Consider the following 57,671-nt stretch of genomic DNA (forward strand, 5'->3'; position numbering starts at 1 on the left):
GAAGAATGCGGTCAAGTATCTGAAATGCTGAGTGAGAAATTAGATGAAATAGATCCAATTGACATGCCATACTTTTTGGAGGTTTCCTCTCCTGGTGCAGAACGGCCTCTGAAAACGAAAGAAGATTTCATGAGGCACACAGGTAAGCATATTTATGTGAAGTTATATGAACCTATTGAGAATGAAAAAGAATTTGAAGGTACTTTAGTGCAATTTGAAAATGACACAGCAATGATTGAAATACGGGTTAAGTCACGTAAAAAGCAATTAGAGGTACCTTTTGACAAGATTGCCAAAGCGAATTTGGCTGTCACTTTTAACTAAGGGGGAGAAAGCTGTTGAGTAGTGAACTTTTTGATGCCATGAATTATCTGGAAAAGGAAAAGGGCATTGACAAAAATTTATTGCTGGAAGCGCTCGATGCAGCGTTAATTTCAGCTTATAAGAAGAATTTTAACTCGGCTACAAACGTTCGTGTTGATATTAATGAAGAAGAGGGAGCAATGAAAGTTTTTGCGAGAAAAACCATTGTTGAAGAGTCTATGGACCCTCAGCAAGAGATTTCTTTAGAAGAGGCCAAAGATATTGACCCGAATTATGAGCTGGAGGATGTCATTGAAGTAGAAGTGACCCCGGCTGATTTTGGCAGAATCGCGGCTCAGGCAGCTAAACAAGTTGTTACCCAGCGTGTTCGCGAAGCAGAGCGCGGCATCATCTACGGTGAGTATGTGGACCGCGAAGAAGATGTCATGACAGGTATTATTCAACGAAAGGATCCACGGTTCGTTTATGTTAATCTGGGCAAAATTGAAGCCAGACTGCCTGAAGGTGAACAGATGCCGACGGAAACGTATGAGGTACATGATCGTTTGAAGGTTTTTGTCACAAAAGTAGAAAATAGCAATAAAGGACCTCATATTTATGTATCCAGAACGCATCCTGGCTTGCTGAAACGCTTGTTCGAAATGGAAGTTCCTGAAATATATGATGGAACGGTAGAGGTGAAGTCTGTCGCTCGGGAAGCGGGAGACCGTTCAAAGATTTCTGTGCATGCGGGTGATCCAGAAGTAGATCCAGTTGGGTCATGTGTCGGCCAGCGCGGCCAGCGTGTTCAAGCCATCGTGAATGAGTTAAAAGGTGAAAAAATTGATATTGTTCAATGGTCTGAAGATCCAATTGAATATGTATCAAATGCACTTAGCCCATCAAAAGTGGTAGAAGTGCTCGTAGATGAAGAGGAAAAAGCAACAACGGTCATTGTACCGGATTATCAATTATCTCTGGCGATTGGGAAGCGAGGACAAAATGCTCGGCTCGCAGCTAAATTGACAGGTTGGAAAATTGATATTAAGAGTGAGAGCGAAGCGGTTGAACAAGGTGTAATAACCGAACAGCCAGCTTCAGATGAAGAAGAAACAGACGAAATCACTGAAGAATAAGGGGGCGAATCAGATGGCCCAACCTAAACAAAGAAAAATTCCATTGCGTAAATGCGTGGTTACCCAGGAGATGAAGCCAAAGAAGCAACTGATCCGGGTAGTGCGTAATAAGGATGGAGAAGTATTTGTTGATCAGACAGGAAAGAAAAATGGCCGAGGAGCTTATATTTCAAAAAGCCTTGATGTCATTGATCAGGCAGAAAAGCAGCAAGTACTGAACCGTCACTTAAACGCCAAGGTAAATGGTGAGATTTACGAAGAATTAAGAGCCATCGTTGAGGTTGAAGACTAATGGCTGGCTCTTATTTAAATATCATTGGACTGGCTTTAAGGGCGGGGAAGCTTACGCTTGGCGAGGAGCATATTGTAAAAGATATCCAGAAACGCCGGGCGAAGTTAGTCCTTATTGCCAATGATACGGGAAAACAAACGATGAAGAAGCTTACAGATAAATGTAGCTCTTATCAAATACCCTGCTATGTGGTGGATAATCGTGAAACTCTTTCACAAGCCATGGGGAAGACAGGGAGAGTCGCGATCGCAGTTCTTGACCAAGGATTTGCGAAAAAGTTGCAATCGCTGCTCGATGAATCTATTCGGGGGTGAAAGAATGAGTAAAATGCGCGTTTATGAATATGCGAAAGCAAATGAACTATCAAGTAAACAAGTAATTGATAAATTGAAAGAAATGAAAGTAGAAGTGTCTAACCATATGTCTATGGTAGAAGATGATGTAAAAGGGAAACTGGACCAGTCGTTTGGCAAAGGGCAACAAGAAAGCAAGCCTGGCGACAATAAGTCAAACAACAACAAGAAAAATCAAAAACCAAATCAAAATCGTGATCAGAGAAACAATAAAAAACAGAAAAACAATCATCGTCCACAAAATAAAAAGCAGCAAAAACCGCAACACCATCAAAAACAACAGCCTAAGAAGAATCAAACACCCGAAAAGATTACCTATTCAGGTTCTCTGACAGTAGGTGAACTTGCTGAGAAGTTGAAAAAAGACTCATCTGAAATCATTAAGAAATTAATGGGCCTAGGGGTTATGGCTACGAAAAACCAGGACCTGGATAGTGACTCAATCGAGTTGATTTGTGCCGAATTCAATGTTGAGGTTGAAGAAGAAGTCGTCGTAGACGAAACTGATATCGAAAACATCATATTTGATGACGAAGAAGAAGACTTACAGGAACGCCCTGCAGTGGTTACGATTATGGGCCACGTTGATCACGGGAAAACTACTTTGCTTGATTCGATTCGCGACACGAAGGTTACGGAAGGCGAAGCAGGAGGAATCACTCAGCATATTGGTGCTTATCAAGTAGAGGAAAATGATAAAAAGATTACATTTCTTGATACTCCGGGTCACGCCGCTTTTACAAGCATGCGTTCCCGCGGTGCCCAAATCACTGATATTGCCATCTTAGTTGTAGCAGCAGATGACGGTGTTATGCCGCAGACCCGCGAAGCGATTAACCATGCTAAAGCTGCTGAGGTACCAATTATTGTTGCCGTTAATAAAATGGATAAGGAAGGGGCAAACCCTGACCGCGTGATGCAGGAATTAATGGAATATGAATTAATCTCTGAAGACTTTGGCGGAGATACAATCTTCGTTAAAATGTCCGCGGTTAAGGGAGAAGGGATCGATGAACTGCTGGAAATGATTCTTCTTGTAGCTGAAATGGAAGAATTCAAAGCGAACCCTGATCGCCTTGCGTATGGAACAGTTGTCGAGGCGGAACTTGATAAGGGCCGTGGACCTGTCGCCACTCTTCTAGTCCAAAATGGAACATTGAAAGTTAGTGATGCTGTCGTTGTAGGCAACACACATGGTCGAGTTCGTGCTATGGTAAACGAAGTTGGAAGAAGAGTTAAAGTAGCCGGACCTTCTACACCGGTAGAAATTACGGGATTAAATCATGTACCACAAGCAGGTGATCGTTTTCTAGCTTTTGAAGACGAGAAAAAAGCCCGTTCAATCGGAGAAGCTCGCCAGCAAAAACAAATTGAAGCTGAACGAAGCTCCACAGCTAAAGTAAGTCTTGATGATTTGTTTGAACAGATTAAACATGGGAACATTAAGGACATCAACCTTATTCTAAAAGCAGATGTTCAGGGGTCTCTTGAGGCACTGGCTGGATCACTTCAAAAGATCGAAGTTGAAGGTGTGAAGGTGAAGATCATTCATACGGGTGTGGGAGCTATTACAGAATCTGATATCTCACTTGCTTCAGCTTCGAATGCTATTGTCATCGGGTTCAATGTACGCCCGGATGGGAATGCCAGGAAAGCCGCTGAATCAGAAGATGTTGAAATCCGTCTGCACAACATTATCTATAAGGTAATGGAAGAAATTGAAGCAGCTATGAAAGGTATGCTTGATCCTGAATATGAAGAAAAAATCATTGGGCAAGTGGAAGTTCGCGAAATCTTCAAAGTATCTAAAGTGGGTACAATTGCTGGCTCTTATGTAACCGACGGAAAGATCACTAAAGATTCAGGCATTCGAGTGATTCGTGACGGTGTCGTCATTTATGAAGGGGAAATTGATGCCCTTAAACGATATAAAGATGACGCTAAAGAGGTTGCAAAGGGTTATGAGTGCGGCATTACGGTGAAGAATTTTAATGACGTAAAAGTCGGCGACGTGATTGAACCTTACGTCATGCAGGAGATTGAACGTACATGATTTTAAGCGCTGAGCTGGAAGCGATTGTTTATGATGCTCAGTCCTTGAAAGAAAAGCGTTCCGTTATCAAAAGAGTACAAACGAGGCTGAAGAATGAATTTAATGTAGCTGTCAGTGAACTGGATCATCAGGATCTCTGGCAGCGGACATGTATAGGAATCGTGACCATAGCTAGCAGCAAAGTCATCGCAGAGCAGACGATCCAGCAAGCTTTAGCCTTTGTGGATTCTTTTCCTGAATTAGAACGAACAGAAACAGTCCAAGAATGGTTGTAGACGTTTAGTTTTTGAAGAGGTGAAGAAAGAATGAATGATCTAAGAGCTAACCGTGTCGGTGAGCAAATGAAGAAAGAAATGAGCGATATTATCAGCAAGAAGATTAAAGACCCTCGTGTGGGCTTTGTTACGGTTACAGAGGTAAAAGTAACCGGAGATCTTCAACAAGCTAAGGTCTATATTTCTGTACTTGGTGATGATAAACAAAAACATGATACACTCGTTGGTTTAGCTAAAGCAAAAGGCTTTATACGTTCTGAAATTGGGCAGAGAATCCGTTTGCGCAAAACGCCGGAAATCATGTTTGAATTTGATGAGGCAATTGAGCGAGGTAATCGTATCGAAACAATTTTAAAGGATTTAAATGATACTGATAGTTAAAGAAAAAGGACTGAATGGCTTAAGTATCACTTAAGTATTCAGGTAGATGTGCACAAAAGAATCCGTGCTGTGATAAGCACGGATTCTCTCTGTATAAATATGGACTGTGGGGTGGAATTCATGCATGGTATTCTCCCATTATGGAAAGAGAAAGGCTATACTTCTCATGATTGTGTAAGTAAAGCGCGTGGTATGTTACATACTCGAAAAATCGGGCATACAGGGACACTGGATCCAGATGTGGAAGGTGTTCTCCCGCTATGCGTAGGGAAAGCAACTAAAATCGTGCCTTTTTTAACAGATACGGAAAAAGTCTATGAAGCGACTGTGACCCTGGGGACTTCCACGGAAACAGAGGATGCAAGTGGTGAGGTGATCGAACGTAAGCCTGTATCCGAAGCGATTCCACTTGAACGAATAGAAGGAATTCTAGAGCAGTTTACTGGTGAAATCAACCAAATCCCTCCGATGTATTCAGCCGTAAAAGTAGAGGGGAAGCGCCTGTATCAATATGCACGCGAAGGAATTAAAGTAGAAAGACCACAGCGTAAAGTTGTTATTTCGGACATTGAATTGCTTGATCATGAGGTATCTCATGCAAATGGTCAACTATCCTTTTCCATTCGTGTTGTTTGCTCAAAAGGGACGTACATTCGCACACTTTGTGTAGATATTGGCAAAGCACTAGGTTTTCCGGCGCACATGTCTGCACTTGTGAGGTTAAAAACGGGTGCGATCTCCAAAGAGAATTGTCTAACTTTTGATCAGGTTCAAGAAGCCATTGACCATGGTAATGGGGAAAAATTGCTTCTGCCCCTTTCGAAAGGGCTGGAACACATTGATACCTATCACATACCACAAGATCAAAGACAAGCGATAAAGCACGGTCAAGTGCTGTCGAAGCCAAACGAGCTTACGGCCTCTATTTTCAGGGTGATGTGTGAGCAAGAAGTGTTAGCTATTTATCAAATACACCCAACAAAACCGGATCGCATTAAACCCGTTCGAGTATTTTAAACTTTACTCAAATAAAGCAGGTGAGTAATATGAAAACAATTGAATTATCCGAGTCATTACCGAAACACGATCTCCACTTAGAACCAAGTTCTGTTGCTGTCGGTTTTTTTGATGGGGTGCATAAAGGTCACCAAGAAGTTATCAGAACCGCCCAGGATAGGGCGAGAAAGCTTGGCATACAAACGGCTGTGATGACGTTTGATCCTCATCCTTCTGTCGTTTTGAATAAAAAAGTACAACATGCCCGCTATATTACTCCACTATCTGAAAAGGAGGATATTTTGGATGGGATGGGGATTGATTACTTATTCGTCGTTCGATTTGATCAGTCGTTAGCTGCTCTTCCCCCGGATCAATTTGTCGATGAATACTTTGTTGGATTAAACATTAAACACGTCGTGGCAGGCTTTGACTTCAGTTATGGGCATAAAGGCAAAGGCTCAATGGAGACGCTTCCTCAGCACGCAAAAGGCAGATTGACGTACACTGTGGTTGATCGGATCGATCAAGATCATACTAAGGTAAGTTCTACGAGAATACGTGAGCTTCTGAAGGAAGGAAATGTATCGGCTGTAAATGAATTGCTGGGACGTGAATTTAATGTAGAAGGAACAGTGGTTCCTGGTGACAGAAGAGGACGAACAATCGGCTATCCGACAGCGAATATTACCGATATGGAGGAACAGTACGTACCCAAGACCGGTGTTTATGCTGTTACAGTTGGATATCAAGGAGAAAGATATTATGGAATGGCTAACCTCGGGGTAAAACCAACCTTTCAACCGGAAGGCAGCAACCCAGCCCTGGAAGTGCATGTCTTTGATTTTGACGATGATTTATATGGCACTCGTATAAAAGTCTTTTTCCATCAATTTATACGAGATGAACAGAAATTTGATGGCGTTGAGGAGGTTACCGCTCAGCTTCATACAGACGAAAAGGAGATTCGCCGTTATTTTGAGCTGTAACATAGTTTCCTCTTGCATTTTAGCGATAAAGATTGTACGCTTTAATATGGAACCTTCGCTTGGCGGCGCGTTACTCCGACGTCCGCTCGGGGATAGGGAATTTTAAATATTTCAGGAGGTGTAGCTATAATGGCTATCACACAGGAACGTAAACAAGAACTGATCAATGAGTATAAAACTCATGATAATGACACAGGTTCTGCGGAAGTACAAATTGCTGTACTTACTGAACAAATCACGAATTTGAACGGTCACCTGCGTACACACAAGCAGGATCATCATTCTCGTCGTGGCTTGCTTAAAATGGTAGGTAAACGCCGTAACTTGCTTAACTACCTACGTAATAAAGATATTACACGTTACCGTGAGTTAATTAAGAGTCTTGGCTTGCGTCGTTAATGTAGTAGGATTGAAAAAGCGGGAGTTATTCCCGCTTTTTCTGTATGTTTACATACAGTAGGGTGTAAACTCAAAGAGTAGGCTCTATTTTAATTTATTGTTTTGAGAGGAGTAAAGTGCTTTATGGCAGAAGAAAAGCAAGTTTTTTCAATTGAAGTAGCAGGCCGTACATTCTCTGTTGAAGTAGGAGAATTGGCTAAACAAGCCAATGGAGCTGCTATGATTAGCTATGGCGATACATCCGTTCTTTCAACCGCAACCGGTTCTAAAGAACCAAAGGATTTGCCATTTTTCCCATTAACGGTGAACTATGAAGAGCGCTTATATGCTGTTGGAAAGATTCCGGGAGGATTTATCAAACGAGAGGGACGCCCGAGTGAAAAAGCGATCCTGGCTTCTCGCCTCATTGACCGCCCAATTCGCCCGATGTTCCCTGATGGTTTCCGAAATGATGTACAAGTTATCAGTACGGTCATGAGCGTAGATCAGAACTGTTCTTCAGAAATGGCCGCAATGCTTGGGTCTTCTATTGCTTTAGGGATTTCAGATATCCCATTTGGCGGTCCAATTGCCGGGGCGATCATTGGAAGAGTCGATGGCGAGTTAATCATTAATCCAACAGTGGAGCAGCAGGAGAAAAGCGATATTGACTTAACTGTTGCCGGAACAAAAGATGCAATTAACATGGTTGAGGCAGGGGCGCAGGAAGTAACTGAGGAAGACATGTTAGAAGCGATCATGTTCGGTCATGAAGAAATCAAGCGCTTAGTTGCCTTTCAGGAAGAGATTATTGATGCAGTTGGAAAAGAAAAAATGGACGTGCAATTGTTTGATCTTGATCAGGAGCTTAAAGATAAGGTTGAAGCAGAGGCAACGGATTCATTAGTGGCTGCGATTAAAACAGAAGAAAAGAAAGCTCGTGAGGAAGCTATCGACGAGGCGAAAAAAGCTATTGTTAAAGCTTACGAAGAAATGGAAGCCGATGAAGAAACGATGAAGCAGGTTAACACTATTTTAGAAAACATCGTCAAATCAGAGGTGCGCCGTCTAATTACGAAAGATAAAATTCGTCCAGATGGCCGCGGAGTCGATGAGATTCGCCCATTATCCTCTAAAGTAGGCGTGTTACCGCGTACCCACGGTTCCGGACTGTTTACGAGAGGACAAACCCAGGCTCTTAGTATTTGTACATTAGGTGCTTTGGGAGATGTGCAAATTTTAGATGGGCTGGATCTTGAGGAATCGAAGCGTTTCATGCACCATTATAATTTCCCTAAATTCTCTGTTGGAGAAACAGGACCAATCCGCGGGCCAGGCCGTCGTGAAATTGGTCACGGTGCATTAGGAGAACGCGCCCTGGAAGTTGTGATTCCGTCTGAGAAGGAATTCCCGTATACGATGCGTCTTGTGTCAGAGGTTCTCGAGTCAAACGGATCCACATCACAAGCAAGTATTTGTGCGAGTACATTAGCGATGATGGATGCTGGAGTGCCAATAAAAGCCCCGGTAGCCGGTATTGCTATGGGTCTCGTTAAATCCGGGGACGATTATACGATTCTTACGGATATTCAAGGTATGGAAGATTTCCTTGGAGACATGGACTTTAAGGTGGCAGGAACTGAAAAAGGTGTCACAGCGTTACAGATGGATATTAAAATAGACGGATTGTCCCGTGAGATCTTAGAAGAAGCCCTTACCCAAGCGAAAAAAGGCCGTAAAGAAATCTTGAGTTCCATGCTTGCGACAATTCCGGAAACGAGAAATGAACTTTCTCAATATGCTCCTAAAATCATGACAATGAAGATTAATCCTGATAAAATCCGTGATGTTATTGGACCGAGCGGGAAACAAATTAATCAAATCATTGATGATACAGGTGTGAAAATTGATATTGAACAGGACGGTACTATGTTTATCTCTTCAACAGAAGCTGAAATGAACAAAGTCGCTAAGAAAATCATTGAAGATATCGTAAGAGAAGTAGAAGCTGGCGAAGTATACGACGGTACGGTAAAACGTATTGAGAAATTTGGAGCCTTCGTTGAACTGTTTAAAGGAAAAGAAGGACTCGTTCACATTTCTGAATTGGCTGAAGAGCGCATTGGAAAAGTGGAAGATGTTGTTTCACTTGGCGATACTATTAAAGTAAAAGTCAAAGAAATCGATAAACAAGGAAGAATTAACCTTTCCCGAAAGGCAATTTTAATCGATGAGAAAAAAGAACAAGAAACGAAGGAATAAAAAAGGAACTGGCTTGCCAGTCTCTTTTTTTTTGCCTGAATTCTAGACAACCCTTTTAAAGCATATCCTGCTTAAGAAGGGGGACTTTCCGTGAACAAGTACATAAAACCCGCTGTCATCCTTTTTCTTCTGATTAGCTGTTTGGCTGTCTATCTGTCATCAAACCAAAGCAATCCTGTTTCTTCTTCTAATCCCTTATATGAACAGATAAAAAGTAAGCAGCAGGATTATTTTAAAAAGCCTCAAAATGCATATATTGATCAGGTTTGGAAAAAAACGCCCGGGTTAAACGGAAGAAAAGTGAATATAGAGAAATCTTATAACAAGATGAAAAAAGAGGGAACTTTTAACGAGGAGAAATTAGTATTTGAACAAATCCCTCCAGAAGTGTCATTGGAGGATTTACCAGTATCCCCAATTTACCGGGGGCATCCTGACAAAGAAATGGTTTCTCTGTTAATTAACGTGTCGTGGGGAGCTGAATTTATTCCAGATATGGTGGAGACGTTATCGAAGCATCGCGTCAAAGCGAATTTCTTCATTGATGGAGCGTTTGCATCTGAACATAAGGATTTAGTTCAGATGATTGAAGAGGAAGGTCATCTGATCGGTAGTCACGGTTATGGTCATAAGGATTTTGCCAAATTGTCTAAATCTCAAGCATTGACTAACTTGGATAAAGCAAATAACATCATATCAAGTTTGGTCGAAAGTGAAATTAAATGGTTTGCTCCTCCGGCAGGGAGTTTTACGATGGGGGCAGTCGAAGCAGCTGAGAACTTTGATATGTACACCATTCTCTGGACTGTAGATTCTATTGATTGGAAAAAACCTACCAAAGATGTGTTTTTACACCGTATTACCAGTAAGCTCCATAATGGCGCAACTATTCTGATGCATCCGACAGCAGTTACAGCGTCCAGTTTGGGTGAATTAATCCCCATTATTCAAGAACAGTATAAAATTGGAACCTTAGAGGATTTAATGAGTGAAAAACGAGGAGGATGATAGCAGTGAGGATGAAGGAACTTTCTCAGAAGGAAGTTATTGACGTCGATGAAGGGAAGAAGCTAGGAATTCTTGGAAAAGCAGATCTAATTGTGGATCCTGACAATGGGTTGATTCAATCGTTAATCATTTTAAATGAAGGACTGTTCAAAAGTCGGGACCACATCGAGATTGAGTGGAAGCAAATTTCAATTATTGGGGAAGACACAATATTATTGAAGAAAGGTTGAGCTACAACAAATCGTTGTAGCTTTTTTTGTGGCTGTGCATAGGCTTTTAGGAAATCACTAACGATCTGTTTCTGCATACGATAAAAGGAGATTACACCACTTATAAAGGAGACTTCCGGCATGCTTACAGAATATCATGTAGCAGTCATAGGGGGCGATGCCCGACAAATTGAAATCATAAGAAGATTAAATGAGTGGGGTGCACATGTTTATTTAGCCGGATTCGATCAATTGAACGGGAGCTATACCGAAGCGGTGGAACTTGAGTTTGACAGTGATCAAGTCGAGAAGCTTGATGCTGTCATTCTTCCTGTTTCAGGTACAGATGAAAAGGGCTGTATAGATGGTATCTTTACGAATCGTTCGATCCCTTTGAAAGAAGGGTGGCTAAAGCGCACCCCGAAACATTGTCAAGTGTTTACAGGAATTACGAATGAAACTCTCAGCAAAATGGTTCATAACGCGAATCGAACACTGGTTCCGCTCATGGATCGAGATGATGTTGCCATTTATAACTCAATTCCAACAGTAGAGGGCACGATCATGATGGCCATCCAGCATACAGATGTTACGATTCATAATTCACGGGTTTTGCTTATCGGTTTAGGAAGAGTAGGAGTGAGCTTAGCACGTACTTTTCATCAACTAGGGGCGAAGGTTAGCGTTGCTGTACGTTCTTCGAAGGATGCAGCACGCGTCTATGAAATGGGGTTGACTCCGCTCTATATTGAGTCACTGCCAGAACAGGACCTAGCGTTTGATTTAGTCCTCAATACCGTTCCTGCTCCTGTTCTCGATGCCAAGGTCATTAAAAAGCTGCCAACTCATGCTTTAATTCTGGATATTGCATCCAAACCTGGCGGAACAGATTTTCGTTATGCAGAAAAACGAGGCGTAAAAGCGATATTAGTCCCAGGCCTGCCTGGAATAGTCGCCCCCAAAACTGCCGGCAGAATTATTGCCAATGTTATATCACAGCAGTTGAGAAAAAATAAATAGAAAGGTGGATAACGAATGGTTCAATTAAAAGGTAAAAGAATAGGATTTGGATTAACAGGGTCACATTGCACGTATCATGAAGTGTTCCCTGTTCTCCAGCAGCTCATGGATCTCGGCGCAGATGTTATTCCCATCTTATCTCATACGGTTCAAAAAACGGATACAAAGTTTGGAGAAGCGGCTGAACATCTGAAGACAATCGAGTCGATCACAGGCAAAGAAGCGATTATGACGATTCCTGATGCGGAACCTTTAGGCCCCAAAATGCCGCTTGATTGTATGGTCATCGCTCCTATGACAGGAAATTCCACGAGTAAGTTTGCCAATGCCCTTACGGATTCACCGGTCTTAATGGCTGCAAAAGCAACATTGCGAAACGAGAGCCCGGTCGTTCTCGCTATTTCCACAAACGATGCGTTAGGATTAAATGGGGTTAACATCATGAGGTTGATGGCGACTAAAAATATTTATTTTGTACCTTTAGGGCAAGACCATCCTTATAAAAAACCAAACTCTCTCGTAGCAGATATGACATTGATTCCAGAGACCATTGAAGCAGCTATTTCTGGTAAACAGCGCCAGCCGGTATTGATTGAAAGATACTCGGAGTAATTCTCTTTTTGATAACAGATGCGACAAGAAGTATGATAAAATAACACAATAGTGGCTCACGCAGCAAAAATATATGAAGATTTAATTGAGAAAGGGGATCTGGTTATGAGTCAAACAAACACGTATAATATCGCAGTAGTAGGTGCAACTGGTGCTGTCGGACAAAAAATGTTGGAAACACTCGAAGATCGAAACTTTCCTATCAAAGAATTGAAATTATTGTCATCCAGCCGCTCAGCTGGCAAGAAAATGATGTATAAAGGAACAGAATATACGTTGGAGGAGGCAACACCCGAGAGCTTCGACGACGTCGATATTGCTCTGTTTTCAGCAGGGGGGTCGGTCTCTAAAAAGCTGGCTCCTGAGGCTGTAAAACGCGGAGCGCTAGTCATTGATAATACAAGTGCTTACCGTATGGATGAAAGTGTGCCGCTCGTTGTACCAGAAGTCAATGAAGAGGATATTAAAAATCACAATGGCATTATTGCCAACCCAAATTGTTCAACTATTCAAATGGTTGCAGCCCTCGAGCCAATTAAGCAGAACCTAGGTATGAAGCGTGTCATTGTTTCTACGTACCAGGCTGTTTCCGGTGCTGGTAATGAGGCAGCGGAGGAACTTCGTGAGCAATCACAGGCTTTCTTAAATGGAGAAGAATTAGAAGCTAGCATTCTACCAGTTAGTGGTGATGAGAAGCACTTCCCAATTGCTTTTAATGCGCTGCCGCAGATTGATAAATTTCAAGAAAACGGGTATACCTTTGAAGAAATGAAAATGATTAATGAAACGAAGAAAATCATGCATCATTCTGCCCTTCATATCTCAGCTACTTGTGTTCGTTTGCCGTTTTTCACTTCACATGCAGAGAGTGTTTATGTTGAAGTAGAAAAGGATGACGTTTCCGTTCAACAATTGAAAGAGCTTGTAGGCAGCGCACCTGGAATCGTTCTTGAGGATGACCCAGCTGTTCAATCCTACCCAACACCATTGAGTGCTGCTGGGAAACGCGATGTATTTGTAGGCCGTATACGTAAAGATCTCGACCATAAGAATGGATTTCATCTTTGGGTAGTTTCTGATAATCTATTAAAGGGAGCTGCCTGGAATTCAGTTCAAATTGCAGAACGAGTCGTCGCCAATCAATGGCTGTAAATCTAATAGGTTGAGGTGTGTACATTGAAATTACTCGTGCAAAAATTTGGGGGAACCTCTGTCCGTGACCAGGAAAGCAGATCACGGGCGATCTCTCATATTAAAAATGCTCTAAATGAAGGATACAAAGTCGTCGTTACCGTTTCCGCAATGGGACGTAAAGGCGAGCCGTATGCCACAGATACATTACTGGATCTAATCCAATTTCCCGAATCAAATGTATCAGATCGAGAACAAGATCTGATTATGTCTTGCGGAGAAACCATATCATCAGTGGTTTTTTCAAACGAATTAGCGCTGGAAGGGGTATCTGCTGCTGCTATAACAGGTGCTCAGGCTGGTTTTTTAACAACGGATGATTTTACACGGGCAAAAATATTACGCATGGACCCAACTCGCATTTTAGCGGAACTAGAAAAGAATGATGTTGTAGTTGTTGCTGGATTTCAGGGCAAGACGGAGTCTGGTGATACGACAACGATAGGCCGTGGAGGCAGTGATACGAGTGCTGCTGCTTTAGGTGCGGCTTTAAATGCGGATTACATTGATATTTTTACAGATGTTGAAGGGATTATGACAGCAGACCCGAGACTGGTAGAGTCAGCACGGGCTCTTCATGTAGTTACGTATAATGAAATTTGTAATCTTGCTTATCAGGGGGCAAAAGTGATTCACCCGCGTGCGGTTGAAATCGCCATGCATGCGAAGGTACCTATCCGAGTTCGGTCGACTTATTCAGACTCAACCGGCACATTAGTGGCTGCTTCAAAAGAAGGGGAAGCAGGTAATGATTTGCCTGATCGACTTGTAACAGGGATCGCTCATATGTCCGGATTAACGCAAATTAAAGTTCAATCAAAAGAGGATCCGTCGAAGCTTCAATCCGAGGTATTTAAATCCATGGCTGAAGCGAATATTTCTGTTGATTTTATTAACATTTCACCAAGTGGGGTAACCTATACAATTGATGGAATGTTTACGGAAAGAGCAGTCGGTATCCTGAATGATCTCGGTTATGAGCCAGAAATTAAAGAAGGCTGTGCAAAAGTATCGACAGTTGGAGCTGGTATTACGGGTGTTCCCGGGGTTACAGCTCAGATTGTACAAACGCTGATTGAGCGTGGTGTACAGATTTTGCAGTCAGCCGATTCCCATACCACAATTTGGGTTCTGATCAAGGAAGAGGATTTGATTGATGCGGTCAATGCCCTCCACGATATCTTTCAATTGAATATAGAATAATGAAAGGGGATATAAGACGTGGATTTTGGTAAAGTATTAACAGCCATGGTGACACCTTTTGATAACCATGGGAACCTTGATCTTGTTAAAACGTCGACATTGGTAGAGTATTTAATAGATCATGGAACAGAAGGGTTAGTTGTGGCTGGAACAACCGGAGAATCACCAACACTTACTTCAGAAGAAAAAGTGGCTCTTTGGGAGCATGTAGTAACAGTAGTCAACGGCAGAATTCCGGTTATTGCAGGCAGCGGCAGCAATAATACGCAAGCTTCCATTGAACTCTCAAAGAAAGCTGAACAAACTGGAGTAGATGCCATAATGCTCGTTGCCCCTTATTACAATAAGCCGAATCAACGTGGTCTTTATGAACATTTTAAAACCATTGCTGAATCGATCACGAAGCCTGTCATGTTGTATAACGTGCCAGGACGGACAGCTGTCCGAATGAGTGCTGATACGGTCATTAGACTATCGGAAGTTGACAATATCGTCTCGGTAAAAGAAGCGACAGGAGATCTGGATGCGGTAGCCGAGATTGTAGAGAAAACAGATGACTCGTTCTCACTGTACAGTGGTGATGATAATTTGACTCTTCCGATTTATGCAGTAGGCGGAAATGGGATTGTTTCTGTATCCTCTCATGTAGTTGGTGAAGAATTACGTGAGATGCTCAGATTGTTTGATGCAGGGAAAGGCAAAGAAGCTGCTGCCCTTCACAGGCGAATTCTTCCTGTGTTAAAGGGAATGTTTAGCGCACCTTCACCGACTCCTGTTAAGACGGCTCTGCAAATGAAAGGGCTCGATACAGGAGGAGTCAGACTGCCGCTCGTTCCCCTCACTTCAGAAGAACGCCATACGATTCAACAATTGGTTGACACGATTTAATGGGACAGCAGCGTATAAATAACGCTGCTGTTTTTTTGCCCCCGCAGGACGCAGGGGCGTTCGGCGTTGAAACATGCCCTACACGATGTAAGGTTGTTCGATGTTGGCATAGACCCTACACGACGTAGGTTCGTTCGACGTTGGCACAGGACGTGCCGAACTTAGTCGAACTTCCTTTTAATTCGGTTTTAATCGAACTTACTCTATCGTGACTTGTTCTTTCGCTTTTTCTTGTATGACGATTGATACTCTGTCTCATACTAAGAAAAAGTGTGAAAGGGGCAGGTAAGATGAAAGACAAACAAGAAGAAAATGATCAGTCAAAGCAGCAATCATCGCTCGTAGATAAAATACAGCAGCTGGGCCAAAATAATGTTCCACAACCAGGTGACTCAAATATCCATGTTCTCCCGATTATTGGGCAAGTAGAAGGGCATGTCCAATTGCCGGCACAGAATAAAACGACCAAATATGAACATTTGATTCCACAGCTGATTGCTATCGAACAAAATCCTAAAATAGAGGGTCTCGTCGTGTTGTTAAACACAGTAGGCGGGGATGTTGAAGCGGGACTTGCGATATCAGAAATGATTGCTTCCTTGTCTAAGCCATCAGTCTCCATTGTCCTTGGAGGAGGTCATTCTATCGGTGTTCCGATTGCTGTAGCTTCAAACTATTCCTTTATAGCTCCAACAGCTACTATGACGATTCATCCGATCAGACTAAATGGGTTGGTGATTGGTGTTCCACAGACATTTGAATACATGGATAAAATGCAGGACCGAGTGATTAATTTCGTAACTAATCATTCCGATATTGAAGAAGAGAAATTTAAAGAACTTATGTTTGCTAAAGGAAATTTGACACGTGATATCGGCACGAACGTTGTCGGACAGCAAGCTGTGGATTCTGGGTTAATTGATGATGTAGGCGGTGTCCATGAAGCAATGAGCAAGTTAAATGAACTCATTGATATTCAGAAAGGTAAACAAGAGCAGGTGATTCAATGACCCTTTACACACCACTAAGCGAACATGATATTTTCCCACAGTCCTATAACGACGGGGAAATTGTATTCGAAAACTATAGAAACTGCCAGGTGAAATGTCTCGATCAAGGGGATGGAAAAAAACAAATTATTCAATTACTATCAACCAACCCAGCAGATTACATGGACCCGACTTTACAACCAGGACAATGGCTGGACTCGTAACACGCTGCACCCTATGCTATAATAAAGGAAGATAGAACTGATTTTTGGATGTCGCTTACACTACTCCTTAGTAGCAGGCGACATCTTGTTCTTTCCTAAGGTATAGGAGGTGGATCTTTTATGGGGAAAAAAAGAAAAACGAAAGGTAAATCAAGAAAAAAACGATCAGCCCTCAAAGAACAACTCCAACTTGAGTTGATCGGTTTATTGTTTTTATTTATAGCGGTTTTCGGAAGTGGAGCTTCTATTATTAGCGATGGAGCCATCCCTGGAGGCCTTGAACATTTTTGGCAATTTATTTTTGGTGTGTGGTATTTTGCTGCCTCACTGTTTTTCTTAATAACAGGCATTTATTTAATGGTGAAACGAAAGTGGCCGCAACTTTTACATAAACGTATGATCGGTATCTATTTTATCTTCACCTCGCTGCTTCTATTTACACATGTAGAAACGTTAGCAGACGAGCTGCAAAACGGAAGCGGGTCAGTATTCGGCTTGACGTGGGACCGCCTGACTGGAATGATGACAGGGGAATTCCCTGTTACTGCAATAGGCGGCGGTTTAACAGGTGCTTTTTTACTGCTGATTACCTATTACTTGTTTTCTTCAATTGGCGCCATTATCGTTTCCATTTTCTTGTTCCTTGTCGGGATTATGTTTGTAACGGAACGATCGATTGGTGACCTATTAGCAAAAAGCTGGGAAAAGACGAAAGAGATTTATACAAATGCACGAGAACAGTCACAAACTAGACGGGATACAAAGAAATTGTCCGATCCTCAGCCGAAAAAGGAGACTGCCAGTACTGTCGATGTACTGGATGAACCTCGAGGGGATCTTGAGGAAGAGCACCCTGAACCTATTATTCAGGATTTTACGGAACAGGCTTATCAAAAGCCGCAAAAGAGTGAGTCAACTCCTGACGAGGAAAAAGAGGACCAAGTCCTCGAAAAATCGGTCTCAACCGCTGAACTTGAGAATCCTGACTACAAATTGCCTGGTATGGATTTATTAGATGAGCCGACCTCGAGCCCCCAGAGTCAGGGGAGATCACACATTCAAGCAACAGTCAGGAAACTTGAAAAAACCTTCCACAGCTTTGGTGTAAAGGCAAAGGTCACAAAAGTTCATGTCGGACCAGCTGTAACTAAATATGAGGTTTACCCTGATGTCGGGGTGAAGGTAAGCAAAATCGTCAATTTAAATGATGATCTTGCCCTAGCGCTCGCGGCAAAAGATATTCGTATTGAGGCACCGATTCCAGGTAAATCAGCCGTCGGTATTGAAGTTCCGAATACCGAAGTCTCCATGGTATCATTGCGGGAAGTGCTGGAAACAGGCAGAACCAAGCCAGATGCGAAGCTCAGCTTTGCCCTGGGCCGTGATATTTCTGGAGAAGCGGTTATGGCAGAGCTTAATAAAATGCCCCACTTGCTTGTAGCCGGGGCAACAGGAAGCGGGAAAAGTGTCTGTATTAATGGAATTATCACCAGTGTGCTTATGCGGGCGAAACCTCACGAAGTGAAGATGATGATGATTGACCCGAAGAAGGTTGAGCTCAATGTCTACAATGGTATTCCTCATTTACTGGCACCTGTGGTGACGGATCCTAAGAAGGCTTCACGCGCGCTTATGAAAGTCGTTTCAGAAATGGAAAGAAGGTATGATCTGTTTTCAGATTCTGGAACGAGAAATATCGAAGGATATAACGAATATATCCGGAATCATAACAAAGAAAACGATGATGATCAGCCATTTTTACCGTACATTATTGTACTCGTTGACGAGTTAGCCGACCTTATGATGGTTGCTTCAAATGATGTGGAAGATGCGATTACTCGATTAGCGCAGATGGCCAGAGCTGCCGGAATTCACTTAATCATTGCTACTCAGCGTCCTTCTGTCGATGTTATAACAGGGATAATCAAAGCCAATATTCCTTCGCGAATTGCTTTTAGCGTTTCTTCTCAAACCGACTCGAGAACGATATTAGACTCAGGCGGTGCGGAGAAATTGCTCGGACGAGGTGATATGTTGTTCACCCCTGTTGGATCTGGGAAACCAACTCGTGTTCAGGGTGCGTTTTTATCAGATGAAGAAGTGGAACGCGTTGTCAACTTCTGTGTGGAACAGCAAAAAGCTCAATACCAGGAAGAGATGATTCCGGAAGAAGAAAGTGAAGTGAAACAGGAAGTTGATGATGATTTATACCCAGATGCTGTACAGATGGTCATTGAGATGCAAAGTGCCAGTGTTTCTATGATTCAGCGCCGTTTCAGGGTTGGCTACACGAGAGCTGCCCGTTTAATAGACGCAATGGAAGACAACGGAATTGTAGGACCATATGAAGGAAGTAAGCCGAGAAATGTTCTTGTCTCGGAAATGAAAGAAGAACAATCCAGCTAAACTGTCGTACTCGTACGGCAGTTTTTTTATGGGCGATAGATTAATTAGAAAAATTGAAACATTCTAATTAAACAAACATGTCCAATATTCGATAAAAATGTCCTGATTCTATTTATTTATTTCTTGAAAAGTGTTATATTAATTTCGAATATGATGTGTCGAACGTCAGATGTCAGATCTCTTACCTATAGGCAAATAGACTTGGAGTGAAGGTTATGTCCATCAGGCAGGATACTCGCCATCTGTACTTACAGGTGATCGAGCAAATAAAACGAGATATAGAAAACGGTATTTTTTTGGAAAAAGAAAAACTGCCTTCTGAATTTGAACTCTCCAAATCATTGGGGGTTTCAAGAGCTACTTTAAGGGAGGCCCTGAGAATTCTGGAAGAAGAAAGTATTGTAACCAGAAGACACGGGGTAGGTACTTTCGTAAATCCAAAACCTGTTTTCACTTCAGGCATTGAAGAGCTTGATAGTGTGACAGGAATGATCAGGAAATCCGGCATGACTCCGGGGTCGCAATATCTCTCAGCAGAACTAGTTGAGCCAACAGAGGATGACCGGGGGCGGTTTGCACCGGCCGTGTTACATAAATTAGCTAGGGTGGAACGAGTTCGAACAGCTGATCAGCAGCCAGTCGTTTACTGTACAGACAGGATTCCAGAAGGGCTTATTCCCCTTGAACAGGTTAGAGAAGCAGACTCCCTATTCGGAATCTTAGAGAGATATACAGGTAAAACCATCAGTTATGCTGTCACCCACATTGAGCCAATCGGCTACCATGAAAAGATCTCACCGATATTAAACAGTGAACCTGATCAAGCTTTATTATTATTAAAGCAGATGCACTATACGAAAGATGATGAGCCTGTTTTACTTTCGTCCAATTATTTCAGAGCAGATAAGTTTAGTTTTCACGTACTGCGTAAAAGGGTGTAAGGGTTTTCAATAGTATGACATATTAAAAATTTCGAGGAGGTGAGGCAGCCTACTGAGAGGAGGCTAAAAATTTTTTGTTTGAATTTTCACAATAATTAACAAATTAGGGGGTATTCATGTTGAAAAATCGTTTTCTACTCGTTTTCGCACTCTTATTGTCTTTAGGTTTAGTTCTTGCAGCTTGTGGAGGTTCATCGAACGAAGAGAGTTCAGGCGGAGAAGGTGGTGAGTCTGCTGAAGGAGGCGGCTCAGACTTTTCTGTAGCCATGGTAACAGATATTGGCGGGGTTGATGACAAATCATTTAACCAGTCAGCATGGGAAGGATTACAGGCATTTGGAGAAGAGCAAGGTCTTGAAGAAGGAAAAGGCTTTGATTATGCTCAATCCGAAAGTGATGCCGACTATACAACAAACTTAAACCGTCTTGTACGTCAAAAGTATGACCTTATCTTTGGAATTGGCTATCTACTGCAGCCTGCCATTGAGGAAGTAGCCGGTCAATATCCGGAAACGAACTTTGCGATCGTTGATGCTGTAGCTGAGGGTGATAACATTGCGAGTATTACCTTCAAGGAGCATCAAGGTTCTTTCCTGGCGGGTGTTGCAGCAGCCAAGAAAACAAAGTCTAACAAAATTGGTTTCGTAGGTGGCGTAGATGGAGATTTAATCAATAAATTTGAAGCTGGCTATGAAGCAGGCGCTAAATCTGTTAACCCTGATATCGAAGTAGATGTTCAGTATGCAGAGAGTTTCGCGGCAGCAGATAAAGGAAAATTGATTGCAGCGAATATGTATTCTAAAGGAATCGATGTGATCTATCATGCGTCCGGCGCAACTGGTAATGGTGTTTTCGCACAAGCGAAAGATATTAAGAAAAACAACCCTGAAAAAGATGTTTGGGTAATTGGTGTTGACCGCGACCAATATGAAGAAGGGCAAATTGGGGAAAACAATGTAACCCTTACTTCTATGGTTAAGCGTGTAGACATCGCTGTTCAAGACGTATCTACACAAGCTATGAACGGTGAATTCCCTGGCGGAGAAGTTTTAGAATATGGTTTAGAAGATGATGCCATCAGCATCGCTCGTACCAATAAAGAAGCCCTTACAGAGGAGATCGTTAAGGCAATCGAAGAGTGGAAAAGTAAGATTGTTAACGGTGAAGTAGAAGTACCGAGTACCCGTGAAGAATTAAAGACATATGTAGAAGGACTATAGGTTCCGGACTTAAAATTATATATTTTCTTTCTATTTTAGAAAGATTGGCTCTTGGGTTGATGGAACATCAATCCAAGAGTCGAATATGTGGAAATCATCAAGTGAAGAGTATGTTCCGGCCCTCTTCATTTGATGATTTTTTTCAAGACTAAATGACCTGGGGATTAGATTAATAGAGAAAAGAAGTGGGGGAGAAACATGGAGTACGTGATAGAGATGCTCGATATTCGTAAGGAGTTTCCTGGAGTAGTAGCGAACGATAAGATTAACCTCCAAGTGAAAAAAGGTGAAATACATGCTTTGCTTGGTGAGAATGGTGCAGGAAAATCTACATTGATGAACGTTCTATTTGGCCTCTACCAGCCGGAAAGAGGCGAAATTCGTGTTAAAGGCGAGAAAGTTCATATTACAGATCCTAATATTGCTAACGGTCTAGGGATTGGAATGGTTCACCAGCATTTTATGTTAGTCGATACGTTTACAGTTACTGAAAATATTGTGCTTGGAAGTGAACCGCGTAAGGGAGCTTCCGTTAATATTAAAAAGGCGGAACAACAAGTTAAAGAACTATCTGAACGCTACGGTTTGAATGTCGATCCTAAAGCTAAAATTCGTGATATTTCTGTAGGAATGCAGCAGCGTGTAGAAATTTTGAAAACGCTTTACCGAGGAGCGGAGATTCTAATCCTTGATGAGCCTACTGCTGTGCTCACCCCTCAGGAAATTAACGAACTCATCGCTATTATGAATAGTTTAGTAGCTGAAGGTAAATCGATTATTTTAATCACTCATAAACTAAAAGAAATTATGGAAGTTTGTGATCGCTGTACGGTAATTAGAAAAGGGGAAGGAATAGGTACTGTTGAGGTGAAAGATACGAACCCGACCGATCTGGCTTCTTTAATGGTCGGTCGTGAAGTGAGCTTCACAACTGAAAAAACGAAAGCAACTCCTAAGGAAACGTATTTATCTGTTAAAGACTTATATGTCAAGGACGTCCGCGGCGTTGAGATGGTTAAAGGCTTAAATCTTACTGTGAGGGCTGGCGAAATCGTAGGGATTGCCGGGGTAGACGGTAATGGCCAATCCGAATTAATTGAGGCGATTACTGGTCTCCGTAAAAGTACATCGGGTGAAATTAAATTGCATGACAAAGTAATCAGCAATTTAACACCACGAAAAGTCACTCAATCTGGGATTTCCCATATTCCTCAAGACCGCCATAAGTTTGGCCTCATACTGGACTTTCCAATCGGTGAGAACATGGTGCTGCAAACCTACTATCAGGAACCTTTTTCTAAAAAAGGTGTTATGAATTATAAAAATATCTATCAGAAGGCGCAATCACTTATTGAAGAATATGACGTGCGGACACCAGATGAGCACACGAAAGCACGCGCCCTCTCTGGCGGTAACCAGCAAAAGGCGATCATCGGCCGTGAAGTCGATCGATCACCTGATTTAATTATTGCGGCTCAACCGACGCGAGGTTTGGATGTAGGAGCCATTGAATTTATTCATAAGAAATTAATTGAAGAACGAGACAAAGGCAGAGCGGTGCTGCTCCTATCCTTCGAACTGGATGAAATCATGAACTTAAGTGATCGTATCGCAGTCATGTTTGATGGACAGGTTGTGGCTGAAGTGGAACCTGAAGAAACCGATGAACAGCAGCTCGGTCTTTTAATGGCAGGAAATGCATTAAAGAAAGCAGGTGCTGAGTAGATGTTTTCGAATCGGACCATGAATATTTTAATACCGATCATTTCGGTTCTCTTAGGCTTGCTCTCTGGAGCAATCATCATGCTTTTCTTCGGATATAACCCGATTAAAGGTTATGCGGCTCTTTGGAACGGTGCATTTGGTGATGCCTACTTTTTTGGTGAAACGTTGAGACAAGTCACCCCCTATATTCTTTCAGGACTTGCTGTTGCCTTCGCCTTGAGGACAGGTTTATTAAATATTGGGGTGGAAGGTCAAGTGTTTGTCGGCTGGCTTGCGTCTGTTTGGGTAGGGGTAGCTTTTGAACTTCCAGCCATTATCCACTTGCCGTTAGCCATTTTTGCTGCAGCGTTAGCAGGCGCATTCTGGGGTTTTATCCCAGGGATTTTAAAAGCGAAGCTCGGTGTTCACGAAGTTATCGTAACCATCATGATGAACTATATTGCTTTGTACGTTACCAACGAAATCGTTCGGAATGTCATCACAGATGGGGAAGATAAAACAGAGCGAATTGCTGAGACAGCTTCACTCGCTTCCCCATGGCTTGCTGAGATCACTTATTATTCCCGGCTTCACTACGGGCTGCTCATTGCTTTGTTTGTCGCTTTTATTATGTGGTTCCTTTTAAATAAAACAACGACAGGCTTCGAATTGCGTGCTGTCGGTTATAACCAGCATGCCTCACAGTATGCAGGGATGAATGTCAGCAGAAATATTGTGTTAGCTATGGTTATTTCTGGTGCTTTTGCAGGCCTTGCCGGAGCGATGGAAGGTCTAGGCACGTTTGGGTATCTTTCAGTAAAATCAGGCTTCACCAATATCGGATTCGACGGAATTGCTGTTGCTTTACTGGGGGCCAACACTGCATTAGGAGTCGTATTAGCTGCCTTCTTATTCGGTACCTTGAAAATCGGGGCCTTGAATATGCCTACAGCATCAGGTGTTCCAACAGAGCTTGTGGAAATCGTCATTGCTTTAATAATCTTTTTTGTGGCATCAAGCTATATGATTCGTTGGATCATTTTACGATTTAAGAAGGAGGGGAAATAAATGAGCTTTTTTGAAATATTGCAATCGATTATCCCGCAAGCTGTCTTCTTTGCGGCCCCTCTTATCTTTACAGCTTTAGGCGGGGTATTCAGTGAACGATCAGGAATCATTAACATTGGTCTCGAAGGATTAATGGTGATGGGAGCATTTGTCGGAATCGCGTTTAATCTGGCATTTGTCGATGTGTTCGGAAACTGGACCCCGTGGGTATCGATTCTGGTCGCGATGGTCGTCTCAGCTATTTTCGCGCTTGCTCATGCTGTAGCCTCGATTACGTTTAGAGCAGACCAGGTAGTTAGTGGTGTAGCGATTAACTTTCTTGCCTTAGGTATCGGTCTGTTTTTGACGAAGCAATGGTATGGAAAGGGACAGACTGATATGGTTGAACGTCCTTTTTATACAACTGATATCCCTGTGCTAAGTAAAATCCCGATCATTGGCGATTTGTTTTTCTCGGGCATGTATTTAACGTCTTATTTTGCTATCCTATTAGCATTTGTCGCCTGGTACATTCTATTTAAAACCCCATTTGGTTTACGATTACGGTCTGTAGGGGAACATCCGATGGCGGCTGATACAAATGGAATTAATGTATATGCCATGCGATATGTTGCGGTTATGATCTCTGGTGCCCTCGGGGGTCTCGGCGGGTCAGTGTTCGCTTTAACCATTGCATTGAACTTTTCCCATGCTACCATTGTCGGACAAGGTTTCATGTCTCTGGCAGCCGTTATTTTTGGAAAATGGCATCCACTTGGAGCCCTTGGTGCTGCGTTATTCTTCGGGTTCGCCCAGAGCTTAAGTATCGTAGGATCTGGTATCCCATTATTAAGTGAAGTACCGCAGATCTTCTTGCTGATTGCACCGTATGTCTTGACAATTCTCGCTTTAGCCGGTTTCATTGGCAGGGCAGAGGCACCTAAAGCTTTAGGGGAATCCTATATTAAAGGAAATCGCTAATTTATTTGCCCGGTACGATCGTGCCGGGCTTTAATTTTTTACTTTTTCAATTATTTATCTTAGCATTAGAGTTGACCTCATATGGATGAATACATGGAAGTACGTTCATAATAGAAAAGAAATGATGAGGAGGATGTTAGAAATGAAAATTACCAAAGAAACAGTACGGGATAAGCAAGGGTACAGACTACATATTCTACCAACTACGAAGTATAAAACGGTTTCTATTGTTGCCAAGTTTAAGGCACCGCTTAAAAGAGAAGGAATCACAGAACGGGCGCTGCTTCCTCATGTTCTGCATAAGGCTACCAACAACCATCCTAACGTTAGGTTGCTGCAATCTGCTTTGGAAGATCTCTATGGAACAGGATTTTCTAGCGATGGCTCCAAAAAAGGGGAAAATCACGTGCTTTCCTTTCGAATGGAAGTCGTTAATGAATCTTATTTAAATGAAAGTGAACCGATATTGGAAAAAGCATTAAACATATTCCATGATGTTTTATTTAACCCTAAAGTCGTAGACAACGGCTTTGACGAGGCAATTGTAAAAAGAGAAAAACAAACTCTTGAGCAAAAAATTACTTCCATTAAAGACGATAAAATGAGCTATGCCAACCTTCGTCTAATCGACAATATGTGTGAAGAGGAGCCATATTCATTACATGTTCATGGCTATTTAGAGGATTTAAAGAAGATTACCGCAAAGTCTTTGTATGAACATTACCTTGGTATGATTGAAAATGATGTATTGGATGTGTATGTCATTGGAGGGGTAGATGAAGCAGGAATTGAAGCACTATCAGACCAAACGTTTACCCGTGTCAACAGTGACAATCAAGGGGAGCACCTAGAGTCAGAACCATTTCATCCAACGGAATCTAAAGAAATTGTCGAGCGGGAAGAAGTCAATCAGGGCAAGCTACACATCGGCTATCGTACACACATCAAATTTGGCGACGACGATTATTATGCCTTGCAGATTTTCAATGGCTTATTCGGTGGTTTTCCTAGTTCTAAGCTGTTTATGAATGTAAGGGAAAAACACAGTCTGGCATATTATGCAGCTTCCCGATTCGAAAGCCACAAGGGGCTGCTCCTCGTCTTCAGCGGAGTTGACCCGAAAGATTATAACCAGGCGAAATCAATTATTTTAGATCAAATGGAAGCGATGAAACAAGGTGATTTCTCAGACGAACAAGTAACCGATGCAAAAGAACAAGTTGTGAATCAACTACAGGAAACGATGGATAATGCGAACGGTTTAATTGAGGTCCTGTATCATCAAATGCTTTCTGGCTCTACTATCCAGTCAGAAGAACTTATGGAAAACATTCGCAATGTGACGAAAGAAGATGTGGTGAAGGTCGCGGAAAAAATAGAACTTGATACGATTTACTTTTTAACAAGTCAAGAGGGAGGGGACGAATAATGGAAGCATTAACATATAAGCAGTTAAATGAGACCGTGTATTCAGAAACGATGGAAAATGGTTTACAAGTGTTTTTACTGGCCAAGCCTGAGATGGCCAAAACATTCGGCATTTTCACAACAAATTATGGATCCATTGATCAAACCTTTACCCCAATTGGAAAAGAAGAGCAAGTGACAGTTCCAGAAGGGATTGCTCATTTTCTTGAACATAAGCTGTTTGAAAAAGAAGACCGTGATGTGTTTCAGGATTTCACGAAACAGGGAGCATCTGCTAACGCTTTTACGTCGTTTACTAAGACGGCATACTTGTTTTCTGCAACTAGTCAGATTGAAAAAAATGTAGAAACATTATTAGATTTCGTTCAGGACCCTTATTTTTCTAAGGAATCAGTTGAGAAAGAGAAAGGGATTATCGGTCAGGAAATTCGTATGTACGATGATCAGCCAGATTGGCGTTCTTTCTTTGGAACGATTCAAAGTCTTTATCACAAACACCCAGTCAGGGTAGACATTGCCGGCACGGTTGATTCGATTGAAGATATTACGAAAGATGACCTTTATACGTGTTATGAAACGTTCTATCACCCTTCCAACATGGTGTTGTTTGTAGCCGGTAATATCGAACCGGAGAAGATGATGGAACAAATTCGCAGCAACCAAAATCGGAAAGAATTTAAGGGAATACCAAAGATTGAACGTTTTTATCCGGAGGAACCAGCGGAAGTAGCTAAATCCGAAGCCTCTATTACCATGCCGGTTACGACAGCAAAAGCAATGATTGGTGTAAAAGAGGATGTATCGGCACTTGACGGCGCAGAACTTGTAAGGGCTGAACTGTTGTCTGGAATGATACTTGATTATTATTTCTCCAAAAGTGGAGAATTCTACGAACAGCTCTATAAAGAAGATTTAATTGATTCCAGCTTTCAATATGAAACCGAATTAGATCGACAATTTGGCTTCACCATCCTTGGTGGAGATTCAAGAAAACCTGATGAGTTAGCGGCCCGAGTAAAAGAAATGCTTCACCAGCTCAAAGACAACCATATTTCAGAGGAAGATTTTAAACGTATGAAACGTAAAAAAATCGGTCAATTCATGCGGGCCTTGAATTCAATGGAATTTATCGCTAATCAATTTACGCATTACCATATGCTAGGTGTTGATTTGTTCGACGTCCTTCCAACCATTGAATCACTTACGACCAGCGATGCCGATCAGTACGTCGAGAATTGGATAAAAGAAGACAGCATTTCAGTCTTCCAGGTGAACCCACAGACCAATGCCTAAGCGTTGTTTAATCATTGGAGCCAGCGGTGAGATCGGCATCCAGACCACAGAGTTATTGGCTGCTGAAGGATATGCCGTGGCGGTTCATTATCATAAAAATCAGCAACGGATAATGGAGCTGAAGCAGCGGATTTCGAGCCAGCAATGGTTGGGTGCTTACCAAGGAGATTTATCTACTGCCACCGGCCTTGATGCGTTAATCGGTAAGCTGCCCTTGGATTTTGACGCTATTGTGTTTGCCCAGGGTAATCACTCTAACCACTTGCTTCAGGACATGAGTGCTTCTGAAATGGATAAGATGTATTTTGTCCACGTTAAATCAGTATGGCTCATCACCCACCACTTGCTTCCGTCAATGATTTCAAATAAGTCAGGAGAAATCGTCGTTGTGTCGTCAGTTTGGGGAGAAGAAGGCGCCAGTACCGAGGTGGTTTACAGCTCGGTGAAAGGGGCACAAATTAGTTTTGTAAAGGGATTAGCCAAGGAAACAGCTCCCAGTAATATTCGTGTGAATGCAGTGACCCCTGGGCTGATTGCAACCAAAATGAACGACCACTTGGCAGCTGAAGACTTAGATTCATTAGAGAGTGAAATCCCGTTAGGCCGTTCAGGGATGGGCTCGGAAGTGGCGCAGGCGATCTTGTTTTTATTAAGTAAACGCTCAAGCTATATAACTGGTCATATTCTCCGTGTCAACGGCGGCTGGTATTAAAATAGTGATGTATAAAAACATTCTGGCTACCTCATACTAATCATGAAAAACATTACAGTAGGAGGTAACATGAATGTCTGTACTTGACAACTTTGAATCTTTCAAATCTTTCCTTGGTGATCGCATGAACCAAGCGGAAGGACAAGGGATGAACCATAGTGCTGTAAACGAAGTCGCTTATGAGATTGGTGATTATTTATCAAAAAATGTTGAAGCTAAAAATGATCAGGAAGCAGTTCTTCGTGAGCTATGGAACGTTGCTGATGAGAAAGAGCAGCATGCTATTGCAAACATGATGGTTAAACTTGTTCAGAATGACAAGCCACAATCATAAAACGACAGAAACCGCGCAGAGAATTTTTGCGCGGTTTTTTTTTCGATCAATAATCGGAAGAACTCCGTTTCAGTCTTTCTAATTAAGGGAAAATCATTTATGATATATAGTAGAGTGTTTTATTTTGTTTTTACAAAATGCGACATTTTTTCCAGAGGAGATGTGTCATGGAGAAAAAAGAATGGTATTTAGAATATGAAATCCAATATAACCGTCCAGGATTGCTTGGAGATATTTCGTCACTGCTTGGAATGATGGCGATTAATATAGTTACGATTAATGGGGTGGAGAATTCTCATAGAGGGATGCTTCTGCTCTGCAAAGAGGAAGATCAAATTACTCGGCTTCGGTCGATATTAAATACAATGGATACCATTAAAATAACTAAATTGCGCAGGCCTAAACTGAGGGATCGGCTAGCCGTAAGGCACGGTCGTTACATACATAGTGATATTGATGACAGAAAAACATTCCGATTTAACCGGGAGGATCTTGGGCTGCTTGTAGACTTTATGGCTGAACTGTACATGAAAGAGGGACATAAGCTGATTGGTATTCGTGGTATGCCGCGCGTAGGGAAAACTGAATCTGTTGTAGCGGCTAGTGTATGTGCGAATAAACGCTGGTTATTTGTGTCGAGCACGTTACTTAAGCAAACGGTCAGGAACCAGTTGATCGAGGAAGAGTATAACGAGGATAATTTATATATTATAGATGGAATTGTCTCTGCGAAAAGGGCAAGCGAGAAACATTGGCAACTTGTAAGAGAAATTATGCGTCTTCCCGCTGTAAAAGTAATTGAACATCCAGATATATTTGTTCAAGAGACTGAGTATAAAATGGAGGACTTCGATTATATTATTGAACTTAGAAGCAATGAAGATGAAGAAATTACGTATGAACCAGTAGAAAAGCGAGGAATGAATAGGGATGGCTTTTCTATGTTTGATTTTTAAAAATGGATGGTGTTACAAATGGAGATTGGATCTCGATTAAGAGAAGCGAGAGAAGCAAAGGAATTGACACTTGAAGAAGTGCAGAGTACGACAAAAATTCAAAAAAGATACCTTCAGGCGATTGAGAATAATGAGTTTGGCATCCTTCCAGGGAAGTTTTACACCCGGGCATTTATCCGGGAGTATGCTTCAGCAGTTGGATTGAACCCTGAGCAGGTGATGGAGGAACACAGCAGTGAACTCCCAACTACAGAAGAGGAGCCTGTTGTGACGTATAGCCGTGTGCAGAAGGCTAAAAGTGAATCGAGTTCTAACAAAGCCGGCGGTTTTGCTAAATCCTTTCCGAGGATATTGTCGATTCTTCTGTTAGTTATTGTGGCTATCGTAGCCTACTACTTTATTACAGAAGGAACAGACTCGAATGAAGGGGCCAATGAACCGAAAAATGAGGATCAGGTAGCTGTTAGAACGAATACGGAGTCTCAAGAAAATACTTCAGAGGGAGATCAATCTCAAGACCAACCTGCTAACGAATCTGCTGATGACAATCAGGAAAAAGACCAGACTGAAGATAAGAAAGAAACGATTGATGAAGAACCGGCGATTGAAGTAAGCCAAGTTGAAACAGGCTCAGGTTCTTTCCCGATGCATACGTATGAAGTTACCGGAGCAGAGGAAAGAGAACTCACCCTCGAATTTACAGGGAAGACTTATGTAGCTGTCCAAGCTCCTCAAGGCGGCGAAAACCTCATACCACCTGACGTTTACACGTCTGACGATAAAACGATGAATATGGATATTTCTGAATACGAACAAGTATATATTAAAACGGGTTCGGCCCCTGGTCTGACCGTGAAAGTTAATAATAAAACCATGGAGTTCCAAGGAGACAAACTAACACAAAAACTATTAATTAATTTTAAATAACAATGGTGCTGTCCTTTAGATGACTGGAATCAATAAGCATGGTAAAATGACTTGTTGACTTCAGGAAGGACAGCATTCTGTTTTTAACGATAGGAGTGGAAGTTAAGGTGAATTTACCAAATAAGATTACGTTATCAAGAATTTTTCTCATTCCCATTTTTATTGTGTTGATGAGTGTCCCTTTTCAATGGGGAAATCTCCAAATCGGCCATGCAGTATTGCCTGTTTCCCATTTAGCTGGGGCTTTATTATTTATTATTGCCTCTACAACGGATTGGATAGACGGTTATATTGCCCGTAAACATAATCTTGTAACCAACTTAGGAAAGTTTCTCGATCCTTTAGCTGATAAGTTGTTGGTTAGTGCGGCATTGATTTTGTTAGTGCAAATTGGGTTAGCCCCAGCGTGGATCGTGATTGTCATTATCAGTCGCGAATTTGCTGTTACAGGTCTTCGTCTGGTGGCAGCAGGGGAAGGGAGTGTGCTAGCTGCTAGTCAGATGGGTAAACTGAAAACATGGATTCAAATTGTGTCAATTTCTCTACTTCTTTTGCACAATTGGCCTTTCGCCTACATCGGGTTTCCAATGGGAATCATTGCCCTGTACGCGGCGCTTATCATAACAGTCATATCAGGCTATGACTACTTCGTGAAAAATTGGCACGTTATGAGGGATTCCAAATGAAGACTGAAATCATAGCTGTCGGCACAGAACTTTTATTAGGCCAAATCGCTAATACGAATGCCCAGTGGATTTCCAGGATATTAGCTAAATATGGTGCTTCGGTTTATTTTCATGGTGTCGTGGGGGACAATATGGAGCGGGCCGTCAAAACCTTCGAAGTGGCGAGTGAACGTTCAGATGTGATCATTGTTACCGGAGGGTTAGGCCCAACAGAGGATGATTTAACCCGTGATGCAGTAAAGCCGTTGCTAAAGCAAAACTTAGTCATTCATGAAGAAACCCTTACAAAAATTGAGGCCGTTTATCAAAATAATAACCGTCAGATGACCGCTAATAATCGAAAGCAGGCATTAGTTTTCGAACATGCTAAGGTCTTGCACAACGCAGAGGGGATGGCACCTGGGCAGATAGTGAAATACGAACAGACTTTATTTGTATTCCTGCCCGGTGTGCCTTCAGAAATGAAGAGTCTAATGGAAAACCAAGTACTGCCTTATTTAATTGAGGCTTTTACGTTAGAATCTGAAATTGTTTCAGAAATGCTGAGATTTATAGGGATTGGTGAATCGGCTCTAGAGCATAAACTAGAAGATATGATTGCACAGCAAGTAAATCCGACTATTGCGCCGCTTGCATCTGAAGGCGAAGTTGGACTGAGGCTCACTTCTTCAGGTGCGGAGGCCAAATCAAAAATAGCGGCGCTGAAAAGTGATATTTTGCAGCGGGCTGGTGAATTTTACTACGGAAGTGATGATCTTACCATTGAAGAAAAGGTGAGGGATCTACTTAAGGAAAACAAGCTGACCTTAGGTTCTGCCGAGAGCCTGACAGGAGGGAAGTTTATAGAACGACTTATTTCCCTTCCCGGAGCGTCAGAAGTTTGTGAAGGCGGACTTGTGGCCTATACCCCTTATGCTAAGGAAAATGTAATCGGCGTACCATCCGACCTTATTACACAGCATGGAACAATCAGTGAAGAGTGTGCCAAGGTTATGGCAATTCAGTCTCAAAAACGTTTAAATGTCGACGCAGCTATTAGTTTTACAGGGGTTGCCGGACCTGACAGGAGCGAAGGTCAGGACCCAGGGGTCGTGTACATTGCTCTTCAAGTTGGAAGAAGAGCTCCCTTTGTAAAAAGGTATCATTTCGAAGGCGGCCGCGATAAAGTACGGCTTCGTGCTGTCAAAAAGGGTTACGAACTGGTTTTTCATTATTTAAAAAATCTATAAATCTTAAATAACTGCACTTTCGTATTAAATATACTTCATTTTTGCTCAAAGAAGAAATCAATAATTGGGTAAATTTTGATCTTGAAAAAAAGGGAACATTTATTCGCTTTTTAGTTGGCAAATCCTTAAAAACAAGTTATGATGAGAGTAGCAATTTTGAAAGGGGAATATTATGAGTGACCGTAAACAGGCATTAGATATGGCGTTAAGACAAATTGAGAAGCAATTTGGTAAAGGGTCTATTATGAAACTAGGTGAACAAGCTGAACAAAGAATCAGTACGGTGTCCAGCGGATCTCTCGCCCTCGATGTGGCTCTAGGTGTGGGCGGGTATCCCCGTGGAAGAATTGTTGAGATATATGGTCCGGAATCTTCCGGTAAAACAACTGTAGCCCTCCATGCTATTGCTGAAGCTCAGAGACAGGGTGGACAAGCGGCTTTTATTGATGCGGAACATGCGCTTGACCCAGTTTATGCTCGTGCGTTGGGTGTAGATATTGAGGAACTATTGCTGTCACAGCCCGATACAGGAGAGCAAGCTTTGGAAATTGCTGAAGCTCTGGTACGAAGTGGCGCTGTGGATATGGTAGTAGTTGATTCAGTCGCTGCGCTTGTACCGAAGGCTGAAATTGAAGGGGAAATGGGAGATGCTCACGTAGGTCTTCAAGCACGTTTAATGTCCCAAGCTTTGAGAAAACTATCCGGTGCAATTAATAAATCGAAAACGACAGCAATCTTTATTAATCAAATCCGTGAAAAAGTCGGTGTAATGTTTGGGAACCCTGAAACCACACCTGGTGGTCGTGCCCTTAAATTCTATTCATCTGTAAGACTCGAAGTACGTCGTGCTGAAACCTTGAAACAAGGTGACGAAATGGTGGGGAACAAAACAAGATTAAAAGTAGTTAAAAACAAAGTAGCTCCTCCATTTAAGAAAGCTGAAGTTGACATTATGTATGGAGAAGGAATTTCCAGAGAAGGTGAACTACTAGATATCGGTACTGATCTAGACCTGGTTCAAAAGAGTGGATCCTGGTATTCTTACAATGAAGAAAGAATGGGACAGGGACGAGAAAACGCCAAAAAGTACTTGAAGGAAAATGAAGAGGTATATCAGGAAATTAAAGGATTAGTTCGTGCGCACTACGATATGGACGGCTCCTCTTCCGAAGAGAAAAGTGAAAAGGTCTCTGAGAGTCAAGAATCTCTTGATGTATAACTGAAAGGTGCAGTCCCTCTCTATCAAACTCGTGCTCCTCGCACCCGTTTGAAGAGGGGGACTATTTTTTTAACCTTTTGTGCACCTGGTCTCATCTCCCCTTAAGTTCTTGCAAAACACCTCGCGACTTCGTTTAAATAGACAGACTGTTGGTAATATTTCGATTTGTGGGGGCTTAGATTTGACGATTCCTTGACATTCTACATTCTAAAAGCATAAAATGAATGTGTATCATTTTCATATTTATACCTTATATAAAATGTAATGAAACTGAAAATGAATCGTTTGTACATGCCGACAAACGGACCAAGTTTATAGCAAGAGGAGGTGAACCTATGGATATGTTATCCATCGCCTTCATTTTGCTTGCCCTTATCGTCGGTTCTGTTGTTGGTTATCTCATTCGGAAATCTATTGCGGAAGCTAAAATCTCTAGCGCCGAAGACCTTGCCAAACAAATTGTTGAGGAAGGTCGACGTAATGCTGAATCTGCGAAGAAAGAAGCACTTCTTGAAGCAAAAGAGGAAAATCAAACTTTTCGTCAGGAAGCAGAGAACGAGATTCGCGAGCGCCGCATGGAACTACAGAAAACTGAAAATCGATTAACACAGAAAGAAGAGAATCTTGATCGTAAGAGTGGAACTTTAGATCAGCGTGAATTATCACTCGAAAAGAAAGAGGGGACTCTTGCCGAAAGACAACAACAAATTGAAGAAACGGAAAGCAAAGTGGAAGCGATGCTTCAAGAACAGCAAACAGAGCTTGAACGAATCTCCGGTCTAACATCAGACCAGGCGAAACAGGTTATTCTCGAACGCGTGGAACAAGAAGTATCTCATGAATCAGCACTAATGGTTAAGGAAGCCGAGAACCGTGCCAAAGAAGAAGCAGATAAGAAAGCGAAAAGCATTCTTTCACTTGCCCTTCAGCGCTGTGCTGCCGATCATGTTGCAGAGACTACAGTATCAGTAGTAAACTTGCCAAACGACGAAATGAAGGGGCGGATTATCGGTCGTGAAGGTCGTAACATCCGTACGTTAGAAACGCTTACTGGCATTGATCTTATTATTGATGATACTCCTGAAGCCGTTATCCTTTCAGGGTTTGACCCTATTCGTCGGGAAACAGCACGTATGGCCTTAGAGAAACTTGTTCAGGATGGCAGAATTCATCCAGCACGTATTGAAGAGATGGTTGATAAATCACGACGTGAAGTGGATGATTACATCCGAGAGGTTGGAGAAGAAACGACTTTTGAAATCGGAGTGCATGGATTACATCCAGACCTTATTAAAATTCTCGGTCGCTTGAAATATCGTACAAGCTACGGACAAAATGTTCTTAAGCATTCTACAGAGGTGGCTTATTTATCCGGTCTTCTGGCTGCAGAGCTGGGAGAAGACGAAACGTTAGCGCGCCGCGCAGGACTGTTGCATGACATAGGTAAAGCGATAGACCACGAGGTGGAAGGAAGTCACGTGGAAATTGGGAAGGAATTAGCTTCCAAATATAAAGAGAACGATGTCGTGATTAACGCGATTGCTTCTCACCATGGCGACGAAGAACCAACCTCTGTGATTGCTGTACTTGTGGCTGCAGCTGATGCTCTTTCAGCCGCACGTCCAGGTGCGCGCAGTGAGACACTTGAGAACTACATTAAACGTCTTGAAAAACTTGAAGAGATCTGTGAATCTTATGGCGGTGTTGAAAAGTCATTTGCCATTCAAGCAGGGCGTGAAGTACGGATCATTGTTCGACCGGACGAAATTGACGATTTAACAGCGACTAGTCTGGCAAGGGATATACGTAATCAAATTGAGAATGAACTTGATTATCCGGGCCACATTAAAGTGACAGTCATTCGTGAAACACGTTCAGTGGAATATGCGAAATAATAAATGAAGCGGTCTTTACGGACCGCTTCATTTTCATGTTATCCAATATCTACGCAAAGAAGGGAATCGATTATGAAAATATTATTTATAGGTGATGTTGTTGGGTCTCCAGGACGCACGATGGTTGACGAATATCTTCCTAAGTTAAAACAGAAGTATCAGCCAACGATAACAATCATAAATGGTGAAAATGCAGCAGCAGGAAAGGGCATTACAGAAAAGATTTATCGGCGATTTTTAGAAGTAGGTGCCCAGGCAGTTACGCTGGGGAATCATTCATGGGATAAGCGTGAAGTTTTTGAGTTTATTGATCATGCCGAATATTTAGTCCGGCCCGCCAATTTCCCCGAGGGAACACCAGGGAAAGGTATTACCTATGTCAAGACGCCTAAGGCTGAGGTAGCGGTCATTAATTTACAAGGCCGGACTTTTCTGGCCCCGAACGACGATCCTTTTCGCAAAATTGATAGTTTGATTGATGAAGCTAAACAACGAACTCCTATTATCTTTCTCGACTTTCATGCCGAAGCTACGAGTGAAAAACAGGCGATGGGCTGGTACGTAGACGGAAGGATCAGTGTGAATGTTGGGACCCATACTCATATACAAACAGCTGATGAGCGCATTTTACCAAATGGGACTGCTTATATTTCTGATGTGGGCATGACTGGACCTTACGACGGAATTCTTGGTATGGAACGCGAAGCCGTATTAAAAAGGTTTCTAACGAATTTGCCGGTACGTTTTGAAGTCCCTAAGACGGGAAGAACACAATTGAGTGGGTTTTTGGTAGATGTGGATGAAACCAACGGCCGTGCAACGAAGGTAAAAAGAATTCAAATTAACGAGGACCACCCGTTTTTTGGCTGATTGTTTGAATTTTGCGAAAAGTTCCTGCATAATGAAAAGGGAATATTCTACATCTCCAAGAATATAGTAGTTATGGAACAACTATAGTGAATGAAGGAGGAGCTAGTAATGGAAGTATTAAAAGTATCAGCTAAATCCGTACCTAATTCAGTAGCAGGAGCCCTGGCAAATGTCATTCGGGAACGTGGAACAGCAGAGATTCAAGCCATTGGGGCTGGGGCACTAAACCAGGCCGTGAAAGCGGTTGCGATAGCGCGCGGGTTTGTTGCGCCTAGTGGTGTTGATCTCATTTGTATTCCCGCCTTTACCGATATCATGATTGATGAGGAGGAACGTACGGCAATCAAATTAATTGTCGAGCCTCGTTAATTCCGTCTTTTTAATATGAATTATATGACATGAAGCCGCACGCTCGCCAAGAGCAGCTGCGGTTTTTTTGTTGTAAAAGAATTTAAAAACGAAGGCAATTTTCTGTCTAACGGGACTGTGTTGCCGGTATAGTAAGAAAGCGTTTTATTAAATGATCAATTGTACATACACAGAGGACGCTAGTAATTTGACGTATTCTTTATTCATGATAATATATGAATATAAAAGGAATTAACCCTTATTTAAGTAGACAGGAGTGTTTTCTGTGGATGGAACAATGAAAGCTATTGTGAAGCATCATCGTGGAAAAGGGGCGGAACTTCGCGAAGTTTCTATACCAAATATCCAGGCTGATGAAGTACTTATACGTGTGAAAGCAACCTCAATCTGTGGAACAGATGTTCATATTTATAATTGGGATGAGTGGTCAGCTAGCCGAGTTAATCCGCCGTATGTATTCGGTCATGAATTCGCTGGTGAAATAGTTGAAGTGGGAGAATCAGTCGATAATTTTTCCATCGGAGATTATGTGAGTGCAGAGACCCATCTTGTGTGCGGTCACTGCACTCAATGTCTGACGGGTAAATATCATATATGTGAAAACACTCAAATCATTGGTGTTGACACACAGGGGTGTTTTGCAGAATATGTAGCCTTGCCTGCTAGTAATCTATGGCGTAATCCAGACGGCCTGCCTAATGATATTGCCTCCATTCAAGAGCCGATGGGAAACGCGGTTCACACTGTGCTAAACGGTGACGTGGCAGGTAAATCAGTAGCGATTATTGGCTGTGGTCCGATTGGATTAATGGCCGTCGGAGTCGCTAAAGCAGCCGGAGCATCTCAAGTGCTGGCATTTGATTTGAATTCGTATCGATTAGAACTTGCTAAGGAAATGGGAGCCACCGTCACCATCAATTCTGGTGAAGCGGATCCAGTAGAAGAAGCAAGGAGACTAACCGACCAACATGGTGTTGATGTTGTTTGTGAGATGAGCGGTCACCCAGTGGCCATGGACCAAGGCTTTAAGATGATCACAAATGGAGGAAGAGTTTCGATTTTAAGTCTTCCAACTACTCCGGTTACTCTCGATATTACCAATGACGTTGTGTTTAAAGGGGTTCAAGTCCAAGGGATAACTGGACGTAAAATGTATGAAACGTGGCAGCAAGTTTCCCGTTTGTTACACTCTGGGCAAGTGGATGTGAAGCCGATTATCACTCATCATTTTGATCTTGAAGAATTCGAACAAGGATTCCAGTTAATGAATGAAGGAAAATGCGGTAAAGTAGTATTACACCCATAACTTTTAAGGAGGATGGTCATGAAAGGATTTGAATACTTACAGGAACAATTAGATGAAATGAAAAATGAAGGGACGTTTAGAAAACTGATCCCGCTTGAATCGGCTCAAGGTTCAAAAGTAGTAATTAAAGGGAAAGAGGTTATTCAGCTTTCCTCGAACAACTATCTAGGGTTAACATCCCATCCGCGGATGAAAAAAGCTGCTGACGAAGCAAATGAAACGTATGGTGTAGGGACGGGTTCTGTTCGGACTATTGCAGGCACACTGCAAATGCACGAAGACTTTGAAGAAAAGCTTGCTAAATTCAAGCATACTGAAGCGGCTCTTGTATTCCAATCTGGCTTTACAACAAACCAGGGAGTGCTTTCCTCAATTTTAACAGATCAGGATGTCGTGATTTCAGATGAACTCAACCATGCCTCCATTATCGATGGCATTCGCCTGACGAAGGCTTCGCGCAAAATTTATAAACATGTGGACATGGATTCATTAGAGCAAGCGCTTAAAGAAAGTGCTGATTTCCGTACACGTCTCGTCGTAACAGATGGAGTATTCTCTATGGACGGAAACATTGCTCCACTTCCAAAGATTGTTGAACTCGCTGAAAAATATAATGCCTTGATTATGGTGGATGATGCTCATGCCAGTGGTGTATTAGGCGATAACGGACGAGGAACAGTTAACCATTTCAACTTAGATGGTCGCGTCCATATTCAAGTCGGAACACTAAGTAAAGCGATTGGTGTCCTCGGTGGATATGTAGCCAGTACGAAAACCTTACGTGACTACTTGATTCATAAAGGCCGCCCATTCCTATTCAGCACCTCTCATCCACCGGCTGTAACAGCGGCTAACGATGCTGCCATTGATGTGCTGCTTGAAGAGCCGGAACTGATTGAGAAGCTTTGGGATAATACGAAATTCTTTAAGGACGGGCTACAGAAACTCGGCTTTGATACAGGAATTAGTGAAACCCCAGTTACGCCAGTTATGATCGGTGATGACGCGCTGACTCATAAATTCTCCGATGAGCTGTTCGAAGAAGGTGTGTTTGCTCAAGGGATTGTTTTCCCGACTGTACAGCGTGGAAAAGGGCGTATCCGCACCATCGTGACCGCTGAACATTCCAAGGAAGAACTGCAAGAAGCTTTAAATGCTTTTGAAAAAGTTGGCAAAAAACTTAATATACTGTAAGATCATACCCGAGCCACTATGAAGCATGTCATAGTGGCTTTTTTCCTCATAAATACAAAAAAGATCTGCAATTTACGGCTAGCTCTTAATATTTTTATATAAAATTGATATAATGAGACAGTTAGAGCTCTGCCTGAAAGGAGATTGACATGAACGAACAACAACGCAAAGAATCGTCACAAATTCGCCAGGGAACTCCAGCGGACGTAAAATCCGATCAGGATAACCTTAATCGAATTAAAGACAAAACCAGTGAAGACTTTATGAAATATTTTGAGACGACCTATCAGCCGCCTTCGCTAAGAAAAGCGCAGCGTCGTCGAAAAGAGGATGTAAAGGTTCACTATGATTTTACAATACCTGAAGACTTGGATAACATAGGGCAAGGCCGTAAATACATGATTCGCACGTATGGCTGCCAAATGAACGAGCATGACACGGAGGTTATGGCCGGGATTTTTGAAGAGATGGGCTATGAATCAACAAATGATACGAAAGAAGCGGATATCATTCTGCTCAACACTTGTGCTATTCGAGAAAATGCAGAGAACAAAGTGTTTGGAGAGATCGGCCACCTGAAGCCATTAAAGCTTGAGAACCCGAATTTGATCATTGGTGTGTGCGGATGTATGTCTCAGGAAGAATCGGTAGTAAACCGCATTCTGAAAAAACATCCATTTATTGACTTGATTTTCGGAACCCACAATATCCATCGTTTACCTCAACTTGTGAAAGAAGCAATGTTCGGGAAAGAGATGGTGATCGATGTATGGTCAAAAGAAGGCGATATTATCGAAAACCTCCCGCGTTCTCGTAAAGGTAAAATTAAAGGGTGGGTGAACATTATGTACGGCTGTGATAAGTTCTGTACATATTGTATTGTACCTTACACTCGCGGAAAAGAACGAAGCCGTTTACCAGAAGACATCATTCAGGAAGTTCGTCACTTAGCTGCCCAAGGATATAAAGAGATTACTTTACTGGGGCAAAACGTAAATGCATACGGAAAAGACCTCGATCTGAATTACGGTCTCGGTGACTTAATGGATGAGCTCCGGGATATTGATATCCCAAGAATCCGTTTTACAACCTCACACCCGCGTGATTTTGATGATCGCTTAATTGAGGTTCTTGCTAAAGGTGGAAATATGCTTGACCATATTCACCTGCCCGTACAATCTGGAAACTCTGACATCCTGAAAATTATGGGCCGTAAATATTCTCGGGAAGAATATTTAGAGCTTGTACGCAAGATTCGTAAGGCCATGCCAGATGCTACGCTGACAACTGACATTATCGTAGGTTTCCCGAACGAAACCGCAGAGCAATTTGAGGATACCATGTCCCTTGTCGAAGAAGTTGGTTTTGAAGCGGCTTATACGTTTATTTATTCAGCACGTGACGGTACCCCTGCTGCTCGCATGAAAGATAACATATCTATGGATGAGAAAAAAGATCGCCTGCAACGCCTGAACAAACTTGTGAATGATCAGGCTGCTGAAGCTATGAAGCAATATGAAGGCGAAGTAGTCGAAGTGCTTGTTGAAGGCGAAAGCAAGAAAAATAGTGAAGTATTAGCAGGTTATACGAAACGCAATAAAATGGTAAACTTTACAGGTCCGCGCTCATCTATTGGGACCATCGTGAAAGTGAAAATTAATAAAGCGAAGACCTGGTCCTTAGATGGGGTTATGGTCGAAGAGACTATAGAGGTGAAATAATGGCACAGTACACAAGACAGCAAGTTGTGGATGAAGCACATAAGCTTGCAAAAATGATGGCAGAGATCGAGGAAATTGATCGCTTTAAACAGCTTGAAGCGAAGCTCAACGAGAATAAAAAAGTGCAAGACCATATTAAGAAAATTAAAGCGTTGCAGAAACAAGCTGTTAACTTTCAAGCTTACGGAAAAACCGAAGCACTTGAAAAAGTAGAAAAAGAAATTGACCGCTTGCAGGATGAATTGGATAGCATTCCAGTCGTAGCAGAATTTAAAGATTCACAAGTGGTTATAAACGATATTCTTCAGATGATCTCCAGTACGATCTCCCGTGAGGTAACGAATGAAGTGATTCGCTCAACAGGTGGAGATTTGCTCAGTGGAGAGACAGGTTCTAAACGAAAAGATGAAGCGTGTGGCCACTGATTAAAGACTAACCGTCGGATATTTTCCGGCGGTTTTTATGTATCAAGATCTTTTTTAGAGAAGTGAGCTATTTTTGTGAAAAGGGAGCTTACCCTATTAGAATGGAGCGTTCTCTTAATGAACCCAGCTAAATTGTTCAAAATCGGATCCTTTTACTGCGGTGCTCCGCTTATGCTTTTCGAGTCTGACCAAGGCACTTTCGCTTTTCTATTGTCCAGTTCCGAGGGGGCAGACCTTCGCGACATAAGTAATCCCATTCTGTGACGAAAAACCATGTCACGGCATGGTTTTGCTTATGCGTGTCAGGTCTCTCAGCCCCTCTCCACATTTCTTGGTACAATTTCTTGGGCGTTTGCATAGGATGGGAGTACAAACGATTTGAAGTCATCGATTCTTTTTTTGTATTCACCATTCGCCCATGACTTGCATAGAATGGGCTGTAGATTAAGGAGGAGTGTTGCTATGTCATTCTTTGAGCGGGAGTACCGTGAAATTATTACTAAGGCTGTATGTGGAAAAGGGAAGAAATTTACCGAAGCAACGAACACGATTAGCCCATCTCATCGCCCAACCAGTATTTTAGGTTGCTGGGTTATCAATCATATCTACAATGCCAAGAAGAAAGGCGACCATGTAGAGGTTTCAGGAAGTTACGACATAAACGTTTGGTACTCTTATAATGATAATACAAAGACAGAAGTTGTAACCGAACGTGTTAACTATTGCGATCATGTTCGCCTGGCAGTAAAAGATGAGAATTGCATCAACGATCATTTAGAAGTGGTAGCAAAAGCAGTTCAGCAGCCTAATTGTTTAGAGTGTAAGATTACAGCACAGGGACAGAAAATTTGCGTTGAAGTAGAAAGAGAATTTATCGTTGACGTGATTGGTGAAACAAAGCTGTGTGTGAAAGTTAATCCTCATGGCTGTGAGAGAGATGATGATTACGAATTTGAATTATCATCCGATGACTTCTCAGATATTGAAACAGATTTCCTTCCTAGCAGCAGTAGTGAAGAGTAATCGTGAATGTCCTTGCTGACTCAGCGGGGCATTTTTTTTTGCTTTTTTAGCACGACTCTTTCATTAAAGAGCAGGCGGATTATGTGGTATAATGTCGTTATATTAGAATTTCGTACGTTTTGGAGGACTATAAGAATGGCACAATACACGCCCATGATGCAGCAATATTTGAAAATAAAAGCAGACTATAAGGATGCTTTTTTATTTTTTAGACTTGGTGACTTTTATGAAATGTTTTTTAATGATGCACTAAGTGCATCGAAAGAGCTTGAGATCACACTGACGAGTCGGGATGGCGGAGATAAGGATCGGATTCCGATGTGTGGTGTTCCATATCACTCAGCTGAAAATTACATAGCACAACTAATTGATAAAGGGTTTAAAGTAGCGATTTGTGAGCAAGTTGAAGATCCAAAAGCCGCAAAAGGAGTTGTTAAACGGGAAGTTGTTCAGTTAATTACACCAGGTACTGTAATGGAAGGGAGTATGCTTGATGAAAAAGAAAATAATTATCTCGCTTCTGTAACGGAATTCAAGGATGGAACATTTACCGTTAGTTACAATGACCTCACGACAGGGGAGAACAGCATCGCCCTAATTTCAACTGGTTTCGATGCTGTAATGAGCGAGCTCTTCAATAGACCAGTTAAAGAAGTGGTGATCGCGAGTGATTTCGATGACGAGCGTCAACAATTGCTTGAACAGCAATTAGGCTATACGTTATCTTATTGCGATCAGTCTGACATTCAAGAAGGGTTTAGTCACCTTGTAGAAGCCGTTCATCAGGATAAATTCATCGAAGGGTTCGGTCGTTTGCTTCATTATATTGAGCACACTCAGAAGCGTGCCCTTGACCATTTGCGACCGGTTCAACCGATTGAATTGAAGGAATATATGTCATTGGATATGTATTCGAAACGAAACTTAGAACTCGTAGAAACGCTAAGAAAACAAGGGAAGAAAGGCAGCTTGCTTTCTGTACTTGACCATACGATTACATCAATGGGTGCCCGCATGTTAAAAAAATGGCTTGAACGTCCACTTCTGTCTAAAGAAGAAATTAAGACTAGGCATGATCAAGTTGAAGGGATGATTGAACAATTTTTTGAGCGGGAAGCTCTCCGTGAACAGCTAACTTCTGTATATGACCTTGAGCGATTGGCAGGCAGGGTGGCTTTTGGCAATGTCAATGCAAGAGACTTGATCCAACTGCGAAATTCATTGGCCAAAATTCCAGATATATTAATAACTCTTGAGCAATTTGACCACCCTTCTCTTACGAAACTTTATCAGGAAATTGATCCGTTACCATCTTTACGGAAACTTTTAGATGATAGTTTAGCAGATGATCCACCAATTACGATAAAAGAAGGGGGCATGATTCGTGATGGTTATAATGGTCAGCTAGATGACTATCGTGATGCCTCAAAAAACGGGAGAAAATGGATCGCTGAGCTTGAAGGAAAGGAACGGAAGGAAACGGGAATTAAATCATTAAAAATAGGATACAACCGTGTATTTGGTTACTATATTGAAGTAACGAAAGCCAACCTTTCTTCTCTGCCAGAAGGTCGTTATGAACGCAAGCAAACATTAACGAATGCGGAGCGATATATTACTCCTGAGCTAAAAGAAAAGGAAACACTTATTCTGGAAGCGCAAGAGAAAAGTGTAGAGCTCGAATATCAGCTTTTCGTCGAAGTACGTGAGCGTGTTAAAGGTTTTGTTCAAGCGTTGCAGTCGCTGGCTGAGCAGATCAGCTGTATCGATGTTCTTCAAGGATTTGCCGAGAGTGCTGACAAGAATGATTACCATCGCCCAGCCTTTGGTCATGACCGGGTGATTGATGTTAAACAAGGCAGACATCCTGTAGTAGAGCAGGTTATGAAGGGAGAGTCGTTTGTCCCGAACGATATTTATATGGATGATACAACAGACGTGTTACTCATAACAGGACCGAATATGTCTGGAAAAAGCACATATATGAGACAGCTTGCCTTAACATCTATTATGGCTCAAATGGGAAGCTTTGTACCGTGTGAATCGGCAGTGTTGCCTGTGTTTGATCAGATCTTCACGAGAATTGGCGCCGCGGACGACCTTGTTTCAGGACAAAGTACATTTATGGTAGAAATGCTTGAAGCGAACCATGCCCTCAGCCATGCCACCGAACAAAGCATGATTTTGCTGGATGAGATCGGCCGTGGGACGAGCACGTATGACGGGATGGCTTTGGCACAGGCTATAGTGGAACATATTCATGAAAAAGTTAAGGCTAAGACTTTATTTTCCACCCACTATCATGAATTAACGTCACTTGCTGATCAACTGGATCGATTGAAAAATATTCACGTTCGTGCTGAAGAATATGAAGGGAATGTCGTTTTTCTCCATCAGATTCAGGAAGGGGCGGCCGATCAAAGTTACGGAATTCATGTTGCAAAGCTGGCAGATTTACCTGATTCACTTATCGATCGAGCAACGGTTTTATTAAATCATCTAGAAAATGCAAATCCGGAAGTTGCAGCCTCTAGTGAAGAAGAACAATTAAGTTTATTTGTAGAAGAGACTAAACCTTCAAAGCAAAGTAAACCCTCAGCTGTTGAGAAACAGCTTAAGGATTTAAATTTGATGCAAATGACTCCGATGGATGCGATGAATGAGCTCCATCGCTTGCAAAATCAGATCAAGTCGTAACAAGGAGGGTCATACGTGGGGCGAATTCAATTAATGCCTGACCACTTAGCTAACAAAATTGCGGCGGGTGAAGTAGTCGAACGGCCAGCTTCTGTCGTGAAAGAACTCGTTGAAAACAGTATTGATGCCGGCAGCACCTGGATAAATATTGAGCTAATTGAAGCAGGCTTACAATCTATTCGTATAAGCGATAATGGATATGGAATGGAACAGGGTGATGCTAAAAGGGCTTTTCATCGCCATGCGACAAGTAAGATCCTTGATGAAAACGACCTGTTCCACGTTCGCACGCTGGGTTTTCGCGGGGAGGCTCTCGCCAGTATAGCTGCAGTCAGCCGTCTGACTTTACAAACGTCAACAGGTGCTGAAGCTGGGGCGAGGATGAAATTCGAAGGCGGTAAGATCATAGAAGAAGCGAAGAGTGATGCCAGACAAGGTACCGAGATTTTAGTAGAGGAACTTTTCTATAATACCCCTGCCCGATTAAAATATATGAAAACGATCCATACTGAACTGGGTCATATTACAGATGTTCTGAACCGAATGGCTTTAGCTCACCCTGATATTAAATTTACATGCACTCATAATGAAAAAGAATTATTCAGAACTAATGGCCGGGGTGACCTTCTGCAAGTGATCGCACAAGTGTACGGCATGAAAGTGGCCAGGCAAATGGTTCCCATCGAAACAGAAACGCTGGATTTTAAAATTACTGGCTACATTGCAAAACCAGAGGTATACCGGGCATCAAGGAACTATATATCTACTATCATCAATGATAGATTCATTCGTAATATAGCCCTTAATAAAGCGATTCAGCAAGGTTATCATACCTTGCTTCCAATCGGAAAAAGTCCGATTGTTATTCTGAAAATAGAAATGGATCCCATTCTGGTTGACGTGAACGTTCATCCGGCGAAGTTAGAAGTTCGTTTTAGTAAAGAAAAAGAACTCTATGATATTGTCGAGTCAACGATCCGTGAGTCTTTTCGGAAAGAAACACTAATTCCTCAAGTTAAACAGAAAGACAATAAGAAATCGGTGAAACCATATAGTGATCAGACGAGTTTTAATTTTTCAGAGACAAGCCGATCAGAGGAAGGCCTAAGTTCAAGCCCTGCTGTGCCTTCAGTATCTACCCCTGAATCGAACCCCTTTAAGGAGGCGCAGCATTCGGTTGTAAGAGAAATGCAGACGGAACAGGATGTTTTACGAGAACCGGAGAAAACTGAAACCACTCCATCTGTTGATATTGAAAGCAGTAAGAATCAGAACCGAGTACCTACGATGTATCCCATTGGTCAGCTTCATGGAACGTATATCTTAGCTCAGAACGAAGAAGGCATGTATATTGTCGATCAGCATGCAGCACAGGAACGCATAAAGTATGAATTCTTTCGTGATCGAATTGGAGAGGTTGCCCAGGAAGTACAAGAGCTGCTTGTGCCCATGACGTTTGAGTTTCAAAAACATGAAGCACTGCGAATCGAAGAATACAAAGAAGAGTTAGAGGGGGTGGGGTTGTTTTTTGAACCTTTCGGTGAAAGCAGTTATATTATCCGCTCGCATCCCCAATGGTTTCCAAAAGGTTTCGAGGAAGAAGTAATTCATGAAATGGTGGAACAATTGATGAGCGGAGAGCGTATTCATGTCGGCAAACTGCGAGAAGAAGCGGCGATTCTGATGTCGTGTAAACGTTCGATCAAAGCGAATCACTATTTGAATCAGACCGATATGTTTCAATTGCTGGAAGATTTACGAACCTCAACGGACCCATTCACGTGTCCTCATGGGCGTCCTATTATTGTATTCTTCTCAGAGTATGAAATGGAGAAGATGTTTAAGCGAGTGATGTAAGAAACTTTATGCGCTAACCCCTCATTTAATAGGAGTTAGCGCTTATTTCTTTTATAACTGACCACAATTTGACCACATTTATTGCAAATGGATGTTTTTGAACGCCTCATCAAATCTTATTGCTGAATCTTTTTGCATGTTAGGAGTAACATGACTATATAAGTTTAGTGTAGTCTGTACAACGGCGTGGCATAACCTTTCAGAAACAACTTTAGCGTGTTCTCCTAACTGAAGCATAATTGTTGCATGAGTATGGCGGAGATCATGGAATCTAATCCGTGGTACTTCTGACCGCTTTATATCATATAAAAAGAATTTATGAACCGTTTGTGGGTTAATAGGAGAGCTCCCATTATCAGAAATCACATAACAGGAAGGCGTAAGTTTCATTCCGGCACGGAAAAGTTGTGCCTTTTTCTCTTTTCGGTATTGACTTAATGCTGTAATGACTGATTCAGACAGAGCGATGGTTCTCATACCTGAATCGGTTTTAGGGTAGCTGAAGTCGGGGCGATTGGGGGAACCGAAGACGGTGTTTCCGTCGAACACTCCAACCATACAGATCCAGAGGAGGCTGCCTATTTCTATAAAGAAACAAACGTCTATGCATTAGCTGTTTCTTTCGGATCTGCCCGTGGACAGTATCGTTCTAAGGCAGCATTGGATTTCGATGTGTTACACAAGATTTATGAGGCAGTGGATGTACCGCTTGTATTACATGGTGGAACAGGTGTATCTTATGATGATATCGGTGTATTGATAGAAAACGGGATTTCCAAAATCAATATTGGTACAATACTGAATGTTACTTACATTGAAAAAGGGAAAGAAACGTTTAGTGAATCATCGTTGGATAATTCCCTTAGAAACGTACTTATTCCTTGTAATGACAAAGTAAAAGAAATTATTAAAGAGAAAATCTATCACTTCAATAATAATAGAGCGCTAGCAAACTAGTTTAGATTAAGAACCAGGAATACTCTGGTTAAGCAGGGCTTCCTGGTTCTTTTATTTATCTAAAATTCAACCATTCATTGTATTAATAATGCTACTCCCTTAGAAAGAAAGCCATGTTACAATTGTGCAGTATAATTGACTGGATTACGACTGGATATTGTTCATAAATATTGATATCTTATTTAGCCTGAATTTAAGATAGTCCGGTTATATTGCCTATTTTATAGGCGCTTTTCACTCTCTTCTTTAAGTATTTACTCCACTCAGGGAATGGGCGGCATGATGTAAGGTATTCCTTACACTTTCTCCTTGCTTAATAAAACTACCCATGAAAAGAACCTACTTCCCTTACGGGGGAGTAGGTTCTTTCGTTTCTCAAACTAATTATTATTTTGCACTTTAGTGTAGTAGATTGGCGGAGGGAGGCACTACCACCATTATTAAACTTGATGAAGGGCCAGTGGGAGGTCCCACTATTGTGCTTGTCTGGAGATGGGCTTGGATTCTTTTATGTTTTTTCCTTCTGTGACTCGCTTTTTGGACCAGAATGTTGCTAGAATTGGTCCGGAAATATTATGCCAGACCGCTGCGATGACATTAGGCAAGGCAGCTAATGGCCCGAAGTGTGCGGTTGCTAGAGCTACGCCAAGGCCGGAATTCTGCATACCAACTTCGATGGATATAGCTCTTCGTTTACTTTCATCCAATCTCATCAATACAGCTGCTACATACCCAAGGAAAAGGCCAAGCAAGTTATGAATCATGACCGCTGAAAAAATCAGCAACCCTGAAGTGGTGATACTTTCTACGTTCGCTGCTACGACTGCGGAAACGATGACGATGATCGCGATGACGGAAATCAGCGGAACGACGGTGGCGCTTTTTTCTACGGTTGCTGGAAAGATTCTTCTGAGTAAAACCCCTAGGGTGATCGGAACAATAATGACTTGTACAATGGATAAGAACATCGCTACTGGGTCTACGGGCAGCCATTGTCCAGCTAGGGCTAACAGGATCAACGGTGTCAGAATAGGCGCAAGTATGGTAGATAAGGAAGTCATTGCAACAGAAAGTGCAAGGTTTCCTTTCGCTAGGTAGACCATGACATTTGACGCTGTACCGCCTGGGACAGAACCTAAGAGCACCAGTCCTGCTGCCAGTTCAGCCGGTAAATTCATAAGATAGGCAAGCATAAAAGCTACTAACGGCATTAAAACGTATTGGGCAGCTACTCCAATGATAACGGGCATAGGTTTACTTAATACTAGCTTGAAATCTACGGGTTTAAGCGTGAGCCCCATCCCGAACATGACAACTCCCAATAGGATCGTGATATAAGCACCCAAACCTACGAAAGGATCTGGGATGAAAAATGCGATAAGGGCAACCCCAACCACCAAAACTGCAAAGTATTTTCCGGCTAGATTACTGATCGTCTCTAGTAATTTCATTTGCTTCTTCCTTCCGTATCAATAAGTTTATGAGGATTCATGATTCCTTTCGGGTCCAGTGCCGATTTGATATTTCCCATGACATTCAGTGCACTTCCATGTTCACGCTTCAAATACTTCATTTTTCCCCGTCCGACGCCATGCTCTCCGGTGCATGTTCCGCCGCATGCCAAGGCGTATTCCACGATGGCTTCATTGAATTTTTCCGCCATCCTTACTTCTTCTGGATTATCTGTATCGCTCATTAACAAGGCATGGTAGTTGCCGTCACCGACGTGGCCCAGGATGCCTGCTTCAAAGTCCAATTCCTCGATTTTTTCTCTTCCATGTTTAATGGCACCTGCCAATTCCGAGATCGGTACACAAACATCGCTGAAGCTGTTCACTTGCCTGATGGAAGCTTCATCGACGAGTTCGACACGTGCGACCGGGACACCCGTCTGCAAAATCGAAACTACTGCCTCCACAGCATCATCGACAGTCGGAAACGACGCTCTTGCCGCCATGATATTTTCCGGGATTCCGTATACTCTCAAAGTCAGTTCGGTAATACAGCCGAGCGTTCCTTCCGAACCGACATAAAAGCTCGTCAGGTTATATCCGGAAGATGATTTCTGCGCCATGTTTCCTGTGTGGATAATTTCACCGTCAGGCAGTACTACTTCTAAATCATTTACCTGATCCTTCATAATCCCATATTTGACAGAGGTCGTCCCGCTGGCATTGGTAGCTGCCATCCCCCCGAGTGTTGCATCTGCCCCTGGGTCTACCGTGAAAAACAGGCCGTATTTCTTCAGTTCTTTATTCAATTGCGACCGCGTGACACCAGGCTGGACCTTGACCAGAAAGTCCTTTTCCCGGATTTCAACGACTTTGTTTATTAATGTAAAGTCGATGGTAATTCCCTTATCATAAGGAATGACATGCCCCTCCAGACTAGATCCCAGTCCGAAAGGGACGATCGACGTATCATTCCTATCCGCTACTTTTTTACTTGCTCCTTTGTCAATGACAGTACCTTGATCCCCCTTTTTATTTGAGGGCCCTAAGTCTATTGCAAATCTCGGTAGAAACTTCATCAGTAGTACACTTCCCGCCAATGTCAGCTGTCTTTATATCGTCAGCTATCACTTCTTGAATGACATCTAATAGCTTTTCACCAAGTTCTTCTTCGTTAAAATGATCTAGCATCATTTTGGCGGTCCATATTTGCCCGACTGGATTAGCAATCCCCTTTCCATAAATATCAGGTGCAGAACCATGGACGGGTTCAAACATGGAAGGGTATTGACCATTTAAATTGATATTTGCAGCGGGTGCGATGCCAATACTCCCCATAACAGCACCGCCTATATCCGTTAAAATATCACCAAATAGGTTACTTGCCACAATGACGTCAAACTTTTCTGGTTGACTTACAAAAAAGGCGGCAAGAGCATCAATATGGGAAGAATTTGTTTCAACTTTCGGATAATCATTCTTTACAACATCGAATACAGAATCCCAAAACGGCATGGTATGAAAGATTCCGTTAGATTTTGTAGCACTTGTCAGATGTTTATTCCTTCTTTCAGCTAAATCAAAGGCATACCGCATCGCTGATTCGCAGCCTTTTCTAGTAAATACTGCATTTTGTATCGCCATTTCATTTTCATTTCTGTGGATCCGTCCACCAATTTCACTATACTCCCCCTCACTATTCTCTCTTACGACAATGAGGTCGAAATCATTAGGGTTTGTAAGAGGCGAGCGAAGACCTTTAAAGTATTGAGCTGGTCTTATATTGATGGATTGTTCAAAATTCCTCCTAATTTTTAACAACAGCCCCCATAGTGATACATGATCAGGGACGATGGAAGGATTGCCGACCGCTCCTAGAAAGATGGCTTCGAAGTTTTGCAGTGTTTCAATACCATCTTCAGGCATCATTTCACCATGCTCTAAATAATAATCACAACTCCAAGGAAACTCAGTAAATTCAAATGATAATCCTCCATGCACTTCAGCAATGGTATGTAGAACTTCCAATGCAGGAGGAACAACTTCTTTACCGATTCCATCTCCAGGGATAACAGCAATTTCATGTTTTTTCATGAGATAATCTCCTTTAAATAAAATTTAACGAAATGAAAAACGCTGAGATTCAGCGTTTTTCACTTCCTTAGCCTTTTCTAGACTATTTAGCAGAAGCTGCCTTTGCAGCCTTTATAACGTCAGCTCCAACTTCATCTTTAAATTCTTCATAGACGGGTTGTAATGCTTTTTGGAATACTTTTCTTTCCTCTGGAGTTAATTCATGAATTTCCATTTTTCCACGTTTTTTTATGGTTTCAAATGCTTCTTGATTAAGTTTCTCGGCTAGTTCGCGGGCTTTCTTTGTTCCGTGATCTATACCTGCTTGTACTACTTTTTTGGTTTCTTCATTTAGACTATTCCAGAATTTTTGGTTTGTAAGTAAGGCATAATCAACCCTGGCAGCGCCCCAGTTTGTTGTAATGTATTTTTGAACATCCCCCAGTTTCTTAGTAGCAATGTTACTAAATGTGTTTACTTGACCGTCAACTGTTCCCTGCTCAAGTGCTGTGTATAACTGTCCAAATGGTAATTGCAGCGGACCTGCGTTTAGGTTTTTAAAAATGGATGCAAGAACCTGGCCGCCCTGTACACGAAGCTTTAATCCCTCTAAATCATCAGGAGAATTTATAGGACGTTTCGTATTTGTAATTTGTTTTGGTCCATTTGGCCACATTCTTAAGCCAATAATTCCTTCACTCTTAAGACTTTTTAGTATTTCTTGACCTTTCTCACCATCCCAAAATTTATAGGCTGCCTCGTTGGTGCTAAATACAAATGGTAAGGATGGAACGTTAAATGCCGGGTTCATACCAACCATTTTGGACATGTCCGGCATAATAAATTGGACATTATTGGCTTGAAGGTTTTTCACTTCAGTTTTATCATCAAACAACTGACCATTTGGATAAACCTGTACTTTGATTTTACCGTTGGAGTTTTCTTCAATATGTTTAGCCATGGCTTCTGCTGCCTTGTTCTTAGGTGTGTTTTCTGCAACTACGTGGGAGATTTTAATGGTCATTTCTTGTATTCCGCTGCTACTGCTGCTTTCACTGTTACTTTCCCCATTACTAGAAGAAGATGATTCACTGGATCCTCCACAAGCCGCAAGAGTAAGAACAAGGATTAATCCTAAAAGAGTTAATGTTGCTTTTTTGACAAAATACATGTCGTTACTTCCCCCTTGAAAAATTTGTCATTTACATTGAAGCGCTTACAAAAAAGGCGTCATTGCCCTCATTTATTTAGGCTGCCTACAACCTGATACTCTTATCACCTCCCAACTCTATGCTTAATATGTTATAATTTTCTGAAAAGATTTAATAGTTTCTGTAGGTAAAGAAATGATTATGTAACTAAAATAAGCAAAAACAACGCTTATTTGGAAAACGCTTACATAACATTTTGGATACAATATCCAAAGGAGGATACAGGTTGAAATTTGCTGGAAGATATTTCAGTTTACATGCAGCAATTGTTTGGTTTGTCTGTATTGTCATGATCTTAGCTTTTACGGTGACAGGATTCTTAATTAGTAAAGAAGTTGCGGAGCGGACAAGGAAGGATGTAGCTGAGAAAACGTTAAATGTAGCCCGTATGGTTGGGCACTCGCCTATTGTCATAAATGGACTTCAATATAAGAGTCAAGAGGATGAACTCCAAAAATTTGCGGAAAGAATCCGTAAGTTAACAGATGTCCGCTTTGTCGTAGTTATGAATATGGAGGGGATCCGAAAGACTCATCCGGACCCTTGGAAGGTGGGGAAACATTTTGTCGGGGGAGATGAAGAGAGGGCTTTAGAAGGGGAGGAGTATACATCAATTGCTGAAGGAACCTTGGGCGCATCACTGAGGGCTTTTGAACCTATTTACAATCATAATAATGTACAAGTTGGTGCGGTGTCTGTAGGGGTTCTTTTAAATAAAGTAAATAGGGCAGTTAATAGAAGTAAACAAATTATTTATGTAGGGGTTGGTCTTGGTGTAGTGGTTGGAATTATCGGAGCACTTTTTTTAGCCAATAGGGTGAAAAAAGTTTTGTTTGGTCTAGAACCTTATGAGATTGCAGGGATTATGCAGGAACGCAATGCCATGATTGAGTCTGTTAGAGAAGGAATTTTGGCTATTAATCAAAATCGAGAAATTATAATAGCCAATGCTGAAGCTACCCGAATGTTTGAGAAAGCTGGGATTCAAGGTAACCCTGTGGGGATGACAATTGAAGAATATATGCCTTTCTCGCGCCTAGTAAATGTACTAGAAAATGGAAAAGGGGAATTTGATCAGGAGAGAAATATTGAGGAGGTGACGTTTGTTGTGAACCGTGTTCCCGTTAAAGTAGATGGTCAAATTGTTGGAGCGATTGCAACTTTTAGGGATCGGACAGAGCTGAAACATTTAGCTGAGCAATTAACGGGTGTAAAGTTATATGCTGAGGCATTACGGGTGAGAAGCCATGAATTTATGAACAAGCTGCATGTCATTTTAGGGATGGTGTATATTGGTGAATATGAAAAGCTTACCTCGTATATTCATCAAATTACTGAGAATCAGAAAATGGAATTTGACTCCATTTCACGTTTCGTAAAGGACCCTGTGCTTGCCGGTTTCTTATTAAGCAAGATGAGCTATGCGCGTGAGCAGGGCGTGAATCTTACTGTTCAAGGTGAAACAGTTCTGCCTAAACCAAATAATCCTGAAATCATGGACGGGGTTATTACGGTTGTTGGTAATTTAATTGATAATTCTATTGAAGCGGTACAGGATTTTAATAATAAAAATATTGATGTGGTTATTGATTATGACGGTGAGTTTCTGTTGTTTGATGTTGTTGATAACAAAGGGGGGATTCCAGTTGAAATCCGTAAAAAGATTTTTAAAAAGGGATTCTCTACTAAAGGGAACAATCGTGGATACGGATTGTTTCTTGTAAGAAAGACTGTACAAAGCATGGATGGAGATGTTGAATTGTTTACTAATGATGAGTACACGATGTTTTCCGTGGAACTTCCATATGATTGTAAGGAGGAATCAGCGTGATCAAAGTGCTAATAGTAGAAGATGATCCAATGGTGGCAGACATTAACAAAAGCTATTTACGTGCTATTAATGGGTTTGAATGTGCAGGGGTTGCTATGAATACGAATGAGGCCATGAATTTAATTAAAAATCAGGATATTGAGCTTGTGCTGCTTGATATTTTTATGCCAGGGAAGAACGGTATTGACCTATTAGTAGACATTAGGAATGAATACAAGAGTTTGGATGCTATTGTGATCTCGGCTGCAAGCGATATGCAAAACATTAAATCGGCCCTTCGTTTAGGTGCGGTTGATTATTTAATTAAGCCTTTTGAGTTTGACCGATTTAGGTCTGCATTAAAGAAGTATAAGAATGAGTATGATTTGATGAATCAAAAAGAAAGCATGGTACAAGATGAATTAGATAATCAACTGTTAAGACAGAATAAAATGATGGAGCACTGTGAATCCCTTCCTAAAGGACTAACAAGGGAAACGCTCCAGGTTGTTGTAGAAAGTATCATTGAAAACAATAATAAACCTTTCACTACAGAGATGTTAGCTGAGAGAGTGGGGGTTTCTCGTGTGTCAACTCGTAAATATTTAAAATTTCTAACGAATATTGAAATGGTTTCTGTTAATCACCACTACAAAAAGACTGGTCGTCCCATTCATATGTATGAGGTCAATTATGAAAAAACTGGTATAATTAAGCCTTATTTGAACGTTGACCTCCCGTAATTTCTTTCCTCAGTTATTTTACTTACAAAAGCTTTTTTTTACCTACTAAAACTATAAAGAATCTTCGGAAAATTGTAATATCTAAGAAAAGGAGGGCAGGGATTATGGAAGCTCATTAATGAAAGCGGTTACTATAAATGATTGATGCAGATTGACAAATCACTTCTTGATTCTTAATTAAGTAAACTAGTAGGTAGAAAAAGTATTTTCTGAGGGGGATTAGATGAATAAGTTATTAAAGCGGTTGGATAGGATCGAGGAATTTTTTACAGCTAGTTTATTTTTAGCTGCTGTCATTATTATTCTTTACGGTGTATTTATGCGATATGTGTTCAACTCTCCGCAATTTGGATTACTTGAAATTGTAAAAATCCTCTTACCTTGGGCCATATTTATTGGCTTTGGAAGAGCTCTAAAAGAAAATCATCATATCGCTGTTGATGTCGTTTATGATCTTCTTCCGTTTCAAGCAAAACGTGTTGCAGCTGTTTTAAGTAATCTACTTGGTGTTGGTTTTGCGATCTTTATGTTTTTATCCGGATGGAAAATGGTTACGGAAGAATTAAGTACAGGCTATGTGTCCATTGCATTAGGTATCCCAACTTGGATCACTTACCTAATCCTTCCGATATCCATGGTGTTGTTAGGGGTGTATTTCATTGTAAAAACCTTTAAAGCTATTATTGGAGATGAAAAAGAAATTATAGGCGAATTAAACCATTCAGAGCAGGAAGAATACCTTCCAGATAGTAAGAAGGAGGAGGTATCGGTATGAGTCCAGTCTTAGCATTATTCCTAAGTTTCATAGTGTTGTGTATTATTCGTGTCCCTGTAGCTATTAGTCTAGGGCTGTCAAGCATTTTGGCTTTAAATATGATTGACTTTACTATGTATACAGTTATTCAAAAAATGTTCAGCCAATTGACTCACGTTTCGCTAATGGCTATTCCTGGATTTGTATTCACAGGAATCATCATGTCTAAAGGCGGGATCTCACATCATTTAATTGAAGCATTGAAGTCGTGGGTCGGCCATATACGAGGTGGACTTGCTGTGGTCACCATTCTTGCTTGTATGATTTTTGCTGCGATATCAGGATCAAGTCCTGCAACTGCTGCAGCCATTGGGAGTATTATGATTCCTGGACTTGTAAAAGCCGGATATAATAAGCGTTATGCTATGGGTCTCATCGCATGTGCGGGTACGCTGGGTATCCTGATTCCTCCATCTATACCGTTGATCCTTTATGGGGTCGTTGCGGAAGAATCAATTAGTCAATTGTTTATGGCTGGTATTGTGCCAGGTTTAGTATTAACTGCAACTCTAATCATATCCGCGGTGATTTACGCAAAAGTTCATAATTATGGATCTCTTCCAAAGCAATCCTGGGCGGACCGCGGCAGAAAAAGTTTGAAGGCAATCTGGGGATTTATGCTTCCAGTCCTCATATTAGGTGGAATCTATGGAGGGGTTGTAACACCAACTGAAGCTTCTTTCCTTGCTTGTTTCTACGCATTTGTTGTATCAACCTTTATATATAGAGAATTAACCTTTAAAAAATTCAGGAGTATGGTCAATGAATCTATTAATATTACAGCAATGATTTATTTAATTATTGCTTCAGCTGTAGTATTCGGTATGTTCTTAACGATTGCCCAAGTTCCTCAAGATTTATCTGCATGGATGAACGCTAACGTTGCAAATAAATGGATTTTCTTAATTGCTGTAAACTTGTTGATCTTCATTATGGGAATGTTTCTTGAGTCAGCAGCGATTATTTTGATTACTGTACCAATTTTCTTGCCGATATTAGCTCTTTTCAATATTAGTCCGATTCACTTTGCCATTATTCTGACGATTAATTTAGAGCTTGCCATGATTACACCTCCGGTAGGGCTAAACTTATTTGTTGTGAGTGGTGTCTCTAAGGAAAAAGTTGGTGAAGTTGTTCGAGGGGTCATGCCATTCTTTTTCTTAATGGTCATAGTACTTGCTCTTATCGTAATCTTTCCAGAAATATCTCTGTTCTTAACGAAATAGAAGGATAGAAACTTTCCTGAAAACCATCAAATAAGGAGAAGGTTGTTTTGAGTGTATTACGTTCGTATTTATTTGTACCCGCTAGACAATTATCCATGATTAGAAAAGCAATACAGTCTGAAGCGGATTGTATCATTATTGATTTGGAAGATGCGGTGGTGACAGCAGAGAAAGAAAGTGCTCG

The 57,671-nt window shown here is 41.7% G+C and carries 55 protein-coding genes and 1 pseudogene (2 of these 56 only partly in view); 51 read left to right on the top strand and 5 right to left on the bottom strand.

Annotated elements, in window-relative coordinates:
* The 45 genes from rimP to mutL all read left to right on the top strand — a co-directional run.
* Window positions 1-324, top strand: the 3' portion of a protein-coding gene (rimP, locus tag P9989_RS10595) for a ribosome maturation factor RimP (RefSeq protein ID WP_283078716.1). Its footprint begins 150 nt before the window's first position; the window shows 324 of its 474 coding nt (coding positions 151-474); the start codon falls outside the window, past its left edge; it ends in the stop codon at window positions 322-324.
* Window positions 325-338: 14 nt separating this feature from the next.
* Window positions 339-1,439, top strand: a complete 1,101-nt coding sequence (gene nusA, locus P9989_RS10600) for a transcription termination factor NusA (protein ID WP_283078717.1) — start codon at window positions 339-341, stop codon at window positions 1,437-1,439.
* 13 nt (window positions 1,440-1,452) lie between these two features.
* Window positions 1,453-1,731, top strand: a complete 279-nt coding sequence (gene rnpM / locus P9989_RS10605; protein ID WP_283078718.1) for an RNase P modulator RnpM — start codon at window positions 1,453-1,455, stop codon at window positions 1,729-1,731.
* Window positions 1,731-2,045: a YlxQ family RNA-binding protein gene (locus P9989_RS10610; protein ID WP_283078719.1), complete on the top strand. Its 315-nt coding sequence runs from the start codon at window positions 1,731-1,733 to the stop codon at window positions 2,043-2,045. The genes rnpM and P9989_RS10610 overlap by 1 nt, the downstream gene beginning before the upstream one ends.
* A 4-nt stretch (window positions 2,046-2,049) precedes the next feature.
* The gene (infB, locus tag P9989_RS10615) at window positions 2,050-4,137 is read left to right on the top strand and encodes a translation initiation factor IF-2 (protein WP_283078720.1); all 2,088 of its coding nucleotides are present in this window, start codon (window positions 2,050-2,052) and stop codon (window positions 4,135-4,137) included.
* Window positions 4,134-4,412: a DUF503 domain-containing protein gene (locus P9989_RS10620; protein ID WP_283078721.1), complete on the top strand. Its 279-nt coding sequence runs from the start codon at window positions 4,134-4,136 to the stop codon at window positions 4,410-4,412. Before infB ends, P9989_RS10620 begins: the two co-directional genes overlap by 4 nt.
* 30 nt (window positions 4,413-4,442) lie before the next feature.
* Entirely contained in the window at window positions 4,443-4,793 is a 351-nt protein-coding gene (gene rbfA / locus P9989_RS10625) for a 30S ribosome-binding factor RbfA (protein WP_079529887.1), read from the top strand.
* A gap of 120 nt (window positions 4,794-4,913) precedes the next feature.
* Window positions 4,914-5,810: a tRNA pseudouridine(55) synthase TruB gene (gene truB, locus P9989_RS10630; protein WP_283078722.1), complete on the top strand. Its 897-nt coding sequence runs from the start codon at window positions 4,914-4,916 to the stop codon at window positions 5,808-5,810.
* A gap of 29 nt (window positions 5,811-5,839) precedes the next feature.
* Window positions 5,840-6,778: a bifunctional riboflavin kinase/FAD synthetase gene (locus tag P9989_RS10635; protein WP_283078723.1), complete on the top strand. Its 939-nt coding sequence runs from the start codon at window positions 5,840-5,842 to the stop codon at window positions 6,776-6,778.
* A gap of 129 nt (window positions 6,779-6,907) precedes the next feature.
* Window positions 6,908-7,177: a 30S ribosomal protein S15 gene (gene rpsO / locus P9989_RS10640; protein ID WP_283078724.1), complete on the top strand. Its 270-nt coding sequence runs from the start codon at window positions 6,908-6,910 to the stop codon at window positions 7,175-7,177.
* 123 nt (window positions 7,178-7,300) lie between these two features.
* Window positions 7,301-9,418: a polyribonucleotide nucleotidyltransferase gene (gene pnp / locus P9989_RS10645; protein ID WP_283078725.1), complete on the top strand. Its 2,118-nt coding sequence runs from the start codon at window positions 7,301-7,303 to the stop codon at window positions 9,416-9,418.
* 90 nt (window positions 9,419-9,508) lie between these two features.
* A complete protein-coding gene (locus P9989_RS10650) occupies window positions 9,509-10,426 on the top strand; it encodes a polysaccharide deacetylase family protein (protein WP_283078726.1) in 918 nt (305 codons plus the stop codon).
* 11 nt (window positions 10,427-10,437) lie between these two features.
* Window positions 10,438-10,656 (top strand): YlmC/YmxH family sporulation protein, encoded by a 219-nt coding sequence (locus P9989_RS10655; RefSeq protein WP_283078891.1) that lies wholly within the window; start codon window positions 10,438-10,440, stop codon window positions 10,654-10,656.
* A 120-nt stretch (window positions 10,657-10,776) separates the two neighbouring features.
* On the top strand, window positions 10,777-11,655 hold the full coding sequence (gene dpaA, locus P9989_RS10660; protein WP_283078727.1) for a dipicolinic acid synthetase subunit A: 879 nt from the start codon (window positions 10,777-10,779) through the stop codon (window positions 11,653-11,655).
* A 15-nt stretch (window positions 11,656-11,670) separates the two neighbouring features.
* Window positions 11,671-12,267, top strand: coding sequence for a dipicolinate synthase subunit B (locus tag P9989_RS10665; RefSeq protein WP_283078728.1), 597 nt, complete (start codon window positions 11,671-11,673; stop codon window positions 12,265-12,267).
* A 105-nt stretch (window positions 12,268-12,372) separates the two neighbouring features.
* The gene (asd, locus tag P9989_RS10670; RefSeq protein ID WP_283078729.1) at window positions 12,373-13,419 is read left to right on the top strand and encodes an aspartate-semialdehyde dehydrogenase; all 1,047 of its coding nucleotides are present in this window, start codon (window positions 12,373-12,375) and stop codon (window positions 13,417-13,419) included.
* Window positions 13,420-13,443: 24 nt separating this feature from the next.
* On the top strand, window positions 13,444-14,661 hold the full coding sequence (dapG, locus tag P9989_RS10675; RefSeq protein WP_283078730.1) for an aspartate kinase: 1,218 nt from the start codon (window positions 13,444-13,446) through the stop codon (window positions 14,659-14,661).
* 45 nt (window positions 14,662-14,706) lie between these two features.
* Window positions 14,707-15,549 (top strand): 4-hydroxy-tetrahydrodipicolinate synthase, encoded by an 843-nt coding sequence (dapA, locus tag P9989_RS10680; RefSeq protein ID WP_283078892.1) that lies wholly within the window; start codon window positions 14,707-14,709, stop codon window positions 15,547-15,549.
* A gap of 290 nt (window positions 15,550-15,839) precedes the next feature.
* A complete protein-coding gene (locus tag P9989_RS10685) occupies window positions 15,840-16,559 on the top strand; it encodes a ClpP family protease (protein ID WP_283078731.1) in 720 nt (239 codons plus the stop codon).
* Window positions 16,556-16,762 carry a YlzJ-like family protein gene (locus tag P9989_RS10690; RefSeq protein ID WP_283078732.1) on the top strand — a complete coding sequence of 69 codons (207 nt, stop codon included), beginning with the start codon at window positions 16,556-16,558 and terminating at the stop codon, window positions 16,760-16,762. Before P9989_RS10685 ends, P9989_RS10690 begins: the two co-directional genes overlap by 4 nt.
* A gap of 120 nt (window positions 16,763-16,882) precedes the next feature.
* Window positions 16,883-19,168 carry an FtsK/SpoIIIE family DNA translocase gene (locus tag P9989_RS10695; protein ID WP_283078733.1) on the top strand — a complete coding sequence of 762 codons (2,286 nt, stop codon included), beginning with the start codon at window positions 16,883-16,885 and terminating at the stop codon, window positions 19,166-19,168.
* A gap of 215 nt (window positions 19,169-19,383) precedes the next feature.
* Window positions 19,384-20,109 carry a GntR family transcriptional regulator gene (locus P9989_RS10700; protein ID WP_283078734.1) on the top strand — a complete coding sequence of 242 codons (726 nt, stop codon included), beginning with the start codon at window positions 19,384-19,386 and terminating at the stop codon, window positions 20,107-20,109.
* A 116-nt stretch (window positions 20,110-20,225) separates the two neighbouring features.
* Window positions 20,226-21,329, top strand: a complete 1,104-nt coding sequence (locus P9989_RS10705) for a BMP family lipoprotein (RefSeq protein WP_283078735.1) — start codon at window positions 20,226-20,228, stop codon at window positions 21,327-21,329.
* A gap of 198 nt (window positions 21,330-21,527) precedes the next feature.
* Window positions 21,528-23,054 carry an ABC transporter ATP-binding protein gene (locus P9989_RS10710; RefSeq protein WP_283078736.1) on the top strand — a complete coding sequence of 509 codons (1,527 nt, stop codon included), beginning with the start codon at window positions 21,528-21,530 and terminating at the stop codon, window positions 23,052-23,054.
* A complete protein-coding gene (locus tag P9989_RS10715) occupies window positions 23,055-24,101 on the top strand; it encodes an ABC transporter permease (RefSeq protein ID WP_283078737.1) in 1,047 nt (348 codons plus the stop codon).
* The gene (locus P9989_RS10720; protein WP_283078738.1) at window positions 24,102-25,061 is read left to right on the top strand and encodes an ABC transporter permease; all 960 of its coding nucleotides are present in this window, start codon (window positions 24,102-24,104) and stop codon (window positions 25,059-25,061) included.
* A 142-nt stretch (window positions 25,062-25,203) separates the two neighbouring features.
* The gene (gene yfmF, locus P9989_RS10725) at window positions 25,204-26,490 is read left to right on the top strand and encodes an EF-P 5-aminopentanol modification-associated protein YfmF (protein ID WP_283078739.1); all 1,287 of its coding nucleotides are present in this window, start codon (window positions 25,204-25,206) and stop codon (window positions 26,488-26,490) included.
* The gene (yfmH, locus tag P9989_RS10730) at window positions 26,490-27,782 is read left to right on the top strand and encodes an EF-P 5-aminopentanol modification-associated protein YfmH (RefSeq protein ID WP_283078740.1); all 1,293 of its coding nucleotides are present in this window, start codon (window positions 26,490-26,492) and stop codon (window positions 27,780-27,782) included. The genes yfmF and yfmH overlap by 1 nt, the downstream gene beginning before the upstream one ends.
* Entirely contained in the window at window positions 27,775-28,494 is a 720-nt protein-coding gene (ymfI, locus tag P9989_RS10735; RefSeq protein ID WP_283078741.1) for an elongation factor P 5-aminopentanone reductase, read from the top strand. Before yfmH ends, ymfI begins: the two co-directional genes overlap by 8 nt.
* A gap of 73 nt (window positions 28,495-28,567) precedes the next feature.
* On the top strand, window positions 28,568-28,828 hold the full coding sequence (locus P9989_RS10740; protein ID WP_283078742.1) for a DUF3243 domain-containing protein: 261 nt from the start codon (window positions 28,568-28,570) through the stop codon (window positions 28,826-28,828).
* Window positions 28,829-28,995: 167 nt separating this feature from the next.
* Window positions 28,996-29,784, top strand: coding sequence for a DUF3388 domain-containing protein (locus tag P9989_RS10745; protein ID WP_283078743.1), 789 nt, complete (start codon window positions 28,996-28,998; stop codon window positions 29,782-29,784).
* Window positions 29,785-29,802: 18 nt separating this feature from the next.
* Window positions 29,803-30,711, top strand: a complete 909-nt coding sequence (locus P9989_RS10750; RefSeq protein WP_283078744.1) for a helix-turn-helix domain-containing protein — start codon at window positions 29,803-29,805, stop codon at window positions 30,709-30,711.
* Between the two features lie 107 nt (window positions 30,712-30,818).
* Window positions 30,819-31,397, top strand: coding sequence for a CDP-diacylglycerol--glycerol-3-phosphate 3-phosphatidyltransferase (pgsA, locus tag P9989_RS10755; protein WP_283078745.1), 579 nt, complete (start codon window positions 30,819-30,821; stop codon window positions 31,395-31,397).
* On the top strand, window positions 31,394-32,626 hold the full coding sequence (locus P9989_RS10760) for a competence/damage-inducible protein A (protein ID WP_283078746.1): 1,233 nt from the start codon (window positions 31,394-31,396) through the stop codon (window positions 32,624-32,626). Before pgsA ends, P9989_RS10760 begins: the two co-directional genes overlap by 4 nt.
* Before the next feature lie 172 nt (window positions 32,627-32,798).
* Window positions 32,799-33,845 carry a recombinase RecA gene (gene recA, locus P9989_RS10765; RefSeq protein ID WP_283078747.1) on the top strand — a complete coding sequence of 349 codons (1,047 nt, stop codon included), beginning with the start codon at window positions 32,799-32,801 and terminating at the stop codon, window positions 33,843-33,845.
* 335 nt (window positions 33,846-34,180) lie between these two features.
* Window positions 34,181-35,740: a ribonuclease Y gene (rny, locus tag P9989_RS10770; protein WP_283078748.1), complete on the top strand. Its 1,560-nt coding sequence runs from the start codon at window positions 34,181-34,183 to the stop codon at window positions 35,738-35,740.
* 72 nt (window positions 35,741-35,812) lie between these two features.
* The gene (locus tag P9989_RS10775) at window positions 35,813-36,610 is read left to right on the top strand and encodes a TIGR00282 family metallophosphoesterase (RefSeq protein WP_283078749.1); all 798 of its coding nucleotides are present in this window, start codon (window positions 35,813-35,815) and stop codon (window positions 36,608-36,610) included.
* Between the two features lie 108 nt (window positions 36,611-36,718).
* Window positions 36,719-36,979, top strand: a complete 261-nt coding sequence (locus P9989_RS10780; RefSeq protein WP_283078750.1) for a stage V sporulation protein S — start codon at window positions 36,719-36,721, stop codon at window positions 36,977-36,979.
* Between the two features lie 265 nt (window positions 36,980-37,244).
* On the top strand, window positions 37,245-38,285 hold the full coding sequence (tdh, locus tag P9989_RS10785) for an L-threonine 3-dehydrogenase (protein ID WP_283078751.1): 1,041 nt from the start codon (window positions 37,245-37,247) through the stop codon (window positions 38,283-38,285).
* Between the two features lie 18 nt (window positions 38,286-38,303).
* Window positions 38,304-39,479 carry a glycine C-acetyltransferase gene (locus P9989_RS10790; RefSeq protein WP_283078752.1) on the top strand — a complete coding sequence of 392 codons (1,176 nt, stop codon included), beginning with the start codon at window positions 38,304-38,306 and terminating at the stop codon, window positions 39,477-39,479.
* Window positions 39,480-39,628: 149 nt separating this feature from the next.
* A complete protein-coding gene (gene miaB, locus P9989_RS10795) occupies window positions 39,629-41,200 on the top strand; it encodes a tRNA (N6-isopentenyl adenosine(37)-C2)-methylthiotransferase MiaB (protein ID WP_283078753.1) in 1,572 nt (523 codons plus the stop codon).
* A complete protein-coding gene (locus tag P9989_RS10800; RefSeq protein ID WP_283078754.1) occupies window positions 41,200-41,625 on the top strand; it encodes a YlbF/YmcA family competence regulator in 426 nt (141 codons plus the stop codon). The genes miaB and P9989_RS10800 overlap by 1 nt, the downstream gene beginning before the upstream one ends.
* A 462-nt stretch (window positions 41,626-42,087) precedes the next feature.
* A complete protein-coding gene (locus tag P9989_RS10805; RefSeq protein ID WP_283078755.1) occupies window positions 42,088-42,648 on the top strand; it encodes an outer spore coat protein CotE in 561 nt (186 codons plus the stop codon).
* A gap of 135 nt (window positions 42,649-42,783) precedes the next feature.
* A complete protein-coding gene (gene mutS / locus P9989_RS10810; RefSeq protein WP_283078756.1) occupies window positions 42,784-45,345 on the top strand; it encodes a DNA mismatch repair protein MutS in 2,562 nt (853 codons plus the stop codon).
* Between the two features lie 33 nt (window positions 45,346-45,378).
* On the top strand, window positions 45,379-47,202 hold the full coding sequence (mutL, locus tag P9989_RS10815; RefSeq protein WP_283078893.1) for a DNA mismatch repair endonuclease MutL: 1,824 nt from the start codon (window positions 45,379-45,381) through the stop codon (window positions 47,200-47,202).
* A gap of 78 nt (window positions 47,203-47,280) precedes the next feature.
* Here the strand turns inward: mutL and P9989_RS10820 are convergent, their stop codons facing one another.
* Complete coding sequence (locus P9989_RS10820) at window positions 47,281-47,760, bottom strand: site-specific integrase (RefSeq protein ID WP_283078757.1); 480 nt, start codon at window positions 47,758-47,760, stop codon at window positions 47,281-47,283.
* Here P9989_RS10820 and P9989_RS10825 point away from each other — a divergent pair.
* Window positions 47,716-48,159 (top strand): class II fructose-bisphosphate aldolase, encoded by a 444-nt coding sequence (locus P9989_RS10825; protein WP_283078894.1) that lies wholly within the window; start codon window positions 47,716-47,718, stop codon window positions 48,157-48,159. The genes P9989_RS10820 and P9989_RS10825 overlap by 45 nt on opposite strands.
* A 473-nt stretch (window positions 48,160-48,632) precedes the next feature.
* Here the strand turns inward: P9989_RS10825 and P9989_RS10830 are convergent, their stop codons facing one another.
* The 4 genes and pseudogenes from P9989_RS10830 to P9989_RS10845 all read right to left on the bottom strand — a co-directional run bounded on the left by P9989_RS10830 (window position 48,633) and on the right by P9989_RS10845 (window position 52,854).
* Window positions 48,633-49,610, bottom strand: a complete 978-nt coding sequence (locus P9989_RS10830) for a bile acid:sodium symporter family protein (RefSeq protein WP_283078758.1) — start codon at window positions 49,608-49,610, stop codon at window positions 48,633-48,635.
* Window positions 49,607-50,599, bottom strand: a pseudogene (locus tag P9989_RS10835) (FAD-binding oxidoreductase); the annotation flags it as partial. The gene P9989_RS10830 and the pseudogene P9989_RS10835, both read right to left, overlap by 4 nt.
* 43 nt (window positions 50,600-50,642) lie before the next feature.
* Window positions 50,643-51,704, bottom strand: coding sequence for a tartrate dehydrogenase (locus tag P9989_RS10840; protein WP_283078759.1), 1,062 nt, complete (start codon window positions 51,702-51,704; stop codon window positions 50,643-50,645).
* A gap of 82 nt (window positions 51,705-51,786) precedes the next feature.
* A complete protein-coding gene (locus P9989_RS10845; protein WP_283078760.1) occupies window positions 51,787-52,854 on the bottom strand; it encodes a DctP family TRAP transporter solute-binding subunit in 1,068 nt (355 codons plus the stop codon).
* 266 nt (window positions 52,855-53,120) lie between these two features.
* Here P9989_RS10845 and dcuS point away from each other — a divergent pair, with 266 nt between their 5' ends.
* From dcuS to P9989_RS10870, 5 genes are all read left to right on the top strand, one after another.
* Entirely contained in the window at window positions 53,121-54,725 is a 1,605-nt protein-coding gene (gene dcuS, locus P9989_RS10850; protein ID WP_283078761.1) for a DcuS/MalK family sensor histidine kinase, read from the top strand.
* Entirely contained in the window at window positions 54,722-55,447 is a 726-nt protein-coding gene (locus tag P9989_RS10855; RefSeq protein ID WP_283078762.1) for a response regulator, read from the top strand. The genes dcuS and P9989_RS10855 overlap by 4 nt, the downstream gene beginning before the upstream one ends.
* A 223-nt stretch (window positions 55,448-55,670) precedes the next feature.
* Window positions 55,671-56,222: a TRAP transporter small permease gene (locus tag P9989_RS10860; RefSeq protein ID WP_283078763.1), complete on the top strand. Its 552-nt coding sequence runs from the start codon at window positions 55,671-55,673 to the stop codon at window positions 56,220-56,222.
* Window positions 56,219-57,487 carry a TRAP transporter large permease gene (locus tag P9989_RS10865; protein WP_283078764.1) on the top strand — a complete coding sequence of 423 codons (1,269 nt, stop codon included), beginning with the start codon at window positions 56,219-56,221 and terminating at the stop codon, window positions 57,485-57,487. Before P9989_RS10860 ends, P9989_RS10865 begins: the two co-directional genes overlap by 4 nt.
* 47 nt (window positions 57,488-57,534) lie before the next feature.
* Window positions 57,535-57,671, top strand: the 5' end (the start) of a protein-coding gene (locus P9989_RS10870; RefSeq protein ID WP_283078765.1) for an HpcH/HpaI aldolase/citrate lyase family protein. 736 nt of this gene lie beyond the right edge of the window; the window shows 137 of its 873 coding nt (coding positions 1-137); the start codon lies at window positions 57,535-57,537; the stop codon falls past the right edge of the window.

Source organism: Halobacillus naozhouensis (genome assembly GCF_029714185.1).
Lineage (GTDB): Bacteria > Bacillota > Bacilli > Bacillales > Halobacillaceae > Halobacillus_A > Halobacillus_A naozhouensis.

Bases quoted from the DNA above. Each gene is read 5' to 3' on its own strand.
- rnpM (WP_283078718.1), top strand. From the start codon at position 1,453: ATGGCCCAACCTAAACAAAGAAAAATTCCATTGCGTAAATGCGTGGTT.
- P9989_RS10610 (WP_283078719.1), top strand. From the start codon at position 1,731: ATGGCTGGCTCTTATTTAAATATCATTGGACTGGCTTTAAGGGCGGGG.
- infB (WP_283078720.1), top strand. From the start codon at position 2,050: ATGAGTAAAATGCGCGTTTATGAATATGCGAAAGCAAATGAACTATCA.
- P9989_RS10620 (WP_283078721.1), top strand. From the start codon at position 4,134: ATGATTTTAAGCGCTGAGCTGGAAGCGATTGTTTATGATGCTCAGTCC.
- rbfA (WP_079529887.1), top strand. From the start codon at position 4,443: ATGAATGATCTAAGAGCTAACCGTGTCGGTGAGCAAATGAAGAAAGAA.
- truB (WP_283078722.1), top strand. From the start codon at position 4,914: ATGCATGGTATTCTCCCATTATGGAAAGAGAAAGGCTATACTTCTCAT.
- P9989_RS10635 (WP_283078723.1), top strand. From the start codon at position 5,840: ATGAAAACAATTGAATTATCCGAGTCATTACCGAAACACGATCTCCAC.
- rpsO (WP_283078724.1), top strand. From the start codon at position 6,908: ATGGCTATCACACAGGAACGTAAACAAGAACTGATCAATGAGTATAAA.
- pnp (WP_283078725.1), top strand. From the start codon at position 7,301: ATGGCAGAAGAAAAGCAAGTTTTTTCAATTGAAGTAGCAGGCCGTACA.
- P9989_RS10655 (WP_283078891.1), top strand. From the start codon at position 10,438: ATGAAGGAACTTTCTCAGAAGGAAGTTATTGACGTCGATGAAGGGAAG.
- dpaA (WP_283078727.1), top strand. From the start codon at position 10,777: ATGCTTACAGAATATCATGTAGCAGTCATAGGGGGCGATGCCCGACAA.
- P9989_RS10665 (WP_283078728.1), top strand. From the start codon at position 11,671: ATGGTTCAATTAAAAGGTAAAAGAATAGGATTTGGATTAACAGGGTCA.
- asd (WP_283078729.1), top strand. From the start codon at position 12,373: ATGAGTCAAACAAACACGTATAATATCGCAGTAGTAGGTGCAACTGGT.
- dapA (WP_283078892.1), top strand. From the start codon at position 14,707: ATGGTGACACCTTTTGATAACCATGGGAACCTTGATCTTGTTAAAACG.
- P9989_RS10685 (WP_283078731.1), top strand. From the start codon at position 15,840: ATGAAAGACAAACAAGAAGAAAATGATCAGTCAAAGCAGCAATCATCG.
- P9989_RS10690 (WP_283078732.1), top strand. From the start codon at position 16,556: ATGACCCTTTACACACCACTAAGCGAACATGATATTTTCCCACAGTCC.
- P9989_RS10695 (WP_283078733.1), top strand. From the start codon at position 16,883: ATGGGGAAAAAAAGAAAAACGAAAGGTAAATCAAGAAAAAAACGATCA.
- P9989_RS10700 (WP_283078734.1), top strand. From the start codon at position 19,384: ATGTCCATCAGGCAGGATACTCGCCATCTGTACTTACAGGTGATCGAG.
- P9989_RS10705 (WP_283078735.1), top strand. From the start codon at position 20,226: ATGTTGAAAAATCGTTTTCTACTCGTTTTCGCACTCTTATTGTCTTTA.
- P9989_RS10710 (WP_283078736.1), top strand. From the start codon at position 21,528: ATGGAGTACGTGATAGAGATGCTCGATATTCGTAAGGAGTTTCCTGGA.
- P9989_RS10715 (WP_283078737.1), top strand. From the start codon at position 23,055: ATGTTTTCGAATCGGACCATGAATATTTTAATACCGATCATTTCGGTT.
- P9989_RS10720 (WP_283078738.1), top strand. From the start codon at position 24,102: ATGAGCTTTTTTGAAATATTGCAATCGATTATCCCGCAAGCTGTCTTC.
- yfmF (WP_283078739.1), top strand. From the start codon at position 25,204: ATGAAAATTACCAAAGAAACAGTACGGGATAAGCAAGGGTACAGACTA.
- yfmH (WP_283078740.1), top strand. From the start codon at position 26,490: ATGGAAGCATTAACATATAAGCAGTTAAATGAGACCGTGTATTCAGAA.
- ymfI (WP_283078741.1), top strand. From the start codon at position 27,775: ATGCCTAAGCGTTGTTTAATCATTGGAGCCAGCGGTGAGATCGGCATC.
- P9989_RS10740 (WP_283078742.1), top strand. From the start codon at position 28,568: ATGTCTGTACTTGACAACTTTGAATCTTTCAAATCTTTCCTTGGTGAT.
- P9989_RS10745 (WP_283078743.1), top strand. From the start codon at position 28,996: ATGGAGAAAAAAGAATGGTATTTAGAATATGAAATCCAATATAACCGT.
- P9989_RS10750 (WP_283078744.1), top strand. From the start codon at position 29,803: ATGGAGATTGGATCTCGATTAAGAGAAGCGAGAGAAGCAAAGGAATTG.
- P9989_RS10760 (WP_283078746.1), top strand. From the start codon at position 31,394: ATGAAGACTGAAATCATAGCTGTCGGCACAGAACTTTTATTAGGCCAA.
- recA (WP_283078747.1), top strand. From the start codon at position 32,799: ATGAGTGACCGTAAACAGGCATTAGATATGGCGTTAAGACAAATTGAG.
- rny (WP_283078748.1), top strand. From the start codon at position 34,181: ATGGATATGTTATCCATCGCCTTCATTTTGCTTGCCCTTATCGTCGGT.
- P9989_RS10775 (WP_283078749.1), top strand. From the start codon at position 35,813: ATGAAAATATTATTTATAGGTGATGTTGTTGGGTCTCCAGGACGCACG.
- P9989_RS10780 (WP_283078750.1), top strand. From the start codon at position 36,719: ATGGAAGTATTAAAAGTATCAGCTAAATCCGTACCTAATTCAGTAGCA.
- P9989_RS10790 (WP_283078752.1), top strand. From the start codon at position 38,304: ATGAAAGGATTTGAATACTTACAGGAACAATTAGATGAAATGAAAAAT.
- miaB (WP_283078753.1), top strand. From the start codon at position 39,629: ATGAACGAACAACAACGCAAAGAATCGTCACAAATTCGCCAGGGAACT.
- P9989_RS10800 (WP_283078754.1), top strand. From the start codon at position 41,200: ATGGCACAGTACACAAGACAGCAAGTTGTGGATGAAGCACATAAGCTT.
- P9989_RS10805 (WP_283078755.1), top strand. From the start codon at position 42,088: ATGTCATTCTTTGAGCGGGAGTACCGTGAAATTATTACTAAGGCTGTA.
- mutS (WP_283078756.1), top strand. From the start codon at position 42,784: ATGGCACAATACACGCCCATGATGCAGCAATATTTGAAAATAAAAGCA.
- mutL (WP_283078893.1), top strand. From the start codon at position 45,379: ATGCCTGACCACTTAGCTAACAAAATTGCGGCGGGTGAAGTAGTCGAA.
- P9989_RS10820 (WP_283078757.1), bottom strand. From the start codon at position 47,760: ATGGTTGGAGTGTTCGACGGAAACACCGTCTTCGGTTCCCCCAATCGC.
- P9989_RS10830 (WP_283078758.1), bottom strand. From the start codon at position 49,610: ATGAAATTACTAGAGACGATCAGTAATCTAGCCGGAAAATACTTTGCA.
- P9989_RS10840 (WP_283078759.1), bottom strand. From the start codon at position 51,704: ATGAAAAAACATGAAATTGCTGTTATCCCTGGAGATGGAATCGGTAAA.
- P9989_RS10845 (WP_283078760.1), bottom strand. From the start codon at position 52,854: ATGTATTTTGTCAAAAAAGCAACATTAACTCTTTTAGGATTAATCCTT.
- P9989_RS10860 (WP_283078763.1), top strand. From the start codon at position 55,671: ATGAATAAGTTATTAAAGCGGTTGGATAGGATCGAGGAATTTTTTACA.
- P9989_RS10865 (WP_283078764.1), top strand. From the start codon at position 56,219: ATGAGTCCAGTCTTAGCATTATTCCTAAGTTTCATAGTGTTGTGTATT.